Consider the following 55,378-nt stretch of genomic DNA (forward strand, 5'->3'; position numbering starts at 1 on the left):
GGCCGGGCCGGGTTCTCACGCCCGGCGGGGGGGGGCGGCGGGCGGGGGGGGCGGGGCGGCCGCGCTTGTTGCGCGGCCGCACGGGGGCCTGAGGGGCCTGGGTGGTCGTCATTTCGACTTCTCGGACGCCTGACGCACGCTCTTCAGCGCATCTTCGGGGCTGAGGCTGCCGGAGACCAGGCCTTCGGAGGCCGCCACCCACGCGTCTCCCACGCTGGGGACGTTGGCCGTGTCGAGCCAGACCACGGTCGACTTCGCGTCGCCGACGAGCTTGGTTCCCTCGGCGACCGCGGACGACGCGATCTGCTCGGTCACCACGCCTTTGACGGCGCTCGGCTGACCGTAGGGCGCGGCCGAGAGCGTCGTCGCGTTCTTCTCGCTCGTCGCGAACTTCAGGAAGTCGAGCGCGAGGGCCGCGTTCTTGCTCTTCTTGTTGATCATGTAGCCCTCGGGCGCGGCCTCCAGGGTCGACGTGTCGCCCGCCGCGCCGTCGGCGGCCGGGAGCGCGAAGACGCCGAAGCCGTCCTTGGCGAGCTCGCTGTCCTTGGTGTTGACCGAGTCGAACTCGATGAGCTCCTGGTAGTACATCGCCGCCTTGCCGGTGGCCTGCTGCTGCTGGGCGGTCGTGTACGTGACGCCGTTGGAGTTGCTGCCGTCGCCGGTGCACGCGGTAACGAGCTGCTGGAACTGCTTCATGCCCTCCAGATAGCCCGGGTCGGTGTACTTCGCGGTCTTCGGCAGCAGGTCGGCCTGCAGTGTCTTCTGCGGCACGTCGTAGGCGAAGAGCTGGCCGAGGTAGTGGAGGCCGGGCCAACCGTCCTTGTTGCCGAACGCGATCGGCGTGTAGCCGGCGGCCTTGATGGTGGAGCAGTCCGACACGAGCTGCGAGAGGGTCTTCGGCACGGAGAGCCCGAGGTCGGAGAAGATCTTCTTGTTGTAGCCCATGAACTTGGCGTCGACGTAGAGCGGGACGCCGTAGAACTTGCCGTCGTACTTGAAGGCGTTCAGCGAGCCCTCGCCGAAGGTGTCGCCCCAGTTCGTCCCGGGCGCGATTACGGAGCTGAGGTCGGCCGCGAGGCCGTTGACCGCGAAGTTCTCTCCCCAGTTGCCCGCATAGCTGAAGTAGATGTCCGGTAGCGACTGCGAGCCGATCAGGACCTTCTCCTTGTCCTTGATCGCGTTGTCGTCGGTCTCCTGCGCGAGGGTGACCTTCACGCCCGGGTGGAGCTTCTGGTAGTCCTTCACCAGGTTCTCGAAGTACGAGCTCATCGGGTCGCCCGCTCCGGCGGTGAGGATGCTGAGGCTGCCGGAGAAGTCCGGCTTGGCCGAGATGTCTGCTGAACCGCCTGCGCCGGAGGAGCACGCGCTCAGCGCGAGTGCGAGCACGCCGGCCGCGGCTGCTGTGATGGTCCTGGTCTTCTTCACGCTGTACTCCCGTCGTCGGGGTGCGGCCGGATTCCGCCTAACCCGTCATTGGATCGGTTGGTTGCGATGACTATACGGGATTTTGGTACCGGTATCAACATTGCCCAAAGTTTGTGTACGTCGCCCCGTAGACGCGAATGGGGACGTGCGTGGCTCCCGACGCCGGAGCGGGCTTCAGCTGCGCCGGTCGGCCACGCTGTCGCGCTCGACGAAGGACGCCTGGAGCACGTGGGTCGCGAAGGGGGCGTCGTTGCCCGCGACACGTGCGAGCAGGCATTCGGCGGCCAGCTCGCCGAGCTGATGCATCGGCTGGGCGACCACGGACATCGGCGGCGTCATGACGCTGGCCCAGGAGCTGTCGTCGAACCCGATCAGGGAGATATCGTCCGGGCAGCGCAGGCCGCGCTGCCGGATGGCGCGCAGCGAGCCGGTGAGCGCGTCGGTCTCGGTCGCAAAGATCGCCGTCGGCGGGTCGCTGAGCGCCAGCATCCCGAGCACGGCCCGCGTCGCCTGCGGCTCGTTCTTGACCACGTGCGTGACCAGGCCGGTGTCGAACGGGATGCCCGCGAGCTCCAGCGCGTCGAGGTAGCCCAGCAGACGCTCGCCGTCCGACCACAGCGCGTGGTCGATGATCCGGCGCAAGTCGTCCGCGTCGGCTGCGGGCTCGTTGGTCACCGGACCCCAGACGAACGCGATCCGGCGGTGCCCATTCTCGATGAGCGAGGTGACCGCCGCCCGCGAGGCCTCACGGTTGTTGACGACGACGGCGTCCGCCTCCACCGTGTCGACGAGGCGGTCGAGCAGCACGAGCGGGATCTCCCTCTTCGCGACGATGTCGAGATGCGGGAGCGGATCGCGCCGGCCGGCCGCCGGCGCGAGGACGATGCCGTCAACCTGCTTGTCGACGAGCACATCGATCGCGGCCGCCTCCCGTTGCAGACTCTCGTCCGTGCTCAGCACGAGCACGTCGTAGTCGGCCTTCCGCGCGGCGTCCGTGAGGCCGCGCAGCACGCCGGCGAAGAACGGGTTGCCGACGTCGGCGAGCACCACACCCAGTGTGCGGGTCTCCCCCGTCGTCATGCTGCGCGCGATCGAGTTCGGCCGGTATCCGAGCTCGTTCGCCACGGCCAGTATCCGGTCACGGGTCTTCGGGCTCACCGAGCCGTAACCGCCCAGCGTGCGGGCGACCGTGGCCCGGCCGACCCCGGCCGCCGCCGCCACCTCCGAGATCGTCGGGGACGGCGTCCGCTCGTGCTCTGTGGACATCGCCACCCCTTCCTGATCCGGGGCGGCTCACGCCGTCACCCGGCGTCGCCGGCCGATCGCGTCACGGCTCCGGCCGCGTCCACTGCTCCGTCGATGGGGCGACCGTGTCCGAACGCCCCTTCGACGCCGCACTGCTGCGCCGCGAACTGCGCGGCCCGCCGCATGGATCGGTGCAGCGCCGCGCCGCCCGGCCGGGCATTCCTGCGCCACCCGGACCGGAGCAATTCAACCACGAACGCGCTCAGGTAGGCGTCGCCGCACCCCATGGTGTCGATGAGGGAGCCGGGTAAAGGCGCGGCGTCCGAGTAGTAGTACGCGTCGCCGTCGAACAGCACCGCGCCGCCCGCGCCCTGCGTGCCGAGCACGAGCGATGGGCCGTGCGAAGCTATGCGGCGCAGCTCGGACCAAGTCTCAGTCCGCGGCAGCGGACCCAGCGACACGAGCGCGAGGTCGATCCACGGGCCGACCGCGTCAAGATAGTCGGACGTCCGGTACTCGGGCTCGGAGGAGAAGTCGTACGAGCGAAGCGCTCGAGTGCCGCCGAGCTTCGGCAGCTCGGGGACGACCCCGGAGTACGCGCTGGAATGGATGAGGTGGAATCCTGCCGCGTAGCGCACGTCGTCGTCGTCCAGCACCAGCGGATCGCTGATCGTGACCCCGCCCTCGTTCCAGCCGAGGAAGCGCCGCTCGCCGTCGACCGTCTCGATCTCGGTCACGCCGTTCGGTCCGGGGCGCACCGGGGACCGCGAGGTGTTGACCCCGGACTCCTCGATCGCGCCCCGGACGAAGCGGCCGTGCTCATCGTCGCCAAAGACTCCCAGGTACGCCGCCTCGGCGCCGAGCCGCCGGGAGAAGACCGCGACATTGACGGCGTTCCCTCCCGGATACTCGACGCCCCGGTCGACGAAGCGGTCGACGATGTTGTCCCCGAGGCCGAGGACCCGCACTGTGCTCATCGCAGCCTCAGTACGCCACGACGCGGTAGTAGCGACGCAGGTCGAGCGAGTGGTCGCGCACTTGGGCGAGGTGCTTGCTGAACCGGTCGACGACCGCGTCGGCGACCATCGGCGCGAGCAGTCCGCGGAACTCGTCGCTCACGCCGGGCAGGTCGTAGTCCTTCGTGTCGATGACCGTCACGTCGTCGCTGTACTCCTTCGAAAAGGAGATCACGCGGTCGGTCAGGGGCCGGGTCTCGTCCTCGCCGGCGAACACGATGACGCTGGTGTCCTTCTCGATGAGCTCGAGGGAGCCATGGAAGAATTCGGCGGCGTGCACGCGCGTGGTGGTGAGCCACTGCATCTCCTCGAGGATGCACATCGAGTAGAGGTACGTGAATCCCCAGAGCTGGCCCGAGCCGGTCAGGAAGTGGTAGTCGGTCTCCGCGTGCTTCTCGGCGAACGCCTTCCCGACCTCGTCGGCCTGCTTCGTGACCGCGACCAGGGCGTCCGGGATGGCCTCGAGGTCCTCCACCAGCCGGTCATAGCCGTCGAACTCGCCGCGCAGCGAGAGGAGCTTGGCGCCGAAGGTGAGGAATTGCACGTCGAACGGCCACGCCTTGGGCGCGGAGAGGAGCACCTCGTCGACAGCGGAGGCGATCGGGCTGTCCGCTTGGCCGGTGAACCCGATTGTGAGCGCGCCCTTCTCGCGAGCGAACTCCACGCAGTCCAGGATGTCCTCCGTGGTTCCCGAGACGGAGGCGAAGATCGCGACGGAGTCGGGCCCGAACTGCGGGTCCGGCGCGAGCGCGAACTCCTTGCCGATCACGGCGCGCACCGGGAACGCCGAGCGCGTCTGGAAGAAGCGCTCGTACGGCAGTGCGGCGGCATAGGTGCCGCCCGCGCCGATGAAGTAGATGTTCTTCCAGCGGCCGGCGGCGACGCGCTCGGCGAGCGCCTCGATCTGCGGCCGGAGCGCGACGGTGCTCCGCACCTGCTCCAGGAACTCCTCTTCGTTGAAGCCCAGCATCTGTCTCCCTCCACCGAACCATTATTTGGTACCGGTATCAATGTGTCTCAATGCTGGCACATCGCGAGCGCAGAGGCAAGCGGCGGAGGCTCTGCACTCGCACCGTCGACCCGCGGGTCGGGGCGGGACAAACACGATCGTGGCGGCCTGGAGCACCTGAGCTCGATCTTCGGACGCCCGGCCTAACTCACCGATCGATCCACTTCTGCATCTTCTCCGGGTAGCGCGCCGTGGTGGTGTCGATGCGCGCCGACACAGCGTCGAGCTGCTCTCGCTCGTCTCCGCTGAGTTCGACGGAGGCCGCACCGACGTTCTCCTCGAGCCGGTGGACCTTCGTCGTCCCGGGGATGGGCACGACCCAGGGCCCTTGCGCCAGCAGCCAGGCGAGCGCGACCTGAGCGGGAGTGGCGTTCTTGCTTTCGGCGATGCGGGTCACCAGCTCGACCAGATCGGCGCCGGCCTGGCGGCTTTCGGCGGAGTAGCGGGGAAGGGTCGCACGCACATCGCCTGCGCCGAACGAGGTCGAGGCGTCGACGGCGCCGGTGAGCAGGCCCTTGCCGAGCGGGCTGAAGGGCACAAGGCCGATGCCCAGCTCCCGGAGCGTCGGCAGGATCTCCGCTTCGGGTTCACGCCACCAGAGCGAGTACTCGCTTTGCAGGGCGGCCACCGGCTGCACGGCGTGGGCGCGTCGGATCGTCGCGGCACCGGCCTCGGACAGGCCGAAGGTCGCGACCTTGCCCTCCGCGATCAGCTCCTTGACGGTTCCGGCGACGTCCTCGATCGGCACGTCGGGATCGACCCGGTGCTGGTAGAGGAGGTCGATGCGCTCCACGGCGAGCCGCTTCAACGACGCTTCCACGGTGCTCCGGATGTACTCCGGCGAGCTGTTGAGGCCGCTCTCGCGGGATCCGTCGAAGTCGAAGCCGAACTTGGTCGCGATCGCGACGCGATCCCGCACGGGCGCGAGGGCTCGCCCGACGAGTTCCTCGTTGGTGAACGGTCCATAGACCTGCGCGGTGTCGAAGAAGGTCACGCCGAGGTCGACCGCCGCGCGGATCACGTCGATGCCGCGGGCCTCATCGAGCTTGTCGGCGTAGCCGTGGTTGAGGCCCATGCAACCGAATCCGATCGCGGAGACGGCGAGGCCAGATCCGAGGGTGCGTGTCTGCATGCGCTCGCCCTCAGTCCTGGGAGGCCGGCTCGGCCGACACGGAGGCGAGTACCCCGACAGCGCTCATGGCTGCGGGCCAGCCGGCATAGAACGCGAGGTGGGTGATCGCCTCGGTGAGCTCGTCGGTGGTGAGTCCGTTGGCGAGCGCGCGGCGCAGGTGACCGACGAGCTGGGCGTCGCGACCGAGCGCGACCAGCGCGGCGACCGTGACCAGGCTGCGGTCGCGGGGCGACAGCTCCGGCCGCTCCCAGATGTCGGCGAAGAGGACATCGTCGGTGAGGTCGGCGAGCTTCGGCGCGTGCTGGCGGATGAGGTCGGGGGCTACGCGGGGGTTGTCTGCTGACATGGTCGTCCTAACGGTCAGGCGCGATCGCGGCTGTGCGCGGTCGTGCTGGTGGGTTCCTCCGCGGTGGCGCTGAGGCTGCCGAGGAGTGCGATGCGTTCTTCGGTGAAGGAGCCGGGCTCGGTCGTGTAGGCGTAGAGCATCCAGCCGGGCGTACCGGGTAGCTCCATCCCCTCGTACTCGAACTCGAGGTCTCCGACGTCCGGGTGGTGGATGCGTTTGCTCCCGGACCGGTGCGGCTTGACGTTGTGCGCGGCCCAGCGGATTCGGAAGGCGTCGCTGCGGGTGACGAGTTCGCCGATGAGGTCGGTGAGGTCCTTGTCGTGCGGGTGCTTTCCGGCCTCGGTCCGCATGGAGGCGACGATGCTGTCGGCGCCCTGCTCCCAGTCGGTGTAGAAGATCCGGGAGGCGGGGCTGAGGAAGGTGAAACGGGCGTTGTTGCCTCGGTTGGCCGGATCCGAGAAGAGCGGAGACATCAGGGCGTAGCCGATCGGGTTGGCGGCGATGAGGTCCTTGGTCCGGGTCCCGATGAAAGTCGGGCTGGCGGTGTTCGTATCGAGGAACCGCTGCAGGCTCGGCCGTACCTTCGTCGCCGCAGCCGCCCGGGGGCGGCGTCGGAGGGGTTCGGGGCCGGCGGCTCGGGCGAGGTCGTGCAGGTGGTCCGTCTCGGCCTCGTCGAATCGCAGCGCGGCCGCGAGCGCGTCGAGCACCTCGGCGGAGACGCCGGCGAGGTTGCCGCGCTCCATCTTCGCGTAGTAGTCGCTGCTCATCCCGGCGAGCATCGCGACCTCCTCCCGGCGCAGGCCCGGCACGCGACGCCGCCCGCCGCCGATGATCCCGGCCTCGTCGGGGGTCAGGCGGGCGCGGCGGGACCGGAGGAACTCGCTGACTTCCTCCCTGTTGTCCATGCCGCAACGCTACGACGCCGACCGGTATCGAGCGACTGACTGTCAGTACACGGATAAACCGTCACTCCCTCGCGGGAGAGAACGGAGGTGGACTGGAGGCATGACAGCGACCAGCGAACCATCCGTGCAGACCGTCACGCTCAACAACGGCACGAGGATGCCGATCCTCGGCTTCGGCGTCTTCCAGGTCGACGACGCCCAGACCCAGCAGGCCGTCGAGTCCGCCCTCGCCGCCGGGTACCGCTCCATCGACACCGCCGCCGCCTACGGCAACGAGGAAGCCGTCGGCGCCGCGATCGCCGCCAGCGGCATCCCGCGCGAAGACCTCTTCATCACCACCAAGCTCTGGATCCAGGACCAGCCCGCCGAGCAGAACACCGCACGCGCGTTCGACGACTCGGTCAGGAAGCTCGGGCTCGACTACGTCGACCTCTACCTGATCCACCAGCCCTTCGGCGACTACTACGGACAGTGGCGCGCCATGCAGAACCTCAACCGTGACGGCCGCGCCCGCGCCATCGGCGTGTCCAACTTCGCGCCAGACCAGCTCCTCGACCTCATCATCAACAACGAGATCGTCCCGGCCGTCAACCAGATCGAGACCCACCCGTTCCGGCAGAACGTCGACTACCAGGACCTCATGAAGGGTGAGGGCGTCCAGATCGAGTCCTGGGGTCCGTTCGCGGAAGGCAAGAACGGCCTGTTCACCAACGAGGTGCTCGCCGCCATCGGTGATGCCCACGGCACGTCCGTCGCCCAGGTGGTGCTGCGCTGGATGATCCAGCGCGAGGTCGTCGTCATCCCGAAGACCGTCAACCCCGACCGGATGGCGCAGAACATCGACGTGTTCGACTTCGAGCTCAGCGACGACGAGATGGCACGGATCGCCGGCCTCCACACGGGCGAGTCCCAGTTCTTCGACCACGCCGACCCCGACATGGTCCGCTGGCTGAGCGCACGCCGCCTCGGCTGAGCACCCGAACCCGACAACCCACGAAAGGAACACCCATGTCCCACCTCGTCGCCGTCGTCACCGGCGCCTCCTCCGGAATCGGCGAAGCCACCGCCCGCGCGCTCGCCGCCTCCGGCTACCGGGTCGCGCTGCTCGCACGCCGCGCGGATCGCATCGCCGCCCTCGCGGCGGAACTCGGAAACGGGTCGATCGCCATCCAAGCGGACGTCACCGACCGCGACCAGCTCGTCGCCGCCGCCGAACGCGTCAGGAACGAACTCGGACCGGCGAGCGTGCTGATCAACAACGCCGGCATCATGCTGCTCGGACCGTTCTCCGCCGACCAGCGCGAGGACTACCGGCGAATGATCGACGTCAACCTGCTCGGCGCAATCACCACCACCGAAGTCTTCCTCGACCAGCTCACCGCCGGCGCGGGCGACATCATCAACCTCTCCTCCGTCGCCGGACGCACCGCCCGCGCCGGCAACGGCGTGTACGCGGCCACCAAGTGGGGACTGAACGGATGGTCCGAGTCGCTGCGCCAAGAGCTCCTCCCGGATGTCCGGGTGACCCTGATCGAGCCCGGCGTCGTGGCCACCGAGCTCCCCACCCACATCACCCACGCGCAGACCAGCGCGGCGGTGAACGACGCGTACAGGCAGGCCACGGTCACCGCGGCCGACGTCGCCGAGGTCATCGTGTTCGCGCTCAGCCGTCCGCGCCACCTCGCGATCAACGAGATCCTGCTGCGGCCGTCGACGCAGGTGTGACCTACCTGCCAGCGACGCGCCTCCGTCTCGAAACGCATCCCAACGCGGAGGGCGTGGGATTCGAACCCACGAGACATTTCTGCCCACCAGTTTTCAAGACTGGCTCCATCGGCCACTCGGACAGCCCTCCAGCGCCGGCGTGCCGGCGTCGTTGAAGTCTACAGGGCGACACTTTCGGCCCGAATGTCGCTTATCGCGGCGTGAAAAGCGGAATTCGGCACGAATCCGGGTCGCTCAGCGCGGCTGTCGGCCGGTGATGATCACGTTCGCCAGGCCGGCGGCCAGCACGATGAGGGCCGACGCGACCGGGGCGAACATCGCCGCGTGCGTGCCGGCACTCTGGGCCAGCGCCCCCACGATCGCCGACGACGCCGACTGGCCGACGATCACGGCCGAGCCGAGGATCGTCATCACCGTCGCCGAGCGGCCGACCGGGCTGCGTTCGGCGCCGAAGCTGTACTGCGTCACGAGCGTGGGGCCGACGCCGAAGCCGGCGATGAGCAGCACCAGGACCATCCCGGGGAGCGTCGTCGCGAACGGGAGGGCGGCCGTCGACACCGCCAGGATGCCGGCGAACGTCAGCCAGCGCCAGCGCAGCGCGAACCGGAGCGGGAACCAGGCCACGCCGAGCGCGAGCGCGGCCGAACCGATGCCCATCACGCCGTAGACCAGTCCGGCCTGCTCCGGGTGGCCGAAGTCGGACAGGAACGATGTCAGCGCGGTGAGCATCGAGCCGAAGAACAGGCCCATCCCGAGCACGCCGACCGTGACCGCGATCAGGCCGGGGCGGAACAGCTCGCGCACCGGCGCCTGTCGCACCGGGAGGCCGTCCACCTCGGTCGGGCGGCCGGAGCCGGTGCGGTGCAGGGCGAACGCGGTGACGAAGAGCGCGGTGAGCACGGCGGCGCCGATGATCGGGGCGGCCGGGTTCAGTGTGGTCGCCAGGAGGCCGACGATGAACGGGCCGAAGACGAACACAACTTCGTCCGCGGCGGACTCGTACGCCATCGTCCCGTTGAGGACCGCGGCGTGCCGGTCGCCGGGGAGGCGGCTCGCGATGATGCCGACCAGGCGGCTGCGCGACATCGGCGACACCTGCGGGGCGGTGGCGCCGATCAGGAACGCGACCAGCAGCACGAGCGCGTCGGGCGCCGGGCTGAAGACCACCCACGCCATCGCCACCAGCACGACACTGTTCGCGATGCCGGCGGCGAGCACGACGCCGCGCTGGCCGATCCGGTCGGCGGCGGCGCCGATCAGCGGGCCGAAGATCGCGGTGCCGAGGCCGACCATTGCGGAGGTCAGGCCGCCGAGCGACAGCTCGCCGCGCGCCGAGACGACGAGGGTCAGCACGCCGACGACCATCATGGCGTACGGGAGCCGCGCCAGCAGCGCGACCGGGAAGTAGGAGAAACCGGCGGCGCGGACCAACGTGGTCGGGCGCTCCGGCTCGCGGGTCACCCCCGCGCGGGTCGTGTCTGATCGTGTCATGCCTGGCCTTCTGTCTTCACCGCGGCGGACCGCGGGCTTCAAGTGCCGCCTTGGTCCGCCGGGCGAGCCGGCGCGAGGTAGTTACACGATGGAACTGTGTGCGGAGGGACGACCTCCACTGCATTCAAGTGTGCACCACGGCGGTTCATTCCCGCCAGGCTCACTCGAGCGGGTCAGTCCTGGAACGGCTTCGAGCAGGTGACCTGCGCGGCCGTCTGGCCGTGCACGTCGGACGGCAGCTGCACGGACGAGCCGTCGCCGGCGGCCGCACTCGAGGTGTCGGTCGGAGCCGGCGCCGCAGGAGCCTGCGTGGCCGGGGTGGAGGGCGCCGCCGGGGCCTGCGTCGCCGCGCCGGGCGCCGCCTCCGAGCCGACGCCGGTGTCACCGGTCAGGGTGACCGGCTTGTCGTCCTGGAGCGCCGTCATCAGGGTGCTCGCGGCGTCCTTGGTCGGGGCCACTCCGTCGCCCTGGTAGTGGTTCGGGTACTGGACGAAGACGACCTTCGGGACGTCCACGTTCTTCAGCGCCATCGCCATCGAGGCGATGGTCGTCGGGTTGTTGAGGCTCTCCGACAGCGAGATGTTGCTCGTCGCCGCCTTGGCCAGCGCGTACACCCTCACCGGGTTCGCGAGCGTGTCGGCGCTCTTGATGGTGCGGACCAGCGACGAGAGGAACACCTGCTGGTTGCTGATCCGGCCGAGGTCCGAGCCGTCGCCGACGCCGTGCCGGGTGCGGAGGAAGGCCAGCGCAGGGGCGCCCTGGAGGGTGTTCTCGCCGGCCTTCACATCGAGGCCGGTGTACGGGTCCTTGATGTCGCCCGCGACGCAGACGTTCACGCCGCCGACCGCGTTGGACATCTCGATCACGCCGTCGAACTGGATCACGCCCGCGTACGGGATGTCGAGCCCCGTCAGCTTCTCGACCGTGAGGACCGTGCAGGCCAGTCCGCCGTAGCTGAGCGTGTTGTTGATCTTCTGGCTGCTCATCGCGTCGTAGCTGCCGCCCTTGCCGTCCGGGCACGACGGGATCGGCACGTACATGTCGCGGGGGAAGCTGACGACGGTGGCGTTCTTGTGGTCGGCCGACACATGCAGCAGCATCGTCACGTCGTTGAGGTTCTCGCCGCGGTCGCCGTAGCCCTTGTTGCCGCCGCCGGAGTCGGAGCCAGCGAGGAGGACGTTGAACGCGCCGTCCATCGCGCCGATGCCGGGCGTGACGACCTTGCCCTTCGCGTCCACAAGCTTGACCGCGGGCTTCAGGCTGGAGGCCACGTCGTACGTCGCATACGCCGCGACGCCGGCCGTGCTGATGCCCACGACGGCGAGCAGGCCGACGAGGAGGGCGGCGACGGTCTTGAACGGGTGATGCCGTTTGAGGCGTCCGTGCCGTGCCACGGTGGGGCCGGCCGACTTCTCCTGCGCTCGCGCCTGGGCGCGCGTGGGCATCTCGTTCATTCACTCCCTCTCGTCGGACGTCGTCAGGGCGGCGCCTGAGAAGGCACACACCATCCACAAGTCTGACACAGCCGGCTGGCAATGATCTGGGCGAAGAAATCCCTGTTCATCCGGCGATTCGGAGGCCATCCGCCGCCTCTGGGCGCGTTCAGACAGCCGCGCGACGCGCTCAGAGCGAGTCGAGCACCGCCGCGAGGCCGTCGTGCGCCACGGTCCCGGTGACCTCCGACGCGACGGCTTTGAGCTCGTCCGGCGCCTGCCCCATCGCGGCGCCGCGGCCCTCGGCCCCGGCCCACTCGAGCAGCTCGAGGTCGTTGCGGCCGTCGCCGATGGCCACCAGCCGGGCGGCCGGGATGTCGAGCGCGTGCCGCACCCGCTCCATCGCCGTCGCCTTGTTCACGCCGTCCGGCGAGATGTCGAGCCACGCGGTCCAGCCGATCGAGTAGCTCACCCGCTGGAGGCCCATCCGCTCGACGATCGCGAGGAACTGCTCCTCGTCGTGCTGCGGCGACACCACCACGACGCGGGTCGCGGGATGCTCGGTGAGCTCGTCGAACTCGACCTGCTCGGCGTTCACCAGCTCCCAGTCGGTCATGCCCTCGGTGTAGCGGCGGAACCCGGTCGGGTCCTCGACCATGAAGCTGCCGGAGGGCAGGTGCGGCCGGATGGTGCGCAGCACCTCGGTCGGGTCGAAGGTCTCGATGAACTCGCGGCGATAACCGCCTTCGACGGTTTCGTCCCGCATCATCGTCAGGGCGCCGTTGGCGCACACAACGAACCGGCTGGTCAGCCCGAATTTCTCGTGGATCGGCCGCGCGGTCTCCCAGCTTCGGCCGGTGGCCAGCATGACCTCGTGCCCGGCCTCCCGGACGCGCGTGACGGCCGCCAGCACGGCGTCGCCGATGGACTCGTCCTCGTGGATGAGGGTGCCGTCCACATCGAGCGCGATCAGCAGACGGTCGCTCCCGGCCACGGTGCTCACTGCGCGATCGGCTCCAGGACCTCGAGGCCGCCCAGGTAGGGCCGCAGCGCCTCCGGCACCAGCACCGATCCGTCGGCACGCTGGTGCGTCTCCAGGATGGCGACCAGCCAGCGGGTCGTCGCGAGCGTGCCGTTCAGCGTCGCGACCGGCGCGGTCTTGCCCGACTCGGTGCGGTAGCGGATCTCCAGGCGGCGGGCCTGGAACGTCGTGCAGTTGGAGGTCGACGTCAGCTCGCGATAGCGGCCCTGCGTCGGGATCCACGCCTCGACGTCGTACTTGCGCGCGGCGCTCGACCCGAGGTCGCCTGCCGCGGTGTCGATGACGCGGTAGCTGAGCCCGAGGGCCTGCATCATCTCCTCCTGCCAGCCGAGCAGGCGGGCGTGCTCGGCCTCCGCGTGCTCCGGGAGGGTGAAGACGAACATCTCCAGCTTGTTGAACTGGTGCACGCGGATGATGCCGCGGGTGTCCTTGCCCGCGGAGCCGGCCTCGCGCCGGTAGCAGGTGGACCAGCCGGCGTAGCGCAGCGGCTCGGTCACGTCGAGGATCTCGTCGGAGTGGTAGCCGGCGAGCGCGACCTCGCTGGTGCCGGTGAGGTAGAGGTCGTCGTCGGCCAGGTGGTAGACCTCGTCGGCGTGCGAGCCCAGGAAGCCGGTGCCCTGCATCACCTCCGGCTTCACCAGGGTGGGAGTGATCATCGGCACGAAGCCGTTCGTCACCGCCTTGTCGAGCGCCATGTTCATGAGCGCGATCTCCAGGCGCGCGCCGATGCCGCGCAGGAACGAGAACCGGGCTCCGGCGACCTTGGCGCCGCGGGCCATGTCGATCGCGCCGAGCAGTTCGCCGAGCTCCAGGTGGTCGCGCGGCTCGAAGTCGAACTCCGGGACGCCGCCAACCTCCTTGAGGACGATGAAGTCGTCCTCGCCGCCGCTCGGGACGCCGTCCACGATCGGGTTGCCGATGCGCTGCAGCACAGAGGAGAAGTGCGCCTCCGCGGTGTTGGCGGTCTGCTGCGCCTCCTTCACCCGGCCGGCGAGCGCCTGCGCCTGGGCGACGAGCGTCTGCTTCTGGTCCTTGGGCGCCCGGGCGACCTGCTTGCCGAACGCGTTCTGCTCGGCGCGCAGCTCCTCGAACGCGGTGATGGCGGCCCGGCGCTCGATGTCGGCCTGCAGGGCCTCGTCGACGAGCTGAACGGAGTCGCCGCGAGCCTCCTGGGAACGGCGGACGACATCGGGGCTCTCGCGCAGCAGGACGGGATCGATCACTGCCCCAGCTTATCGTCGTCCAGTAGCGTGAACCCGTGGACGATCGGGCGGGCACGAGCGGCACGACGGTCGCCGTCGTCTACAACCCCGTGCGGGTGGACGTGCGGAGGGTGCGGGCCGCTGTGGAGGCGCGCGCGGCCGAGGTGGGCGACATCGAGCTGCTCTGGCTGGAGACGACGGCGGAGGACGGCGGCCAGGGCCAGACCCGGCAGGCGCTCGAACGCGGGGCCACCCTCGTGCTCGCGGCCGGCGGCGACGGCACCGTGCGCGCGGTCGCGGAGGCGCTGCGCGACCAGGACGCGACGCTGGGCCTGCTCCCTGGCGGCACCGGCAACCTCCTCGCCCGCAACATCGGCGTCCCGTTCGCCGGGCTGGAGGAGGCCGTCGCCGTCGCGTTCGACGGCGTCACCCGCCGCATCGACCTCGGTGTGGCCACAGCCGAGCGGCCCGACGGGAGCAGCAGCGAGCACGCGTTCCTGGTCATGGCCGGCATCGGCTTCGACGCCAGGATGATCGAGACCACGCGTCCGGAGCTCAAGCGGCGCGTCGGCTGGCTCGCCTACGTCGAGTCGGCGTTCCGATCGTGGCCCCGTTCGCGGAAGGTCCGGGTCCGGTTCGGGATCGACGACGAGCCGGAGCAGACCGCGCACGTCAGCACCATCCTGTTCGCGAACTGCGGCGCCCTCCCCGGCAACATGCAGCTCATCCCGGACAGCGAGGTGGACGACGGCCTGATCGACATCGCCATCCTGCAGCCCGCGACGCTGTTCGGCTGGCTGGCGATCTGGCGCAAGGTCACCTGGGAGAACCGGGTGCTGCGCCGAAGCGCGCTCGGGCGGCGGATCATCCGCTTCACCGACCGCGCGATCCGCACGCGGCTCAGCTACCTCCGCGGGGCGGCGGTGGCGGTCGAACTGGACGTGCCGGAGCCGTTCGAGATCGACGGCGACGGGTTCGGGGAGGTCATCAGGCTCGGCATCGCCGTCGACCCGCAGGGGCTGCGGGTGCGGGTGCCGCGGTGAGCGGCCGGGCTACTGGCAGCTGGACGCGAGTGCGCGCAGGCCGTCCTCGGCCTTCGTGAACGCCGAGCCGACCGCGGCCGCGTCGCCCTGGCCGGGGGCCGCCGCCTCGTAGTCGACGAGGGCGGTGTTGAGGCCGTTGAGGTCGTCGTCCGCCGTGTTGATCGCATCGGAGATCGCCGGGTCCTCGATCGAGGAGACCTGCCCGTCGAAGGTCGACCATTCGTCGATGAGCTTGGCCTTCGCGTCCGCCGGCGAATCCTTCCAGTTGGAGGACTCGAGGCTCGTGAGCGAGGTTGAGAACGCCTGCGCCGCGCTCACCACCGTGCTGCAGCCGGCGTTCGGCGCTGCGGGCGCCTCGGAGCCCACCGACCTAACGGCGTAGCCGACGCCGCTGAGCACCGCGATGATGAACACCGCGGCGATCCACAGGAACACCAGGCCGACCTGCGCGTAGCCGATGATCGTCGCGGCGAGCGCCAGGCCGCGCCCCTTCTCCCCCGTCCGCCGGATCTGGGACAGCGCGATGTGGCCGCAGATGATCCCGGCGAGGCCGACGAAGAACGACGTGATGAACCCGACGATGGCCAGGACGTTCGTCGTCGGCTCGGGCGGAGGGAACGGCGAATAGGGCGGGTACGGCTGGTAGGGCGCGTAGGACGGCGGCACGGAGTCGGAGGGCATAGGCCTCCCATTGTGCAGCCTGCGGCACGCTCCGGCCGCGCGACCTACCGCTCGTCGTCCGGCAGCTCGCTCTCGCCCTCCGGGTACGGCGCGCGCTTCGGACCGCGCCCGGCGAGGGCCGTGAGGAACAGCAGCGCCACCAGGGTGATCAGGCCGACCGTGATCAGCGGGCCCGCGAGCATCCAGCCGAGCTGCGAGATCACCAGCGAGCCGACGTCGGTCGAGGGGGTGGAGCCGGTGTACGACAGGCTCACCGAGACCGAGTAGAGCACGATGCCCAGCACGACGAAGCCGCCGGACACCAGCCAGAGGGCGAGCATCAGCGGATTCCGGCGGGGCGAGAGCTCCAGCCGGTCGAGGATGCCGGCGGCCGGGGATGGGGTCGGAGCCGGGGCAGGGTACGCGCGGTCAAGACCCGACTCGGCGGGCAGCGCCGCCGGCGTCACCCGCGGCACGTCGACCGGCGCGATGCTCAGCGAGGCCGCCTCGACAGGCGCGCGGTCCGCTTCATCGTGACGGTCGTCCTCCGCCGCCTCGGACGGCGACGGCGCCGCACGCAGGCGGGTCCTGGCCCGCTCACCCGGCTGCGGACGGTAGCCGCGCTGGAACTGCGGGTCGTAGCGGGGGTCGACGCCGCGCGCGGCGTCCTTCTGCTCGTCGTCCACGATCATCCCGACCTCCCGTGAATCGGATGGGAGCGCTCCCTGCTGCGCAGCTTACCCGCGGTCGTCCGCAGCGTCACCGTGATCGTCCACCAGCGTGCCGAGCCAGGCGCGCGCGTCGGTGAAGACCTCATCGCGGTAGCGCTGGTCGAAGTCGACGCTCACGCCGTCCGCCCGCGGATACGAGCCGAGGAAGATCACGGACGGGCTGAACCGGCGGAGGCCGAGCAGGGCGTCCGCGACGCGCTCGTCGTGGATGTGGCCGTCCGCGTCGATGACGAACCGGTAGCGGCCGAGCGCGTCGCCGATGGGCCGCGACTCGATGAGGCTCAGGTTGATGCCGCGGGTGGAGAACTGCTCCAGGAGGTCGAGCAGCGAGCCGGGCCGGTCGTCCGGCAGCTCGGCGATCAGGCTGGTCTTGTCGGCCCCGGTCGGCGCCGGCACGCTGCGCGACGTGCTGACCAGGACGAAGCGGGTCACGGCGTTCGGGTTGTCGCCGATGTTCTCGGCGAGCACGGTCACGTCGTGGTGGTCGACGATCCCGGGCGGGGCGATGGCGGCGTCCGCGGTGCTCCCGTCGAACAGGGAGGCCGCGGCGGCGACGTTGCTGGACGCGGGCAGGTGCCCGTGCGCGGGGAGGTGGGCGTCGAGCCACTGGTGGCACTGCGCGTACGCGACGGGATGGGCGTTGATCGTGCGCACGTCCGCCAGCGTCGTCCCCGGCCGGGCGACGAGCACGAAGTTCACGGGCACGAGGTACTCGCCCACGATCCGCAGCCCGGGAACGGTCGCCAGCGCGTCCTGCGCGACGGAGACGCCGCCCTCGATCGAATTCTCGATCGCGATCATCGCGGCGACGCTGCGCCCGGACACCACGTCGGCGAGCGCCTCGCCCACGTTGTTGACGGCTCGCCAGCTCTTGCCGCGCGCCTCCGGCACCTGCGCGAGCGCGGCCTCCGTGAAGGTGCCGGACGGCCCGAGGAAGCTGTAGACCTCGTCCACGGACGCGGTCAGCTCGGCAGTGGGGTCGGCGGGGGCGGAGGACATGGCCTTTAGCCTAGCGAGGGCGGCGCGCCCCAGCCCTCGCCCCTTCCCCGCCGCCGTGGAAGAGTAGTCGCATGGACGAACGAGCAGGCACCCCCGCGCAGCCCTCCGACCTCATCGACGTCGACGCCCTCCGGCGCGCGTACTACGAGCTGAAGCCCGACGTCAGCATCCCGGAGCAGCGCGTGGTGTTCGGCACCTCCGGGCACCGCGGGTCGGCGCTCGACACCGCCTTCAACGAGGACCACATCGCCGCGACGACGCAGGCGATCGTGGAGTACCGGAACGCGCAGGGGATCACCGGCCCGCTGTTCATCGGCGCCGACACCCACCTGCTCAGCGAGTTCGCCACCACCACGGCCCTCGCGGTGCTGGTCGGCAACGAGGTGCGCGTGCTCGTGGACGAGTTCGACGACTGGGTGCCGACCCCCGCCGTCTCGCACGCGATCATCGCCTACAACAAGGCCGGTCACTCCGACCAGGCCGACGGCATCGTGGTCACGCCGAGTCACAACCCGCCGCGCGACGGCGGCTTCAAGTACAACCCGCCGCACGGCGGGCCGGCCGACACCGACGCGACAAGCTGGATCGCGAAGCGGGCGAACGAGATCATCGCGGACGGGATGCGCGACGTGCGGATGGCCGAGCCGAGCGGCGTCGAGACCTACGACTTCCGCGGCAAGTACGTGGCCGACCTCGCGAACATCATCGACCTGAAGGCGATCAAGGAGAGCGGGATCCGCATCGGCGCCGACCCGCTGGGCGGCGCGAGCGTCAACTACTGGCAGGCCATCGCCGACACCTACGGGCTCGACCTCACCGTGGTGAACCCTGAGGTCGACCCGGCCTGGGGCTTCATGGCGCTGGACTGGGACGGCAAGATCCGGATGGACCCGTCCAGCCCGTCCGCGATGGCGTCGGTTGTGGCGCGCAGCGGCGACTTCGACATCCTGACCGGCAACGACGCCGACGCCGACCGGCACGGCATCGTGACGCCGGACGGCGGCCTGATGAACCCCAACCACTACCTGGCGGTCGCGATCGACTACCTGTTCGCCACCCGCACCGGATGGCGCGAGGACGCCGCGGTCGGCAAGACGCTCGTTTCGTCGTCGATCATCGACCGGGTGGCGGAGTCACTCGGCCGGCGGCTGTGGGAGGTCCCGGTCGGCTTCAAGTGGTTCGTCCCCGGTCTCATCGACGGCTCGGTGGGCTTCGGCGGCGAGGAGAGCGCCGGCGCGAGCTTCCTGCGCTTCGACGGCTCGGCCTGGACCACCGACAAGGACGGCATCCTGCTCGCCCTGCTCGCCAGCGAGATCCGCGCCGTCACGGGCAAGTCGCCCTCCCAGCTCTACCGCGAGCTGACCGAGCGCTTCGGCGACCCGGTCTACCAGCGGGTGGACGCGCCGGCCAGCCCGGAGCAGAAGGCCGCCCTCGGCAAGCTCGACGGCGACGCGATCGCCGCGACCGAGCTCGCCGGCGAGCCGATCACCGCGAAGCTGAGCCGGGCGCCCGGCAACGACGCGCCCCTCGGCGGCGTGAAGGTGGAGACCGCGACGGCGTGGTTCGCCGCCCGCCCGAGCGGCACCGAGAACGTCTACAAGATCTACGCCGAGAGCTTCGCGGGCGAGGAGAACCTCCGCGAAGTCCAGGAGGAAGCCAAGCGCATAGTAGGCGACGCCCTCGGCGCGTAAATCCTCAGCCGAGGGGCACGTAAACGCCCCTAAAACCGCGTTTTAGGGGCGTTTACGTGCCCTTCGGCGTGCCGTAGGCCAGCGTCGCGCGGATGCCGTCCGGGGTGTGACCGACCTCCAGCTCCACGCGGGTGCGAGTGCCCTCCTGGCTGAGGTCGAGCGTGAGCCGTGCGTGGCCCTCGTCGACCACCCGCTGCACCTCCCGGCGCACGGTCGGGGCGGTGACCAGGTTGATCCGGCCGTTCGCGGCGAGCACGGCGACGCCGTCCTCCCGGATGGTCGTGGTGATGTTCATCGGAGGCGGGGCTCCTTCCTGGCCGCGTGCGCGGCCGGTCCGCGGTAGAGCCCGGGGTTCACCACGTACTCCGGCGCACGATCACGGCGGTCACGTCGTCGATCGGCACGCCGGCCCGCGCGGCCGAGAGGATGCGGGAGACCGCGCCGCCGGGCGTCGCATTGCCGCGGACGATGGCCTCCAGCACGGGGAAGGCGCGGTCGCCGCCGAGCGCGTCCAGCACGCCGTCGCTCACGCAGACCAGGGAGTCGTTGGGGCCGAGCATCACCCGGTCGGGTGTCCGCGGCTCCGGAGCGGGGAGGCCGAGCGGGAGCGCGCTGCTCCGCAGCCGTTCGAGCGGCCCCCGGTCGCGGACGACGAGGGCGAGCCCGTGACCGGCGTCGACGTAGTCGACCGCGCCGTCCGTGTGCACCTTGGCGTGGAAGAGGGTGACGAACGTGGCGAGCTGGTCGAGGTCCTCCTCCACCAGCCGGGAGGCGGCGTCCACGGAGTCCTCCAGGTCGGAGAAGTCCATCGTGCTGCGCAGCGCGGTGCGGACGGACGCGCCCACGATCGCCGCGGCCATCCCCTTGCCCATCACGTCGCCGACCGTGACGCAGAAGTCGTCACCGACGTCGTACCAGTCGTAGAAGTCGCCCGAGACGCCGCGCGACGGCTCGCAGGCCGCCGCAACGTCGAAACCGGGCGCCCGGGGCTTGCGGCGCGGCAGCAGGCCCTTCTGAGCGATGGCAGCCCGGTCGAGCTCGTCGTCGCGGTTGAGCTCGTCCTGCACCCAGTCCGCGAGGTCGCGCAGCACGCGCTCCTGCTCCGGCGTGATGGTGTGCGGCTCGGTGTCGAGCACGCACAGGGTGCCGACGGCCTCCCCGCCCGGCGCGTGCAGCGGCTCGCCCGCGTAGAAGCGGAGGTGCGGATCGCCCACCACGAACGGGTTGTCCGCGAAGCGCTCGTCCGCGGTCGCGTCGAAGACGATCAGCGCCGAGTCCTGCCGGGCCGTGACGTCGCAGAACGCCTTCTCGCGCGGGGCCTCGGTGGTCAGCCCGAGGTGCGACTTGCGCCACTGCCGGTCGCCGTCGAGGAGGGTGATGCTCACCATCGGGACGCCGAAGAGCTGTTGCGCGAGCCGGGTGATCCGGTCGAATCGCGCCTCCGGCCCGCTGTCCACGACCCGGAGGCCGGCCAGTGCACGTTGCCGCGCACTCTCTGTCTGCTGCACCGCCTGCGCGTCGACGACCATGCGTACAACTGTACTGAGGTGTCTACCGCAGTCCAGGGTGACGTCATTCCGTTACGCAGGGTAATCTCGGCGTGAAATCTAGATGGCTCAGTGCTTACGTCTTACATTCAGGATCGGTGGCTAGCCTGTTGCGATGCACTCCGACCCGACGTCCGACACCCCGACCCGCGCGCAGGCGCGTGCGAGCGAGAGGTCGCCCGGCGCGCCGATCGCCCGTCACGGACGCCTGAAGCCCCGCACTCTGCGCTCCTCCCTCGGCGCCCTGGCCCTCCGTTCCGTCGCCGTCGTGGCGGTCAGCGCCGCGGCCCTGGGCGGCTTCGCCGTCTTCGACGTGTTCGCGACCGTGAACGCGAAGGAGGGGGTGCAGCTCGTCGACGCCGCCGGCAAGGCCCTGCCGCCGCGGGTCGGCGCGGTCGACGGGGCCTTCAACGTCCTCCTCGCGGGCAGCGACAGCGGGGGCGGGAACCCCGCCTACGACGAGCGCGACGCCGCCCTCAACGACGTGACGATGCTGCTGCACGTGTCGGCCGACCACAAGGACGCCACCGTCGTCAGCCTCCCGCGCGACATGTATGTGCCCATCCCGTCCTGCCCGGACGGCAACGGCGGCAGCCACGACTCGATGAGACGCCAGAAGCTCAACACCTCACTGAGCTATGGCGGTCTCGCCTGCACGGTGCTGACGGTGAAGCAGCTCACCGGACTGGAGATCGACTACGCCGGGGTGATCGAGTTCGACGGCGTCATCGAGATGTCCAACGCCGTCGGCGGCGTGCCCGTCTGCGTCTCGGGCGACATCAAAGACCCGTACAGCGGGCTGGACGTGAAAGCCGGCGACAACAGCCTCCAGGGCGCGCAAGCGCTCGCATTCCTCCGCACCCGGCACGGCGTCGGCGACGGCTCGGACCTCGCCAGGATCAGCAATCAGCAGGTGTTCCTGTCGTCGCTGGTGCGCACGATCAAGAGCGCAGACACCCTGGCGAACCCGCTGCGGGTCTACGGGCTGGCGAAGGCGGCGGCCGACAACATCCAGCTCTCCGAGAGCCTCAAGGACGTCACCACGATCGCGTCGCTGAGCATGGCCTTGAAGGACGTCGACCCTGCCAAGGTCGTCTTCGTCCAGTACCCGAACCATCTGGAGGGAGACGGCGTCGACCCGACCGCCGACGAGGCGGAGCTGCTCATGTCGGCGCTGCGCGAGGACCGCCCGGTCACCCTGACCGGCGACACCGGGCTGGGGTCGGAGACGGCGGAGGCGGCGCCGGCGTCCGCGGAGCCCGAGGCCCGAGAGGCCGCCGCCGACCCCGCCACGGTCGAGCTGCCGTCGAACGTGCACGGGCAGACCGCGGCGCAGGTCACCTGCTCGCAGCCGTTCGCGTACTAGTGGTACTCGGTCCCGCCCGGCACCCCGAAGAACTCCTCCAGGGTTGCGACCCTCGTCTCCTTGAGCTGGGTGGCGAGCGGGACGCCGACGTACCGGAAGTGCCACGGCTCGAACGTGAAGCCGGTGACCGCGACCTTGTCGGCCGGGTAGCGCAGCACGAAGCCGAAGCGCCAGGCGTTCGCGGCCAGCCACTCCCCCTGCGGCGTGCGGGCGAAGCAGGCGTCGAGGGAGCACTTGGCCGGGACGGCGCTGATGTCGACCGCGAGGCCGGTCTGGTGCTCGCTGTGGCCGGGGCGGGCGGTGTCCGTGTCGGCGTACACCACTCCGTTGCGCGCGGCATCCTCGTTGTAGACGCCGGTCTGCGACTCGAACGACCGGTAGGCGCTCTGCACCGAGAAGTCGAGCCCGGCCTCCGCCTTGCCCGCGCGGAACATCGAGACCAGCGCCTCCCCCACCTCGGGCCGCATCGGCTGGCGGTTGACGTAGGCGACCTCCGGGTAGACCAGGGAGGGCGGGGCGAAGTTCGACGGGACCAGCGGGCGCGGCTTGTTCACGACCACCCAGGTGCTCGCCGGGTCGTCGATCGACTGGGCGCGCTTGTCGAAGCCGGCGACGGTCGCGGTCGGCGTGGAGGTGGGAACGGGTCGGGGTGCGTGCGCTGCGGCCTTGGCGGGGGCCGGCTTGCGGGACGGCTGGTCGGCGGCGGAGCACGCCGTGACGGCGAGCAGCACGATCGCCGCGGCAGCGACGGCCGCGACACGACGACGGGGACCGGTCGAATTCACTGCACGAGCATAAGCGCCTCAGCGCGCCGTTCCTGTCAGCGCATTCCCGGTCTGACCCGAACTGGGGCCTCCTACTTTGAGAGACTCCAGAAGTGACCGGTCGCACCGGGGTGGTCGACCGTGATCGTGTGATCGAGGTCGCGGTAGTCGGTGTCCGTGTTGTGGCCCGCCATCTCGATGGTGATCTTGCCGTTCACGTTGCTCACCGCCGAGACGATCTGGACGTGGTCGAGCGAGTTGTTGTTGTTCCAGTCGAACATCACGATGTCGCCGACCTTGATCTTGTCGCGCTGATCGAACGAGTACTCCGTCAGCCCGAGCTGCGCCGCGTTCTCGCGGAAGTAGTCGTCCATCGCCGGCACGTAGCCCCACGCCGGGCTCCAGTCGGCCGCCGCGTTGTGGTTGTACCAGTCGGAGTTCATCTGCCAGCCCCGGGCGATCAGCGTCTGGCTGACGAAGTTGGCGCAGTCGCCGCCGACCGGGTTGAGGTCGCCGTACTGGGCCGTGTTGTAGTTGTTCCAGTGCGCCATCGCGTACGCGAGCTGCTGATCCACCGGGGTCTGCACCTGGTAGGTGAAGGTCTTGCCGACGGTGGGGACGACCGTGCCGCTCGCCGCGGTGACGACGATCGGCACCGCCCCTGCCGCGAAGTTCGCCGCCTGGGGGACGGTCACGACGATCTTGTCGCTGCCGGGCTGGGTGACCGGAGCCGCCAGGCCGCCGATCTGCACCGAGGCGACTTTGTCGAGGTTCGTGCCGGTGATGGTCGCCGTGCCGCCGGAGACGCTTCCCACGGCCGGCACGATGGCCGAGACGGTCGCGTTCTTCGGCTGCGCGACCGGGGCCGCCTTCGCGATGGCCTTCGTCATCGGGGACGGCTCGCCCGCGCACCCCGTGAACAGGAGGGTTGCGGCGGCCACCGCCGCGGCGACGGCGAACAAGCGACGGGAACGACTGAGAGAACTCATACGACCTTCGGGGAGGATTTGGAGGGTGACGGGAATCACCTCGCCCACCGTACGCCGCACACCTATGTGACACCTGGATGGGGTACAGACGCCCCTGTGAAAGCTGCCGGAAACCGCAGCCGACCGCGCCCGCTCGCGGGATTCACCCGTGCGTTCGCCCATGGCGAACGGGGCCCCATGAGGCGTAGTCTCGCGTTGCTGAAAGACTCGCACTGGGTGTAACTTTGCACTCTCCGCAAAAATATTTTGCCCCACACCGGTGTGACGCTCCCACGTGACGGGCGTCCCCTCCCACGACTCTCGACACGGAGACAGATGTCCAGTCAGACCAGCGCGGCAGTGGCCGCACCCAAGCCGATCATGTCGCATCGGCAGATCCTTTTCGTGATCTTCGGCCTGATGGCCGGCATGTTCCTGTCGGCCCTCGACCAGACGGTCGTCGGAACCGCGATCCGCACGATCGGCGACGACCTGCACGGCCTCAGCCAGCAGGCGTGGGTCACCACGGGCTACCTCATCCTCTCGACGATCTCGACGCCGATCTACGGCAAGCTCTCCGACATATTCGGACGCCGGCCGCTGTTCATCATCGCCATCGGCATCTTCATCGTCGGCTCGATCCTGGCGTCGTTCTCGACCTCGATGCTCGGGCTGGCGGCGTTCCGCGCCATCCAGGGCCTCGGCGCCGGCGGTCTGATGTCGATGCCGCTCGCGATCATGGGCGACATGCTCGCCCCCCGAGAGCGCGCCAAATACCAGGGCTACTTCCTCGCCGTCTTCGGCATCTCCAGCCTCATCGGCCCGCTGATCGGCGGCCTGTTCGCCGGTGCGGATCAGATCCTCTTCATCGCCGGCTGGCGCTGGGTGTTCCTCATCAACGTGCCGATCGGCATCGCCGCGCTGTTCATGGTCTTGCGCTTCCTCCACCTGCCGAAGCACGACCGGGGCTCCGCGCGGATCGACTGGTGGGGCGCCGCGGGCGTCATCGTCGCCCTCGTGCCGCTGCTGCTCGTCGCCGAGCAGGGCCGCGAATGGGGCTGGGGCAGCGCAGGCTCCATCGCCTGCTACGTGATCGGCGCCGTCGGCATCATCGCATTCATCCTCATCGAGCGGGCCATGAAGGACGACGCGCTCATCCCGCTCAAGCTGTTCCGCTCCAGCACCTTCTCGATGGCGACCGTCATCGGCGTGCTCGTCGGCTTCGGCATGTTCGGCGCGATGCTGACCCTCCCGCTCTACCTGCAGATCGTGCTCGGCTCGACCCCGACCGAGTCGGGCCTCCAGCTCCTGCCGATGATCCTCGGCCTGATGATCTCCTCGATCGCCTCGGGCCAGATCATCTCGCGCACCGGCCACTACCGTCAGTTCCCGATCATCGGAACCGCGATGCTCGCGGGCGGATTCTTCTACCTGACGTTCCTCAAGTTCGGCGACTCGTACTGGTTCATCGCCGGTGCGATGCTGCTGATCGGCCTCGGCCTCGGCCAGCTCATGCAAACGCTGACCATCGCCAGCCAGAACTCGGTCGGCCTCCGCGACATGGGTGTGGCGACCAGCGCCTCCACGTTCTTCCGCCAGATCGGTGGAACGCTCGGCACGGCCGTGCTGCTGTCGCTGCTGTTCACGGTGTTCCCGACGAACATCCAGACCGCGCTCACCGACAAGCCGACGCTGACCAGCGCCCTCGACGCCGCGCTGACCCCCTCGGTCGCCTCGGCGCCCGAGAACAAGCAGATCATGGAGAAGATCTACACGCCGATCACCGAGCCCATCCAGAAGCAGGCGCAGGCCGCTGCTCACGCGGCCGGCGTACAGCAGCTCGTCGCGAAGGGCGTACCGCAGGACATCGCCGAGCAGAAGGTCCCCGCAGCGCCGATCGACTTCTCCAACGCCGACCAGCGGAAGGCCGTGGTCGACAAGGCTGTGCCCGTCATGCAGACGCAGCTCAAGAAGGGCAACGGCGCGAACAGCAGCTCGGACATCAACGACACGTCGTTCCTGAACACCGCGGACTCGCGGCTGTCCAAGCCGTTCCTCGTGGCGTTCAACAGCTCGGCCGTGCAGGTCTACTGGGTCGCGATGATCGTGGTCCTGGTCGCGTTCGTCCTGTCGCTGTTCTTCCGCACCCCGCCGCTGCGCGCCAAGTCGGCGCTGCAGGAGGCCGCGGACGCCAGCGCGGAGGCCGCAGCCGCCCGCGAGGGCGCCGAGGCCGGCGAGCGTCAGCCGGTGCCGGTCGGGGCGATGGTCTCCGCCGACTCCGACGCCGCCGCGCGCGGCGAGCTCGAGGAGACCGACCTCGGCCTGATCGCCAGCCGCGTGGCCGGCGAGACCGGCGCGCTCATCGAGCCGGTGATCGACACCGCTTCCGTCGCCGCCCAGCGACCGCGGCCCGCGGTCGACTGACACCGGTACCGGCTCAGTCCACCTCACCGACGGGACGGCCGTCGCCCATCCGGGCGGCGGCCGTTCCGCCGTCTGCGCCCGCCGGCTGGGGCGGAACGCGGCGCAGCACGAGCGGGGTCACCACGCCGTGCAGCACGATGCTCCCCACCACCGTCAGCACCGTGACGCTCAGCACGTCGCCGCTGTCGCTGTCCGGGAGGTGGTTGTAGGCGAGCAGGCCGAACACGATGGAGGCCGTGCCGCGCGGGCCGATCAGCCCGATGTAGGTGCGCTCCCGCCAGGTCACCGGCGAGCCGAGCATCGAGGCGTAGACGGGCACGGCGCGGAACAGGGTGAGCGCCAGCACCGCGATGACGAGCACCCGCCAGTCGATGCCCTCCACGATCACCGCCGTGGTCATCCCGCCGAGGATGAACCAGACGAAGTCGGAGGCGACCGTGCTCGCCTCCTCCACCAGCAGCAGCTCGTCCTCCGGGACCGCGCGCAGCTCGCGGCGTCGGGTGCGGGTGACCCGGAACATCACGCCCGCGACGAAGGCGGCGACGAAGCCGTTCGCCGCCAGGTCGTGGATGGTCGCGATCCCGTAGGTCAGCAGCGGCGCGATGAGCATCACGAAGCGGATGCCGGACGCGTTCGCCCAGCCGCGGTCGGAGGCCCAGCGGGTCAGCAGGCCGAGCACGCCGCCGATCACGATGCCGACGACGATCGCGACGACGGTCGCGGGGATCGCGCCGAAGAACGCGTAGACGGCCTCCGACAGGTTCTTCTCGACTTCCTTCTCGCTGGCGCCGGAGAGCTGCGCACCGGTGTTCGCGACCTTGAGGATGCTCGGGAGGGCCACCGCGATGGCGACCGACATGGCGAACAGCGGCGAGATGAGGCCGTCGTTGTAGCCGCTCTCCACGTTGAGGATCTGGCGCACCCGGGCCGGGACGCGCCCCGACCGCAGCAGGGCGGTCGCCGGCGCGAAGTCGGTGGGCATCACGATGCAGGCGATGGCGATCAGCACGAAGACGTTGAGCGCGGGGAGCAGCCAGGCGCCGGTCACCACGACGAGCGCGAGCGATAGCGGGAGGGCGATCAGCACGAGCCGCGCGAGGCTCCGGCCCTGGCCGCCGAAGATGCCGCCGCGCACCTCGCACGCGTCGACGAAGAGGAGCACGGCGAGGATCAGTTCGACCACGTGCTGGGCGACGTCGCTGTCGATGGCCTCGGTGAAGCCCTTCACATCAACCAGCACCACGATCGAGCCGAGCACCGCGAGCGCGGCCGGCCCGGCGATCCCGAACCGCTCGAACCGGTGCGCGACGAGCGACCAGAGCGCGACCGCGGCGAAGCCGACGAGGATGATGACCGGCATCCGCACCCTCCCTTCGCTCCCGAAGCGCGTCCAGTCTGCCTCCCCACCCGCCCGCGCGCCAGGCCCGCACATTCGTGCCGAATGTCGCGAATGGCGCCGCGAAACCCACCATTCGTGCCGAATGTGCGCGCGGGCGCCCGCGGTCAGAGGGCGGTGAGGAGGTCGACGGCGAGGGCGCGGGCGTCGCGGAGGCGGCGGCGGTCGGCCTCCAGGCCGGCGCGGACGAGGGCACCGTTCAGCACGTAGGAGAGGTGCTGTGCGATCCGCTCGGCGCGGACGCGGTCGGTGAGCTCGCGGAGGCCCGCCGCGAGGATGGCGTCGACCTCCGCCAGGTGACGGCGCACGGTCTCGCGGCCGGGGTCGCCGAGCGGCAGTTCAGAAGCTGCGTTCAGGAGGCCGCTGCCGCGGTAGCCCGGCTCCGGCGCGAGCGCGGCCTGATCGAGGTAGGCGTCGAAGACGGCGAGGACGCGCGTGAGCGGGTCCGGCGTCCGGCGCGCACGACGGGCGTAGAGGGCGAGCCATTCGACGTGGCGGGCCTCCAGCACGGCCGAGACCAGCGCCGACTTGGAGGCGAAGTTGTTGTAGAGGCTCATCTTGGCGACGGCGGCGTCGGCGGTGATCGTGTCGATCCCGGTGGCGGCGATGCCGTCGGCGTAGAACCTGCGGGCGGCCGCTTCGAGGATGCGGCGGCGCGCCGCGCCCGTGCGGGCACCGGTGTTGCGCGCGGACTCCGCCATCGGCGCCCTCCCCTGTCTAGGTAGGTCAGTCTATCTATAAGACGCACATCCAAGATCACGGTTCGATCACGCAACGGACCGCGCGGCGCGGAATCCCGCGCATTTCGGGGCTCGCTCAACAAATCCCGTGTTTTCAACGATGAGAGCGCGACCACAGTCGCGCTTGACAAGCGCATCCCCGTCGATCTACATTCTCATCCAACCCGTGAGAGCGCTCTCACGGCCTTCAAAGAGAGCGCTCTCACTGGTCACACCAGACCACGCACACACACGCACAAGGGAGTGATCCGTGAAGCTTTCACGACGCACCAAGGTCGCTGCGGCAGTCGCCGCCACGGCCTCGTTCGCCCTCCTCGCGACTGGCTGCTCAGCGAGCGGCAGCGACGCAGGAACCAGCTCGAACCCCATCACGCTGACCGTCACGACGTTCGGCACGATGGGCTTCGACAAGCTCTACTCGCAGTACGAGAAGGAGCACCCGGGGATCAAGATCAAGGCGACCAACATCGACACCGGCGACAACGCCCTGACCGACTGGCAGACCAAGGAGGCCGCGGGCAGCGGGCTCCCCGATGTCCAGGCGGTCGAGGAGGGCTGGCTCTCCAAGGTCATGCAGGTCTCCGACCAGTTCAACGACCTGAAGGACTACGGCGCCAACGACATCAAGAGCCGCTGGGTCGACTGGAAGCTGAAGCAGGCCACCGACAAGAACGGCCGCATCATCGGCTACGGCACCGACATCGGACCGGAGGGCCTCTGCTACAACAGCAAGCTCTTCGCCGCGGCGGGCCTGCCGAGCGACCGCGACTCCGTCGCCAAGCTGTTCGGCGGCGACAACGCCACCTGGGCCGACTACTTCAAGGTCGGCGAGCAGTACCACGCGGCGACCGGCAAGGCGTTCTACGACCAGTCCGGCTTCCTCTGGAACGCCATGGTGAACCAGCAGCCGGAGGGCTACTACACCAAGGACGGCAAGCTCAACATCGAGAACAACAGCGACCTCAAGGCGCTGTGGGCGCAGCTCGCCGGCGGCGCCGCCGCGGGCCTCTCCTCCAACCAGACCCAGTGGGACTGGGGCAAGGGCAAGGCCTTCACCGACGGCTCCTTCGCCACGTTCGTCTGCCCGGGCTGGATGCTCGGCGTCGTGCAGGGCCAGGTCAAGGCCGGCGGCGGCGACGCCTCCACCGGCTGGGACTTCGCGAACGTCTTCCCGGGCGGCGCGGCCAACTGGGGCGGCTCCTTCCTGACGGTCCCGAAGCAGTCCAAGCACCCGAAGGAGGCCGCGGCCCTCGCCGCGTGGCTCACCTCGGCCCAGTCGCAGGTCGCCACCTTCCAGGCGGCCGGCACGTTCCCCTCGGTCACCGCGGCGCAGTCCGACTCCGGAGTGACCGGCGCGAGCGACCTGACGAAGTTCTTCAACAACGCCCCCGTCGGCCAGATCCTGGCGGAGCGCGCGAAGGGCGTCGTGGCCCAGTACAAGGGACCGGACGACTCGGTCATCCAGTCCCAGGTGTTCGGCCCGTCCGTTCAGCAGCTCGACTCGAAGAAGGCGAACGGCGACCAGGCCTGGGCCAACGCGATGACGCTGCTCAACCAGCTCGTCGTCAACAAGTAGTACACCTCACCAGCCGGGCCCCGCTGCTGCGCGCGGCGGGGCCCGGACCCTCCACCCGAACCATCCGCTCCCCTCCCCCACGGAGAACCGCATGACCACCGTCACCCGCACCCCGGAGGCCGCCCCCGCAGCGGCCCCGCGCGACCGCGACGACCGGGCGCTCACGTTCAAGCAGAAGCTCAGCCGCTTCGACGTCAAGGCGTCGCCGTACTTCTACATCGCGCCGTTCTTCGTGCTCTTCGCCCTCGTCGGCCTGTTCCCGCTGATCTACACGTTCGTCGTCTCGCTCAACAACTGGAACCTGCTCACCGGCCCTGGCCAGTGGGTCGGCTTCGCCAACTACCTCACCGAGCTGAAGGACCCGTTCTTCTGGAACTCGCTCTTCAACACGGTCAGCATCTTCCTGCTCTCCGCCATCCCGCAGCTCATCGCCGCGGTGTTCATCGCCGCCATGCTCGACCAGAACCTCCGGGCGAAGACGTTCTGGCGGATGAGCGTGCTGCTCCCCTACGTCGTCACCCCCGTCGCCGTCACGCTGATCTTCTCGAGCGCGTTCGACGAGAAGTACGGGCTGATCAACAACATCCTCCAGGCCGTCGGCCTCCACCCCGTGATGTGGAAGACCGAGACCTTCCCGTCGCACATCGCGATCGCGACGATGGTCAACTGGCGCTGGACCGGCTACAACGCGCTCATCCTCCTCGCAGCGATGCAGGCGGTGCCGCGCGACATCCACGAGTCGGCGGCGCTGGACGGCGCTGGATCGTTCCGCCGGTTCTTCTCGATCACGCTGCCGAGCATCCGGCCGACCATGATCTTCGTGATCATCACCGCCACGATCGGCGGACTCCAGATCTTCACCGAGCCGAAGCTGTTCAACCCGTCGAGCGCGGTGCCTGGGGGCCCGCAGCGGCAGTACCAGACAACCGTGCTCTACCTGTGGGACATGGCGTTCAACCGGCAGAACTTCGGGAGGGCGTCCGCCATCGCGTGGATGCTGTTCCTCATCATCGTGCTGTTCGGCGTGCTGAACTTCCTCATCTCGCGGCGCATCGCCTCCACCGAGGCGAGAGTGCACCGGTCGCGGACGGCCAAGCGGCTGGCGCGGAGCCGGGCGGGCTCCACCGCCGAGACCGAATCCCGTTCCGACGCCGACACTGCGGCGAGCGCCGAGGGCGCCCTGGCGCTGGCCGCGGCGAGCGAGGAGAAGAACGTATGACCACCGCGACCCGCACCCCCGCCGCGCAGCGCGCCCCGCGCCGCCGCGCGCTCGGAATCGACCGGCGCCCCGGCTTCCTCACCTACGGAATCCTGCTCGCGATCTTCGTCGGCGGCGCCTACCCGCTGTGGTGGTCGTTCGTCGCCGGTTCGAGCAACAGCACCGTGCTCACCTCGACGTGGCCTCCGCTGCTGCCGGGCGGCCAGTTCTGGACGAACGTCGGCGCCGTGCTCGACACCGTGCCGTTCTGGCAGGCGCTCGGCAACTCGATCATCGTCTCCACCGTCATCACCGTGTCCGTCGTCTCCTTCTCGACGCTCGCCGGGTACGCGTTCGCGAAGCTGCGGTTCCGCGGCCGCGAGGGGCTGCTGGTGTTCGTCGTCGGCACGCTCGCGGTGCCGACCCAGCTCGGCATCATCCCGCTGTTCATGGTGATGAAGCAGTTCGGCTGGACCGGGACCCTCGGCGCCGTCATCGTGCCGACCCTCGTCACCGCGTTCGGCGTGTTCTTCATGCGGCAGTACCTCGTGGACGTCATCCCGGAGGAGCTCATCGAGGCCGCCCGGGTGGACGGCGCCACCATGATCCGCACCTTCTGGCATGTCGGCGTCCCCGCGGCGCGGCCGGCGATGGCGATCCTCGGGCTGTTCACCTTCATGACCGCGTGGACCGACTACCTCTGGCCGCTGCTCGTCGCCCCGCAGAACCCGACCCTGCAGGTCGCGCTCAGCCAGCTCCAGTCCGCCAAGTACGTCGACTACTCGATCGTGCTCGCCGGCGCGGTGCTCGCGACCATCCCCCTGTTGATTCTGTTCGTGCTCGCCGGCCGACAGTTGGTGTCCGGCATCATGGCCGGCGCAGTGAAAGGCTAACCACGCATGACCGACGACCGCACCGCCTGGCCCGCCGGCTTCCTCTGGGGCTCCGCCACCGCGGCCGCCCAGATCGAGGGCGCAGCGCACGAGGACGGCAAGGAGGACTCGATCTGGGACGCGTTCGCCCGGGTCCCCGGCGCGATCGCGGGCGGCGAGACCCCCGAGCGCGCGATCGACCACTACCACCGCGTTCCGCAGGACGTCGCCCTGATGCGGGAGCTCGGCCTCCAGTCGTACCGCTTCTCCACCTCGTGGGCACGGGTCAAGCCCGGCGACCGCTCGGTCAACCGCGCCGGGCTGGACTTCTACAGCCGGCTGGTCGACGAGCTGCTGGAGTCGGACATCCTGCCCTGGCTGACGCTCTACCACTGGGACCTGCCGCAGGCCCTGGAGGAGCGCGGCGGCTGGGCGAACCGCGAGACGGCGTACCGCTTCCGCGACTACGCGGTGGCCGTGTACGACGCCCTCGGCGACCGGGTGACGCACTGGACGACGTTCAACGAGCCGCTCTGTTCGTCCCTGATCGCGTACGCGGCGGGCGAGCACGCGCCGGGCCGCCGGGAGCCGCGCGCCGCGCTGGCCGCCCTCCACCACCAGCACCTCGCGCACGGGCTCGCCGCCGCGGCCATCCGTGACCTGGCCGGGGAGCACGAGGGGCGCGCCGAGGCGCTGCGCGTCGGCATCACGCTCAACCTGACGAACGCGATCCCCGACGACCCGGAGGACGCCCGCGACCTGGACGCCGCCCGCCGCATCGACGGGCTGTGGAACCGGATGTACCTCGACCCGCTGCTCGACGGGACGTATCCCGCGGACGTGCTGGAGGACCTCCGCGAGCACCGCTTCGAGGAGCTGGTGCACGACGGCGACCTCGGCGTCATCCGGCAGCCGATCGACTTCCTCGGGGTGAACCACTACCACGACGACAACGTCAGCGGCCGGCCGCTCCCCGCGGACACCGTGCACGCGCCGGTGCCGACCGACCGGCCGAAGTCGTCGCCGTTCGTCGGCAGCGAGTTCGTCACGTTCCCGTCCCGCGACCTGCCGACCACCGCGATGGGCTGGGAGGTCAACCCGAATGGCCTCCGGGACCTGCTGGTGCGGCTGACGGCCGAGCACCCGGCGCTGCCTCCGCTCTACATCACGGAGAACGGCGCGGCGTACGACGACGTCGTGGACGACGACGGCCGCATCCGCGACCTGGAGCGGGAGGCGTACATCCTCGATCACCTGGACGCGGTCCGGGAGGCGATCGAGCGGGGCGCCGACGTGCGCGGGTACTTCGTCTGGTCGCTGCTCGACAACTTCGAGTGGGCGTGGGGCTACGCGAAACGGTTCGGGATCGTGCACGTCGACTACGAGACACTGGAGCGCACGGTGAAGAACTCCGGGCGGGCGTACGCGCGCGTCATCACGGAGGCCCGCATCGCGGAGGCCGCACGCGCCGCCGAGGTCGTGGGCGCGCCCACTGGACCTGCCGCGGCACACGCCTAACATGGGTCGGGCGTCGACCGACGCCCCGACGCCCGAGAGGCCCGAGGAGAGGACCCCATGACGACGGAGCAGGTGGACGGTCGCAGCGTGCCGACCCTGGAGGCCGTGGCCGCGCGCGCGGGCGTCTCCCGGGCGACCGTGTCCCGCGTCGTGAACGGGTCCACCAAGGTGACTCCGGAGGTCGTGGAGGCCGTCACGCGTGCCATCTCCGACCTCAACTACGTGCCGAACCGCGCCGCCCGCTCGCTGGCCTCCCGCCGCACGCAGGTGATCGCGCTGGTGGTGCCGGAGTCGACGGCCAAGGTGTTCGCCGACCCGTTCTTCGCGTCCATCGTGCAGGGCGTCGCGCTCAGCCTGGCGGACACCGAGTACACGCTCAACATGGTGATCTCGTCGGAGACCAACCCCGACAAGACCCGCCGCTACCTGATGGGCGGCAACGTGGACGGCGCACTGGTCGTCTCCCACCACTCTGGCGACCACTCGTACGCGCAGCTCGGCTCGACGCTGCCGATCGTGTTCGGCGGCCGGCCGGTGAGCGAGGCGCAGCACGAGTCGTACTTCGTGGACGTGGACAACGTCGCGGGCTCGGCGGGGGCTGCGGAGCACCTGATCGCTCGCGGCCGCCGGAACATCGCGCTCATCACCGGCCCGCAGGACATGCCCGCCGGCCTCGACCGCTACACGGGCTGGCGCCGGGCGCTGGAGGCGCACGGGCTGGACCACACGCTGGTCGAGTACGGCGACTTCTCGCCGTACTCCGGCATGGAGGCCATGCGGCGGCTGCTCGCGACCGGCCGCCCGATCGACGGCCTGTTCGCGGCGAACGACCAGATGGCGGCCGGCGCGTACTCGGCCATCCATGAGGCGGGGCTCAGCATCCCCGGCGACATCGCGGTGGTCGGCTTCGACGACGACAACTTCGGTCTCACCGCTACGCCGCCGCTCACCACGGTGCACCAGCCGTCCATCGGTCTCGGCGAGGCGATGGCCCGCGTGCTCGTCCGCCGCCTCGCCGGCGAGCCCGTCGACCGGATCACGCTGCTCCCCACCGAACTCGTCGTCCGCCAGAGCTCCTAGTGCTGAATTGGCAGTAGTGCCATACGGATCCAGGCCAGCACCCGCGTATTGTCGTTGCCCCATCACGAGCCCTTGGCGGACGTCGTGGCGCTGCCGGTCGGTTGAAGCTCTTCGCGCCGATGCCTCTCCACTGCCCGTGCAGCGTCCGGTTCACCTCATAGCGTCTCGGCAGCTCGTCGCTCGTGGTCGAGAGGAGAAGCTTCGGCCATGTGGGACATTATCTGGTAGCCGGCACGGTGCTGAGGACGCTGCCGCTGAAAATGACTGAAGGGCCTCGCTACCTAATCAAGCACCTCGCTTGCAGCTGGGGTTGCAGAGTCTGGCAAGAATTGCCGGTGCGAACGGCGGACGGTTGCGAGTAGCAGGATTGCAGGGATGAGTAGGGCCGCAGCCAGCCAGTTGACTGACTGATAAGAGCCTGTGACTGATGACGCACCTGCAATGAGGGGCGCAGTCGCGAGGGACGCGATCCGTGAAGCATTCATGAATAGTCCAGTAGCGAAGCCCGGGCGGGCGGGCATCAACGATTGGAACCAGGTCATGCCGAGTCCCACCGCGGCCGAAATGAATATTGCATTCGGCAATTGGCCAACCACGAGCAACCACGGTGCGCCAGTTGTTGCAAGGAGTATGTAGTAGATAGCGCCAGGAACACACGCGGCGATGATCAGAGTTCGCTCCCGCCTTTGCGTCGACCAACGCGCGAAGCAGAACAGCACGAGCGCCTCTAGTGCCGCAGAAACGGCAAAGGCGATTCCCGCCATGGCCGAAGTTCCCCCCTGCAGTCCCGTCATAACAATTGGCATCGTCGTTGTCGCGATTACGTTCGTTCCATAGAGGCAGACGAGCGCAACAAAGGCCGACCATAGCTGACCCTTTGACCGGGCAGGTGTGTCGCTCTCTACGAGCGGAGAAGAAGCGGGCGGCCCGGTAACATGCCGAAGGGGCGCAAGAAGCAGCACGAACAAGTTGAGCAAAGCAAGAGAAATGAAGAGGCCGACGAATCCGGTCAAGCCCTGAATGAGGGAGCCCACCAGTGGGCCGGCAACCCAGGCTACGGTGAAGAGTCCTCGTGTGGTGAGTAGGCCCGACCGTGAGGTTCCTGACGTCTTCAACGCGGCGAAAAAGACGCTATTCTGTGCGCTCGCAGGGCCCAGCAGAAATCCTGCGATCAGGGTCGCCATACCGGCGTTCAGCGGGAGGGCGAAGAGTCCGAATCCAACTGCCGCGAGAGCGGTGAGGACCTGAAACGAGCCACCACCCCTCCCGAACCGATCCATCATCGCGGGGAGCGCAAGACTCACGGCGAGGCCGCTACCGTGAAATGCCAGCAAAAATACGAACAATCCAAGCGGTTGCAGCCCTAGTTCGCGCACGGCGAAAAGACTCAGGAAGGGGATGAGCAGGGCTTGCTGAAGTCCCAAAAGGAAGGTTGTGACCTTCGTCTGGGAGTGTCGCATCACCGCTGGGACCCGGCGCGTCGAAGGAGCTGATCGTTGAGATCGACAGCTGAGACCGTTTGAAGTAGCTCGGTGTCGGCGCGATCGTGCTTTTGGTGCAAGTACGATTTGTTGCCGCGAGAGGACTTCGAGTTAGCGGCCTCGGACTTGGAATGGGGCAGATGGAGCCCGCCCGTGCGGCGTTCGAGGCCGAATACTGCTCCGGCCTTTTCAAGTTGAAGAGCAAAATCGAGGTCTTCGCCTCCCCAACCAACGAAACGCTCGTCGAACCAGACGTCGCGGAGTCTCCCATGTCGCGGTACGACGAGACAGCACGTCCACGCAATCGCCCACGGTGCGGGGAGAGCCGACAGATTGTCGGCGCATAGGCTGAATACGGGTTCTCTGATATCCCTGAACCGGTCTCCTTGCGCCAGAGCTGATGCAGCGTCCCGATCCTTTACCGCAGCGATCGCTGCGGTGAGATCATCGTCGTCGGCGTCATTGTTACTGAATCCCGCCACGGGGAAGACCACGACGTCGGCGTTCCTGCTGTCGTGTTCGTCGAGGACCGCGAAGAAGTTGGCTCGCACGGCTACCCCGCAATCCAGCAGGAGGACAGTCCGCCCTCGAGCTACCGACATCCCGAGGTTCCGTGCCCGGGCGGCGCGAAAGCCCCGATCCGGTTGGCGGAGATACAGCACCTCGATATCGCTCTGGACGGAAGCGACAAGCGCTGCGCTTTCATCAGTAGACCCGTCGTCGACGACGACGATCTCGACGTCCCTTCTCTCGACCGATGCTGCTAGCACGCTGGCGATTGTCTTGTGAAGGAGCTCGCTGCGGTTGTAGGTAGGAATGACGACCGAATACCGGATCGCGTCCGAGGGGTCGAGGATGACGGGTCCATTTCTCATGCGGACTTCTCCATGGCGAGCGGGATGGTCTCGAGGCGGTTCATTTCGAGGGTCAGATCGTCGTTGGTCGATGTCCAGCTCAGCGCCGTGATGGGGAGTTGTGTACGCGTCCGGTTCAAATCGGTCAGGATCGTGGACAAGTCTTGGGCCTCTTGCGCGTCGAGTTCGTCCCGCAGGTTGACGAGGCCGATTGCAATGAACCGCTGACGTTTCCTGCCGAAGACTGCGCTGAGTGCATCGAGTAGGCCCATGTCGGAGCAACGAGTAAATTCGAGGGGGAGGTAGATGCGGCCGCGATTGAACTGTCCGATGAACGGCCCGTGCATGACCGGCATGAGTGCGGGCGCTTCGCGCAAAAGCTGATTGGCATCGTTGCGTTGATCAGATGTGGGGTTAATGTCGCCAACGAGCGTGCAGTGGATATTTGGCGCACGGGTCTCGATTAGCTCAAAAGCAACCTTTTCGGCGAATGTTGAAGCCTCGAGACGTCGCAGGAGGTGTCGGCACGTGTCTTGGGCCAGGAACGGGCGACCGAGATCCCCGACGATTGATACGCGGGCCCGTTCGTACCGTCCCTTGTGATAGTCGCGACCGCTCAGGCAGTCAAGCGCTCGTGGGTGTTCCGGGGAGACCAGTGGTAGCTGAGCCGCTCGATACTGTTCGTCGAAGGTGAGGCCCTCACCTGTTCCCGGTGTCCAGCGCATTTCGTCGTAGGGATCGTTACTCACGTGGCCGACTCCCGTTTCGAACCGATTTCGTGAAGCACGATGCTCTCCCATGGGCCGAGGTCTACGAAATCACGTCCATCCGGTCGGTACTTCGCGGGAATCTGCACGGTCCTGCTCTTCCCCAGCGAGAGCAGGCACAGCGCACTTGAATTGGCCCCGGTTCGCGTCACGCTGACGACATGGTCGCCCAAGTCCGGCCCAACGCCAATGGGTGATGCAGGGTCGAAGGCGTCATACGCCGCAGCCACCTCTCGGAACTCTCGCACGGCCTCGATCACACGCGCTCCGATCCCATCGCGCACACGCTGTAGACCTTCGGTCAGTGAGATCGACCCGCGATTTCGAGCTCGCTCATCTCCGGTCACCCGCACGAGTTCGTCATCATTGCGCACCCCCAACAGATGCCCGAGGTACACCATTGGTGTTCCCGGCAGCCAGCAAATGAGCGTGATTCCGGCAGCTAACCGTTCGGCACCATCTCCCTCCCCGTCGAGCAGGTCGATGATCGAAATATCCAGTTCGTATCGCAGGACGGCGTCGTTCACGACACGTTCGATGACAGCCCCGCCATTGTCCAGCGTCGCGCGCGCCAGAACGTCAATGTCCTGTGGAGGAACGGGGGGATCATACGGGCGGAGGTAGACCCCATCATGGGTGGAAAGAAAGTTAAGCGCGGGCGTGCGGTGGAGTTGGTGGCCGTGGTCCTGGATCCATTTCATCAACGGGGCGCTACTTGAGCGGAGGAGCGTAGAGAGCACGACGGGGGCGCTCTCGTATCGGTATGCAATTGAGGCACGGCGAGCGTCCGGGGTGACATATGGGCTCACGCCAGCGCAAACGTCGCCTTCCGCGATCAGCGTGGTCAATCCTGAGCGGTCCGCGATCCAACGAAACACCTCAAGCAGATGGAAGACTTCAGGTTCGTTCGCGGATGAGCGCGAGGCGTCCTTCCACAGGAACGCAAGAGCATCGAGGCGCAGTCCTCCCACGCCCCTGTGGGCATACTCGACGAGAACCTTTGCCATGCGGATGAGCACCTGCGGCTTGCGGTAGTCAAGATCTATCTGGGTGTGACCATAACGAGTCCAGTAGTGCCGGACACCATCGACTGAGCCGTAGGCGCTGACAGGCGGGTGATGCCTAGAGCGTGCGAGCGCGCTGTAATCGGCGTGCGGGTCGACGCGGATGAATGGCTCATCGTCGAGGTCGACCTTCCCAGCAAGAACGGCCTCAGCCCACGGGTGTGATGGGGCGACGTGATTGAGGATCAGGTCGATCGAAAGAGTTCGTCGGTGGGACAGGGCCTTGAGGTCGTTCCAGGTGCCCGCCTTGCTTTCGAGTTCGAAGTGATCGGCTGGGGCGAAACCGAAGTCACCACCGGACCGGAAGGGCGGAAGCAGGTGAAGATGCTGGAATTGGTCATCCGTGTGATCGAGAAGTGAGTTCAGAGCTTGCATTCCGCTTAAATCCGCATCTTCGAGGTGGGCGGGGTACGCGAGTAGCCACACGGACACGCGGTTCTTCGCATTTGGTTGGCCCCCTGACATCGCAGACACCAGAGTCCGCAGTTCCGCTTCGCAGCGTGCCGCATCCTCGGCCCCGTATAGGTTCACGAGGGCGTCCGAAGGAAAGGTATCGTGCATCATGATGTCGACCTCGCCTCGAAGAAGGTGAGGTCACTCGGACTGTCGATCTCGCCCCACGGGTCGCGATTCGCTACTCCCGCGATTTCACCCCCTGATTCAATGACTCGCTGCAGCGCGCTGGTCATGTCTAACGATTGATCGCTCTGCGAGTAGAACGCTTCGCACAGCAACTCAAAGCCGGAAGGCGAGGTCCTGACCAGGCCCATGTATTGCCCCTGCGGCTGGGCGAGCGACGCGGCTTTGAACCCAATGCGGGTGACTGAGCCAGTCGAAGAGAGCTGGAAGTCTTCGAGGTCGTCGAGAGGATTGGCAAATCGTTCCCGCCAGAGAGCGACTCCGTCGGGATCGAAGGCGATTGCTAGGGGCGAAGGGCACCGGCAAAGATCCGCAACGATGCGGGGGCTAAAGAAGATGTCACCGTAAGCAACGATGGCGGGCCCCGCTCGGAGACTCTGGGAAGCGATCAACAGGGTCGACACCATATTCGTCGCCTCCCAATCCTCGTTCACGATCAAGTCGTCGACGAGACCATCGTCGACGAAGCTCTGCAAGAGCTCGGATCGGTAGCCCCCTAAGACTGTTACGCGGGAGACTCCGCCGGCCCGAAGGGAGTTAACAGTTCGGACGAGAAGCGGTCGCCCCCTGAACTCGACGAGGCATTTGGGGCGTTCAGCGGTGTGCTGTTTCAGCCTTGATCCGCGTCCGGCGGCGAGAATTATGGCGTGCATGACTGCCTTTCGGATTGCTATGCGGTTTTCAGCGAGTCTCGAAGTAGATCCGTGTCGGCTTGCCCGAGACTCCCGGCGCGTTCTGGATGCCACATGACGGCCCGAATAGGTCGCGTCCTGTGCTCTATTGCTTCAATGCTTCCGTCGAAGGCGATGGCCAGCGGGACGAAACCGGCTGGGGCTTCCATCAACGCGTACTCATGGAAGCAGTGGGCATCGTGTGTTCCAAATCTGGAAGTGACACCCGATCTCGTGCCGACGTGGCCCGTCACAGAGCAAAGGGAGCCGCCAAAACGCAAAGCGATGGCTTGCATTCCTCGACACACCCCCAGCAGCGGCAGGGCTGACGACCCGGCATAGTCGATCAATAGCGTCTCCACACGATCGCGTTCGCTGGAGTCATCGGATGGCCCAGGAAGGCCACCTCCAGTCAGAATGACGGCCTGCGGCCGGAAAGCCTCGATGAGAGCTTGAGCGTGTCCGGCGTGATTGGGAATAACAAGCGGTATGTGACCGAGTGCAGATAAGAGATCCCACCAGGCGCTCTCAAGCGCATCGCGAACCTCGTGCCGGCCCTGGACGAAATCCCTTCGCATGGTGATCGCAACCGCGTTCACGCAAGAACTTCCACAGTCCGCGCCTGCCCATCTATGAGGATCCGTGTCGCAAGCGACCATCTCTCGAACTGGCTGCCGGCACCGATCACGGCTGGGATATCCAGCTCACGAGCCCGAATCGCCATGTGGGAGTTCTCTCCTCCGAAGCGAGTCACGAATCCGGCAATGTCGTGCGTGAACAGCCAGTCGTATCCGGGGTCGGCGCGTTCGATGAAGATCACGCTGCCTTGCAGTTCGGCGTCGTTGGGCGTTCTAACGCGACCTTGAACGCGCTTTTGCGTTACGAAAGTTGGTCGCGAGACGCGTTCCTCGTTGAACAAGATCTCGCGCTCCTCGGTGAGAAGGTGAGGAAGCCGCACCGCAAGGTCGTGTCGCCATTGCTTTCTGTTCCGATCGACGGCTCGGGTCAGGAACCTCGGACGTTGATTCGGAAACTCATCGGCGTGCGCCAAATCTGCAAGTGTCAGGAAGGAGACATCGTCCCTTCCGAGATCGAAGCCAGCCCCGCCGCGTACGAGGATCTCCATCGCATCGCTGAGGAGCTTGGTGAATGAATGCTTAACCTCCTCGCGCAGCGCGATCGCGACCCGGGCAAACGCCACGAGCTGTTCCCACGAGAATGTGTAGCCGGCATCAGCCAAGACGCGGTCGATGTCCTCTGATGGCTGGTTCTCGTCACGAGGAGCGGCGGCGAGCGTCCGCGCCTCTCGATGAAAATAGCTGTTCGGCGCCGCATCGTACCGGGGAACTGTCACGTCGTATGTTCCCGGACGAATGTGTCCGTGGCGTAGCAAGAAATCTTCTACAGAAAGTGCAGAGTGATCCTCCACGAGACGTGACCCGATTGTCGACGCTCTACCGACGATGCCGTCCAGCGTTCCTTCGGCGAGCACCTCCGTTTTTTCAAGGTCGGTGAGTATGTCGGTGGCGATAAAGGCGGCCCGTGCCACTTCTGAGAATAGTTCGGTGCCATGCACGCGAGCCGCGCGGAGCAATGCGACGGCATCAACAGTGGATTCGGACCCGTCCACTTCGGACCTCATGCGCTTAGCGGCGTCCTCCAACTTCGCCGCCCGCATAGGGGCTGACAACATGACGCGCTCGTCGCCGATGACATCGTTCGTTAGCCGCAGCAGTTCCTCAAGATATTTGGTCCATTCCTGGTCGCTGATGGGAGCAAATCGATCCCTCCACTCGCCTGAACGGAGGCTCGGTTTGAAGCACGTAGGCATGACCGCGAATTCGACCTTGTCATGCAACTCCGGGGCAGCCCGCAGGTGTTCTTGGGCTACGTCAACTATCTGCCGTGCGGTTCCTTCCGGAACTTGATCGGGGACGAACGAAAGCAGGCTGGCTGCGACGAGGATGTATGGAGTACCGCCCACGCGGTGCATAAGGGGAACGGCACGTAGGTTCTTGTAACCCAGGCGGTAACGCCCCACGGCCCATGCATCAGAGGTGATGATCGACTCGTACAGTGAAAATGCGAGTGGCCGCGGTTTCAGGCCGATTAGCTCTGCCGGGTTCCAGTCGGGCATGACCCCGAGGAGCGAACGGTCGAAACCGAGGTGTCTCGCATGGCGCTGAGCAGTTCGGTACTGCACAAATGCGCGATCAACGGCCTTGGTGAGACGGGCGTCGCGTCTTTGGGTTGCTCGACGAGATGAATCAACGGTAGTGATTCTGCGAACCTGGAAGACGATGACCTCGAGGTCAGTGTCGACGCCGAATTCGACATCTAGATGCCGCTCGTTGGTGACAGCCATGAGATCTTCCAATGCGTCGACCACGCGAGAGGCCAGCTCGGGGAGGTCGATGTCGCGGCCCTGGAGCATGGACCATGAGGACGTCTGGTGGCCTGCGGTAACAGCCTCGGTGTTGCTTCCCTCCTGGTAGTTCACCACGAAATATGGCGCGCCAGTCAACGGATCACACGTCATGGCCACTCCGCTACAGACGAGATTGGATGCCATCGGTTGGATGAGAACCTCGTCCAATTCCGCCACTGAGCCATACGATCGAAAGACCCTGTCGATGGCTATATTCAGTTCGGCCTCCGAAACGTTCAGCACCGAATCGAACTCGCCGGCATGGGAGTTGTCACGTCCATCTTCGACAGTCGCGCAAGACCTAACGATCATTAGCGATCCCTCAAAGCGCGCGATCGCCCGCCGTGACTCGAGATTTCTGTTAAGGCACCAGTCGCTGTAGGTGATTCTGTGAATGGGAAGCACTCGACAGCTTGACTCGCGCGCAATTCGTTCGAGCGTTTGGGCTTTCGAGCCAAAATGGAATCCGCGCGGTGCATCGACGAGAGCTGCAGATGGGCGCTTACCCTTATCCCCCGATGGTTTGATCTCGTCCTCGAAACCCACGTGCATCCCCCAACATCAATGTTCTGGTCCTCGGGTCCGCCGAGACCTGGCGCACCCATGTTCAGAGATAACTCGCTCCCCAGCATCCCTGAACCGGTTAAGGAACCTAGCACGGGGAACACTCCGAGGAGCACCCGCGTCCTCGCCGTTCCGCGAAATCAATTAACCAGGCCGCTGCCTCTTGCGAGGAGACCCAGTGTTTACGTGCTGCACCCGCCGCAATCTCTTCCGGAGTTGTGTACGCCTGGCACCGGCGTGTCGCGTACACAAGTCCGGAGCGGATGGCTGTGGCCCGGTCAGGCCAGGGCGCGGTAGAGGCGGTTGCCGATGACGGCGAGGAAGAATCCCGTCGTCGCGATCGCGGAGACGCCGCCTGCGTAGGCGATGAAGAGGTGCTCTGTGCCGTTCTGGGTGGAGTTGTAGGTGACGACGAGCGCCACTGCGGCGACGACGCCGGTGGCGGCGGCGATCCAGACCAGCGCCCACAGCTTCGTCCGCACGGGCGGGTCGGCCGGGCGCAGGCGCAGCGCGGCGAGCACGATCCCGGCGATGCATCCCCAGAACGCCACGACGAGCATCCCGGCGATGACGTCGCTCGGCCGGTGCCACTGCTCGACCAGCGTGGAGGCGCCGGCGGCGATGGTGAAGACCGATCCGAGCACCGCGGCGAGCGGCCGCAAGCGCGGCGACGCGACCAGGAAGACGACGAGCGCCGCCGAGGCCGCGACCGACGTGTGACCGGACGGCAGCGAGTTCGCGAGGCCGGCGTCCACGCCCTTCTCCGGACGGGAGAGCACCGAGTACTTCAGCACCTGCGTGCTCACGTTCGCCGCGATGGCCGCGCCGACCGCGACCGCGAACACCAGCCAGTTGCGCCGCACCAGGACGATGATCACCGCGATGATCGCGCCCGCCACCACGGCCGCGACGGGCAGCGCGTTGAGGAACGCGTGGGCGAAGTCGATCAGGTTGCCCTTCCACTCGTCCGCGCCGGCGAAGGACCGCTCATCGATCACCTGGCCGATGTAGCTCTGCACGAAGAACAGGTAGATCGCGACGAACATCACGGCCGTCCCGAGCGCGCCCCAGACGAACGGGAGCAGACGGAGGGGCGCGGGTCGCATAGTAGACAACCCTTCCACACCGTCCCCGGGAACTTCCATGAAGGAACGGATCGTCCCCGGGAGATGGTCAGTGCGCAACCCATCGCGCACGGTGTAGGACGGGCGCCATGAAGAGCTTCACCGACACCATCCAGATCGACGCGCCGGCCCACGACGTCCACGCGACCCTGCGGGCGGTCGACGCCTACCCCGCGTGGCTCGGCCACTCGCTGGTCTACCGCGGGACCCGGGCACCCTCGGCGGCGGCCGTCTCGGAGCCGCCGACCTACGTGGACTCGACGATGGTCGGCCGGATGCGCGGCGAGCTGATCGACGACGTCCCCGACCACGAGTTGCGCTTCCACCAGGCCAAGCCGTCCGGGCGCGTCGACGCGCTCATCGTGTACGGGGTCGAAGATCGTGGAGGCGTCACGCGCGTCACCCGGATCGGCCAGCTCACCACGCACGGCGTGTACCGCGCCGTCGAGCCGATGTTCGCGATGATGGCGGCCAGGGAGAGCCGGCGCACCATGCGGGCGCTGAAGGCGCACGTCGAGGCTCCGCCGGTCGAGCACGGCGCCTGACCCACCATTCGCCGGGGGCACGTAAACGCCCCTAAGGCGCGGTTTTAGGGGCGTTTACGTGCCCCTCGGCGGTGGTTCAGCCGACGAAGCGGACCTGGGGGTGGGCGGCGAAGCGGGCGCGCATCACCGCGACCGCGTCCGGGCTGCTGTCGACCAGCACGAATCGTCGGCCCAGCGCCGCCGCGACCGCGCCCGTCGTCCCGCTGCCGGCGAAGAAGTCGAGCACCCAGTCGCCCTCGCGGCTCGACGCCTGCACGATGCGGCGGAGGACGCCCTCCGGCTTCTGAGTCGGGTAGCCGGTCTTCTCCCGGCCGGTCGGCGACACGATGGTGTGCCACCAGACGTCGGTGGGCAGCTTGCCGAGCTCGGCCTTCTCGGGGGTGACCAGGCCGGGCGCCATGTACGGCTCCCGGTCGACCGCGGACGAGTCGAAATAGTACGAGCCCGGGTTCTTCACGTAGACCAGGATCGTGTCGTGCTTGGCCGGCCAGCGGTTCTTCGCCTTGGCGCCGTAGTCGTACGCCCAGACGATCTCGTTGAGGAACGACTCCCGTCCGAACAGCGCGTCGAGCAGCACCTTCGCGTAGTGCGACTCGCGGTAGTCCAGGTGCAGGTAGAGGGTTCCGGTGTCGGCGAGGAGGCGCCACGCCTCGATCAGCCGCGGCTCCAGGAAGCCCCAGTAGTCCTCGAAGCGGTCGTCGTAGCTGAGGATGTCGCCCTTGATGCGCTCGTAGCTGCGGCCCTTGAAGCCGATGACGCTGCCGACGCCGGCCTCCGTCCGCACCGCGGTGGTGCGCTGCCGCGCCTGCGACCGGCCGGTGTTGAAGGGCGGGTCGAGGTAGATGAGCTGGAAGGCTCCGTCGGGCAGGCCCGCGACGACCTCCAGGTTGTCGCCGTGGACGACCGTGCTCGCTCCGTCGGGGAGCCACAGCGGCTGCGTGGCGGCGACGGGTTCTGACATGTCCTCCATTCTCCCGCATGCGGGGGTGCGCGGCGGGCGGACGGGTAGCCTGGCGGCATGACGCTCACCGTCGAGAACCAGGCCGACCGATCCCGTTACGCCCTGTTGAAGGACGGCGAGGTCGTCGGGATCGCCGAGTACGAGCTCCGCGACGACGCGATCGTGTTCGTGCACACGGAGGTCGACCCCGAGAAGCGCGAGCGCGGGATGGCCTCCCAGCTCGTCCAGACGGCGCTCGACGACGTGCGGGACCGGAGCGACCTGCGGGTGGTCGCCACCTGCCCGTACGTGCGGCGCTGGCTCGCCGACCACCCCGAGTACCAGGCGCTGCAGCACCGTTGAGGCACTGCCTGCGTCAGGCGCGGTGCGAGGCAGTCGTGCGCGTGGTGGCGCGACCCTCCTCGGAGGGCGCGCGGCCCTCGGCGCGCTGACCGCGGCCGGCCGGCCCGACGTCGATCGTGATCTTGCCTGCGTCCCACTCGCCCGCGTCGCCGCCGTCGCCGGGAAGCGGGGCAGGCGCCGGGAGGAACGACTGGCGGTCGAGCTCCTGCTGAGCCTCGTGGCGCGTCGGCGCGAAGATCTCGTCGAACGAGCCTCCGATGGCGCCGCTCATGCTGCTGGAGCCGCGACTGGCCTTGTTGGAGAGGTCGATCCAGCCGAGCCTCACGCCCGCGACGATCGTCGCGACGATGCCCACCACCACGACAACGGCCCACCAATTCACGCCGTCCAGGGTACCGGACGGTTCTGAACGCCTCGCGGACGCACAGGAACCGCCAAGGTCGCCGGGCCGGCGGCGCCAGGTATCAGGGCACCCGGTAGAGCCACTCCTCCGTCGCGAACTTCGACGTCACGAGCCGCTCGGCCTCCGCGTACTCCGCCTCGGTGAGGTCGCCGTCCGTCGCGCCGTACAGGCTGCGGAACGTGGTCTTCATCTGCTCGATGATCTCGGCGCGACTGAGGCCGGTCTGGCTGCGCAGCGGGTCGACGCGCTTGGCCGCGCTGGTGATGCCCTTGTCGCTGATCTTCTCGCGGCCGATGCGGAGGACCTCCGTCATCTTCTGCCCGTCCATGTCGTAGCTCATCGTCACGTGATGCAGCACGGCACCCGAGCCGAGGCGCTTCTGCGCGGCGCCGCCGATCTTGCCCTTCGGGCTGGTGATGTCGTTGAGCGGGACGTAGCTCGCGTCGATCCCCAGCGACTTGAGCGCGATGATGGCCCACTCGTCCAGGAACGCATAGCTGTCGGCGAAGCTCATCCCCTGCACCAGGTCGGCCGGCGCGTAGATGGAGTAGGTGACGACGGAGCCGGCCTCCATGAACATCGCGCCGCCGCCGGTGATGCGGCGTACCACCTCGACGCCGTACTTCTCGGCGTTCACGGGATCGACCTCGTTCTTCACCGACTGGAAGCTGCCGATGACGACGGCGGGGCGGTCCCACTCCCAGATGCGGAGGGTCGGGCCGCGGCGGCCCTCGCCGACCTCGGTGGTCAGCACCTCGTCCAGTGCGAGGTGCATGAGCGGGGAGACGGCCTTCGCGTGGACGATCTGCCAGTCGTAGTCCCGCCAGCTCGTGGCGCGGGCGAGCGCGCGGCGCACGGCGACGGCGACGGCCTCGGGCGAGAAGCCGAGCAGCGAGGCGCCCTCGGGGAGGGCGTCCTTGACGGCGGCGGCGATGGTCTTGGAGTCGGTCTCGGCGGGGAGGCCGTTGACGGCGGCGTCGATCGCCTCCAGGGCGGAGTCGGGCTCCAGGAAGAAGTCGCCCGCCAGCCGGAAGCCGGCGATCAGGCCGTCCTCCACCTCCAGGTCGACCACGACGAGCTTGCCGCCAGGGACCTTGTACTCACCATGCATGACCCCAGCCTAGAACCCGCGCGGGGCGGCCATCCGTTCCGGAGTTGTGCACGCCTGAGCGCGGCGTGTCGCGTACACAAGTCCGGGAGAGATCGGTGCTCAGGTGCGCGCGGGGACGCGGGGGTCGAGCCAGGCGGTGACGTCGGCGAAGACCTCGTGCCGGTTGGTCTCGTTGAAGACCTCGTGGCGGGCGCCGGGGTAGACGATGGTCGTCACGTCGCTGAGGCCCGAGCGGGTGCGGTACGAGCGCTCCAGCTTGCGCGCGGAGGCCGGGCCTCCCAGCGGGTCGTCGCCGCCGACCGCGATGAGCAGCGGGAGGTCGCGGGCCAGGTGCCGCGCGGGCCGGCCCAGCAGGCGGGCGGCGTCCGCCATCCCGAACAGCTTCTGCAAGGGGACGAGCGTGCACAGAGGGTCGTCCACGAACGCCTGTGCCACAGCGGGGTCGCGGCTCAGCCACTCCGCGCCGGTGGTGCCGAGGTGGGCGTGCCGCTTGTTCAGGTCACCGCCGTTCATCGAGCCGATCATCCGGTAGGCGGTGCCCGTGAGCACGGCCGCGTCGTAGTCGTCGGCGTGGCGGTTCAGGGTCATCTGGCCCATCAGCGAGCCCCAGCTGTGACCGATGAACACCAGCGGGAGGTCCGGGTTCTCGTCGCGGATGAGCCGGCCGAACGTGCGCAGATCGCGGACGGCGCCGCGCAGGCCGCCCGGGCCGAGTCTCCCGAGCTTCGTGGGGTCGCCGTGCCACTGCTCCATCCCGGTGCGGCCGTGGCCGCGGTGGTCGTCTGCGTAGACGGTGTACCCCTCGGCGACGAGGTGCTCGGCGAGCTCCCGGTAGCGGCCGGCGTGCTCCCCCACGCCGTGCGCGACTTGCACCGCAGCCCGCGGGCGCTCGGCCGGATACACGTCGAAGAAGATGCGGAGGCCGTCGTCGGCGCTGAACTCTCGCTGCACGCGCTCATTCTGGCACGCCCCGCCGGCACGCCGTGGGCGAACGCGTTTTATTTAGCCAGCCTAATTTGTTAGGCTAACTATCTATGGGACGCCTCTCGACGCACGACCTCAGCAGCGCGCTGCGCATCGCCGTCGCGCGACTCGGGCGGCGCCTGCGCGCCGAGAAGGAGGACGACGAGCTGAGCGACACCCAGACCTCCACGCTCGCCTTCCTCGTCCGCGAGGGCTCAGGCACGATCGGGAGGCTGAGCGAGCACGAGCGCGTGACCCCGCCCTCCATGAACCGCACGGTGAACCACCTGGAGCAGGCCGGCTACGTCCGGCGCACCGCCGACGCGGTCGACGGCCGCAAGGTGATCGTCGTCCCCACCGAGTCCGGCCTCCGACTCGTCACCGAGACGCGGCGCCGCCGCGACGCGTGGCTGAACCAGCGCCTCCGCACGCTCACGCCCGAGCAGCGCGACACCCTCGCCGAGGCCGCGGCCATAATGAGGGGGATCGCCGACTCGTGAGCGCCATGTTCCGTTCCCTCGCCGGGGTCAACTACCGCATCTGGGCCGGCGGCGCCCTCGTCTCCAACGTCGGCACCTGGATGCAGCGCACGGCGCAGGACTGGATCGTCCTCACCCAGCTCACCCACAACAACGCGGCGGCGGTCGGCTTCGTCATGGCGCTGCAGTTCGGGCCGCAACTCATCCTCCTGCCGGTGACCGGCTGGGCGGCCGACCACCTCGACCGGCGCAAGCTCCTGATGATGACGCAGGGCATGATGGGGCTGCTCGGCCTCGGGCTCGGCATCCTGACCGTGACCGGCGTGGTGCAGCTCTGGCACGTGTACGTGTTCGCGCTGCTGCTCGGCGTGGTCGCCGCGTTCGACGCTCCCGCGCGGCAGACCTTCGTGTCGGAGCTCGTGGCCGGCCCGAACCTGTCCAACGCGGTCGCGCTCAACTCGGCGTCGTTCAACTCGGCGCGCCTGCTCGGGCCTGCGGTCGCCGGCCTCCTGACCGCCGCGGTCGGCGCGGGCTGGGTGTTCCTGATCAACGCGGCCACGTTCGGCGCGGTGCTGCTGTCGCTGATGCTGCTGCGCAAGGAGAAGCTGTACCGGACCGAGCGGGCCAAGCGCTCGCGCGGCGGGCTGGTCGACGGCTTCCGCTACGTGCGACGGCGGCCGGACATCATGGTCATCCTGGTGATGGTGTTCCTGATCGGGACCTTCGGCCTCAACTTCCCGATCTTCATCTCGACCATGTCGGTGACCGTCTTCCACCAGGGCGCGGGCGAGTACGGCCTCCTGTCGTCCATCATGGCGATCGGCTCGGTGGTCGGCGCGCTGCTGTCGGCCCGCCGCGAGCGGCCGCGCGTCTCGCTGCTGTTCGCGGGTGCGGCGTTCTTCGGCGCCGGCTGTGTGATCGCCGCGGTGATGCCCACCTACTGGCTGTTCGCGCTCGCGCTCATCATCATCGGCGTCTCGTCGCAGACCCTGATGACCACCGCGAACGGGACCGTGCAGATGACCACCGACCCGATGCTGCGCGGCCGGGTCATGGCGATCTACATGGCGATCTTCATGGGCGGGACCCCGGTCGGCGCCCCGATCGTCGGCTGGGTGGCCGACACGTTCGGCCCGCGCTGGGCGATGGGCGTCGGCGGCGCGAGCGGGTTCGCGGCGGCGCTGGTCGGCGTGTTCTACCTCGTGAAGTACCGCGGGATGCGGGTGCGGTTCTCCGGCCTGCGGCCGCGCGTCGTCCTCAGCCCGCGCGAGGAGGCCCGCGAGGAGCTCGAGGAGACCGAGGTCACCGCAACGCGCGCAAGCTGAGCGGCCGTCGCCAACGGAGGAGATCGACGCTCCGTGGCCGCGTGTCGTCAGGGAACGGAGGACTCCCGTGCCTGTTCGGGCCAGAACTCCTCCGCTCGCCACACCCACCGCCACCCGCGGCCGTTGGTTGCGGAGGAGATTCGGGGCGGGCGGGGCGGGATGTCCTCCGTTTACGGCCGTGGGGTGGTGGGGTGCGGGGGATCTCCTCCGTTAGCGACGGCGGTGCGCATGACGCAGTTGACGGTGCCCTTCGGGCGGTCGTACTCGAAGCCGGCGTCCTCGAAGACCTGCCGGGTCATGCTGTAGAGGAACGACGGCGAGATGCGGTTGTCGGTCTCGCGCGGGTAGCTCTCGACCACCCCGCCGCCGGCCTCCGCGATCAGTTCCAGCGCCCCGGCGATCGCGACCCGGGCGACGCCGCGGCCGCGGTAGGCGCGGTCCACGAAGATGCAGGTGATCCGGTAGTCCGGGAGGGTCGTCGTCGTCTCCAGGTACTGCTTGCGGTGGTAGATCCCTGGCAGCTCCTCGGGGCTCCCGAACTGCGCCCAGCCGACCGCGCGGTCGCCGTCGAACACGAGCGCGGCGTGCGCCTCGCCGGCCGTCACGAGGTCGTGCTTGAACTCCTTGGTGAAGTCGGCCGGCCGCTCGGGCTGCGACTCCGGCGCCGAGTGCGCGTCGCGGTGGAACCAGGTGCAGTAGCAGCCGCCGAAGCCGCCGCCGCCGTGCCGGTCGCAGAGCGCGACGAAGGCGTCCCAGGTGGAGGTGTCGAGCGGACGGATCGTGAACGTGGTCGTTGCGGCGTCGCTCATGGCGGCCTCCCCTCTGCGCTGCGAACCTACGCCTGCGCCGCGTCGACCGGCAAGCGCTGTGCGGGGACGCGACGCACTCCGCGTCCCCGCACGCTCACCCGAACACGCGCGGGAAGAGCCCCGTGTCCAGCCGCTCCGCCGGCACGCGGAAGTGGCTGCCCGGGAACCCGAGCAGCGTCTTCTCGACCGAGGCGAACGCGTCGAACAGCTCGAGCTGGGACTCCCGGGTGATCTCCGGATCGTCCAACGGGAACAGGAACTCGATCGGGATGCTCACCTCCCGCGCCGCGTCGAGCACGAACGGGTGCGCCGCGATCCCGCCGAAGGTGGCGGCGACGATGCGCGGCTCGGCGGCGGCGAGCGGGATGCCGATGGCGGAGGCCAGCGTCATCCCGGTGAAGCCCACCGGGCCGGCGCCGATGTCGTCGGCCCGCTGGAGCGCGTCGAGCGTCGCCCGCCACTCCGGGACGGCCCGCTCGGCGAGTGAGGCGTTGTACTCGGCGATCACGGGGTCGAGCGGCTCGCCCCGCTCTCGGGCGTCGAGCATGGCGTCGACCCACTGCTGGTCGCGCGGCGGTCGAGGACGGTCGCCGTGGCCCGGCGCGTCGATCGCGGCGACGGCGTAGCCGAGGTCGAGGACGAGCCGTCGGGCGCGGGCCACCAGGCCGGGCGCCTCCTTGTGGAGGCCTCCGCCATGACCCGAGAGGATCAGCGGTGCGCCGGGGGTGGCGGTGGGAGGGGTCCAGAGGACGCCGGGGACGTCCTCCAGGAGGAAGCCGCGGCGGCGGACGCCGTCCACGGTGGTGTCGTCGGTGAAGAGTCGCATGATGGTCGCCTTTCGGGGATGCCTGTCGGCGCTCCCGGCGACCGGTCGATCAGTCGCGCGCTCTGAGGCGAGACGGGGAGCACCCGTACGTGTGGTCGATCACAGTGCTCACCTCCTCCGCGGTCCTGGACCGTGGATGAGCGTAGCGGGTGCAGAGCCGTGCGTCCAGCGTGCGGCTAGTCGCGGTCGCTCCACCACAGCGCCCGGGCGATGAGCGCACCCACCGCCCCGACGACGAGCGCCACAGGCAGGAGCGGAGCGGACGGAAAGGCGATCTGGACGAACAGGAGGGCGATGACGACGGCGCCGCAGACCCCCGCGATCGTCAGCAGCCTGGTCCGGGTCACGAGCGCACCCCCGAGTCGGCGGCAGTCCGCACGGCCTCCAGAGCATCGAGCGTGCGCAGCGAGCGGGGGTACGACCGCGGGACGATGCCGCCGAAGGTGAGCTGCAGCCAGGCGTCGCCGTCGACAGTCGTCTCCACGACGTAGCGCGGCAGCGTGTCCGGCGTGACGGACAGCGCCAGCGGCCCGAGCCGGCCCCACGGGACGGTCGCGAGGAGGCGTGGCGCGCTGCCAGGGTCGCCGGCGGCCCAGATGACGATTCCCGCGCGGTCTGCGACGAGGACCACGAAGTACGGGAGGTCCCGTTCGGGGACCCCCAGAGCCTCGACGTCGATGAGCCCCCGGAAGTCGTCGCGGCACGCGACGTCGACCACGGCCTCCGGATGGCGACGGCCGAGCTCCGCGCGGAGCCGTGCGCTCGGCAGGAACCACAGCCAGGTCCCGACGATGAACGCGACCAGGCCGCCCCCGACCACGATCGAGCCGATCAGCAGCTCGATCCCCGCCCCCGAGCCGGCCAGCTCGACCCGGGCGACGGCCGTCGTCGCGAGCACGACCAGCGCGCCGATCAGCATCGCCACGTAGCCGGCCCAGCGCCGGGTGACCCTGGATCGGAGGTCGGATCCGCGCACGGTCACCCTCGGTCCTCGACTCGATCGCACGAAGGCCAGCTTCGCGCACGGTCGCGCGCCGGCCAAGCCCCCGAACGAGTCGGGCGCGGGTGCGGTCAGGAGTACTCCGGCGGCGCAGTGCGGTAGCGCCAGGCGAGCTCGTTGTCGAGCACGAAGCGCGACAGGGTCTCGTCGCGCGGAAGCGAGTCCCCGACGGACGCCTCCACGGACTCCAGCAGCGCGGCGGCGGTCGCGGGCGACGGTGCGGCGACCACCTCATCGAGCAGCGCTCCGAACCCCGGAGGCGCCGAAGCCAGCCCCTCCACCCGCGCCCGCAGGTACTTCGGCCCGGGGAAGAACACGCGGTTGTGCGCGAGCAGCGCCCGCGCGGCCGACGTCACCAGGTGGACGGAGGCGTGCGCCAGCAGCAGCGGGTCGCCGTGCTCGTGCGCCTGCGGCAGGAAGTAGCCGCCGTGCAGCCGGCACTGCGCCACGAAGCCGGCGACCCGGTCCCGCCAGTCGGCCGCTGAGACCTGCACCACCCTCCCCAAGCGGTCCGAGAGGTCGGGAACCCGGCTGAACACTACGCGCGCGGACGCGAAGGAGTCCCGCACCGGGTCGTCGCCGCGCTCGGCCGCGTCGTCCAGGTAGGACAGCGTCGCCAGCTTGACGTCGAAGTAGCCCTGGTCGTAGCCGATGCCCTCCGTGCTGGTGAACATCAGGCGGCGCGCGGCGTACGCCTCGTCCCAGCGCGACTCGGTGACGACCAGGTACAGGTCGACGTCGGAGTCCGCCCGCTCGGCCCCGCGCGCGACCGAGCCGCTCACGACGACTGCCAGCACCTCCGGGTCGGCGGACATGTCTGCGACATACCGCTCGATCGCCCGCTCGTGGTGCTCCATCAGCGCCCCATCAGCGCACGGCCACCCGCGCCGGCTCGTACCGGACGGGCACATGGTTGCGGGCGACAAGGGCACGAAGCGTCTCCAGGTCGCCCGAGACGAGGCCGACGGCGCGGGCTTGGACGAGCGCGTTGCCGAGCGCCGTGGCCTCCACCGGGCCTGCCAGCACCGGGACGCCGAGCCGGTCGGCGGTCGCCTGGCAGAGCAGGGCGTTGCGTGCTCCCCCACCGACGATGTGCACCGTCTCGACCGGGACGCCGGACAGTTCGGAGGCGGCGCGAACGGAGGCGGCGAACGCCTCGGCGAGGCTCTCGACGATGACCCGCACCATCCCGGCCGGGCTCGCCGGGGCACGGAGGCCGCGCTCGGCGAACCAGTCCGCGATGCGCGACGGGAGGTCGCCCGGCGGCATGAAGCGCTGGTCGTCCGCATCGAACAGATCGGTCGGCCGCGGCAGAACGGCGGCTTCGGCGAGCAGGCTCTCCAGGCTCACCGGGAGGCCGCGCCGCTGCCACTCGCGGATGGACTCGCTCAGCAGCCACAGCCCCATGACGTTGTGGAGGTAGCGGACGCGGCCGTCCACGCCGCCCTCGTTGGTGAAGTTGGCGGCGCGGCCCGCGTCGCTGGCGACCCGTTCCTCCAGTTCGACGCCGACCAGGCCCCAGGTCCCGCAGGAGATGTAGGCGGCCCGCGAGGGGTCCATCGGCACGGCGACGACGGCGGACGCCGTGTCGTGCGACCCGACAGCGGTGACGGCAGGTCCGGCACCGGCGAACGGGAGGCCGAGCGCTGGCAGCAGGGAGCCCACGGCCGTGCCCGCGTCCACGAGCGCCGGGAACAGCGAGCGCCGCAGCCCCAGCCGCTCGATGAGCGCATCGTTCCACGCCCCATCCGCGGTGACCAGACCGGTGGTGGAGGCGTTGGTGCGCTCGGCGACGGCCTGCCCGCTCAGCCAGTACGTGATCAGGTCGGGCACGAGCAGGAAGCCGTCCGCGGCCTCCAGCGCCCCCGACTCCTGGTCGACGGCGAGCTGGTAGAGCGAGTTGAACGGCAGGAACTGGAGGCCGCCCTCGCGGTACAGCTCCTCGGGCGCGACGCGTGTGTGCACGTGCTCGACGCCCGCGGCGGTGCGCTCGTCGCGGTAGTGGTACGGCTCACCGAGCAGACGGCCGGCTCGCAGCAGGCCGTAGTCGACCGCCCACGCGTCCACGCCGACGCTCCGGAGGCCGGGGTCGGCGTCGGCGACCGCGCGGAGGCCCTCCAGCACGTGGGCGTAGAGCCCGGTCACGTCCCAGTGCAGAGCTTCGCGGCCGCCCTCCTGCACCCGCACGGGAGCGTTCGGGAAGCGCGCCGCCTCGGTCAGCTCCAGCGTGTTCGCGCCGACGCGGGCGTGCATCACCCGGCCGCTGGTCGCCCCGAGGTCGACCGCGGCGACCGTACCCGCCCGCGCCGCGTTCATCGCAGGAAGGCCGCCGCGACACCCGCGTCGACGGGGATGTGGAGTCCGGTGGTGTGGTCGAGGTCGCTGGAGGTGAGCACCGCTACCGCGTTGGCGACGTTCTCCGGCAGCACCTCGCGCTTGAGCAGAGTGCGCTGCGCGTAGTACTTGCCCAGCTCCTCC

At 68.8% G+C, this 55,378-nt stretch carries 54 protein-coding genes and 1 tRNA gene (1 of these 55 cut by a window edge); 15 read left to right on the top strand and 40 right to left on the bottom strand.

Annotated features, from left to right (window positions below):
- Positions 1-108: 108 nt before the first annotated feature.
- The 7 genes from ACFQ9V_RS02250 to ACFQ9V_RS02280 all read right to left on the bottom strand — a co-directional run bounded on the left by ACFQ9V_RS02250 (position 109) and on the right by ACFQ9V_RS02280 (position 7,078).
- Complete coding sequence (locus tag ACFQ9V_RS02250) at positions 109-1,425, bottom strand: ABC transporter substrate-binding protein (protein ID WP_382457555.1); 1,317 nt, start codon at positions 1,423-1,425, stop codon at positions 109-111.
- A gap of 174 nt (positions 1,426-1,599) precedes the next feature.
- Positions 1,600-2,691, bottom strand: a complete 1,092-nt coding sequence (locus ACFQ9V_RS02255) for a LacI family DNA-binding transcriptional regulator (protein WP_382457556.1) — start codon at positions 2,689-2,691, stop codon at positions 1,600-1,602.
- A 35-nt stretch (positions 2,692-2,726) separates the two neighbouring features.
- Positions 2,727-3,647, bottom strand: coding sequence for a PfkB family carbohydrate kinase (locus tag ACFQ9V_RS02260; RefSeq protein WP_382457557.1), 921 nt, complete (start codon positions 3,645-3,647; stop codon positions 2,727-2,729).
- A 7-nt stretch (positions 3,648-3,654) separates the two neighbouring features.
- Complete coding sequence (locus ACFQ9V_RS02265; RefSeq protein ID WP_382457558.1) at positions 3,655-4,656, bottom strand: SIS domain-containing protein; 1,002 nt, start codon at positions 4,654-4,656, stop codon at positions 3,655-3,657.
- Positions 4,657-4,843: 187 nt separating this feature from the next.
- A complete protein-coding gene (locus ACFQ9V_RS02270; protein ID WP_382457559.1) occupies positions 4,844-5,827 on the bottom strand; it encodes an aldo/keto reductase in 984 nt (327 codons plus the stop codon).
- A gap of 10 nt (positions 5,828-5,837) precedes the next feature.
- Positions 5,838-6,173, bottom strand: a complete 336-nt coding sequence (locus tag ACFQ9V_RS02275) for a carboxymuconolactone decarboxylase family protein (RefSeq protein ID WP_382457560.1) — start codon at positions 6,171-6,173, stop codon at positions 5,838-5,840.
- Positions 6,174-6,187: 14 nt separating this feature from the next.
- The gene (locus tag ACFQ9V_RS02280) at positions 6,188-7,078 is read right to left on the bottom strand and encodes a helix-turn-helix transcriptional regulator (RefSeq protein WP_382457561.1); all 891 of its coding nucleotides are present in this window, start codon (positions 7,076-7,078) and stop codon (positions 6,188-6,190) included.
- 100 nt (positions 7,079-7,178) lie between these two features.
- On the opposite strand from ACFQ9V_RS02280, the gene ACFQ9V_RS02285 reads away from it, so the two are divergent.
- Together ACFQ9V_RS02285 and ACFQ9V_RS02290 are read left to right on the top strand one after the other, a co-directional pair.
- Positions 7,179-8,051: an aldo/keto reductase gene (locus ACFQ9V_RS02285; RefSeq protein WP_382457562.1), complete on the top strand. Its 873-nt coding sequence runs from the start codon at positions 7,179-7,181 to the stop codon at positions 8,049-8,051.
- A 35-nt stretch (positions 8,052-8,086) separates the two neighbouring features.
- A complete protein-coding gene (locus tag ACFQ9V_RS02290) occupies positions 8,087-8,803 on the top strand; it encodes an SDR family oxidoreductase (protein ID WP_382457563.1) in 717 nt (238 codons plus the stop codon).
- Between the two features lie 45 nt (positions 8,804-8,848).
- Here ACFQ9V_RS02290 and ACFQ9V_RS02295 read toward each other — a convergent pair.
- From ACFQ9V_RS02295 to serS, 5 genes are all read right to left on the bottom strand, one after another.
- Positions 8,849-8,933: transfer RNA gene (locus ACFQ9V_RS02295), tRNA-Ser, on the bottom strand.
- 104 nt (positions 8,934-9,037) lie between these two features.
- Positions 9,038-10,294 (bottom strand): MFS transporter, encoded by a 1,257-nt coding sequence (locus ACFQ9V_RS02300; RefSeq protein WP_382457564.1) that lies wholly within the window; start codon positions 10,292-10,294, stop codon positions 9,038-9,040.
- A 173-nt stretch (positions 10,295-10,467) separates the two neighbouring features.
- Complete coding sequence (locus tag ACFQ9V_RS02305) at positions 10,468-11,748, bottom strand: LCP family protein (RefSeq protein WP_382457565.1); 1,281 nt, start codon at positions 11,746-11,748, stop codon at positions 10,468-10,470.
- 169 nt (positions 11,749-11,917) lie between these two features.
- Positions 11,918-12,730 (bottom strand): HAD family hydrolase, encoded by an 813-nt coding sequence (locus tag ACFQ9V_RS02310; RefSeq protein ID WP_382457566.1) that lies wholly within the window; start codon positions 12,728-12,730, stop codon positions 11,918-11,920.
- Positions 12,727-13,992 (bottom strand): serine--tRNA ligase, encoded by a 1,266-nt coding sequence (serS, locus tag ACFQ9V_RS02315; RefSeq protein WP_382457567.1) that lies wholly within the window; start codon positions 13,990-13,992, stop codon positions 12,727-12,729. The genes ACFQ9V_RS02310 and serS overlap by 4 nt, the downstream gene beginning before the upstream one ends.
- Positions 13,993-14,027: 35 nt before the next feature.
- Here serS and ACFQ9V_RS02320 point away from each other — a divergent pair, with 35 nt between their 5' ends.
- The gene (locus ACFQ9V_RS02320) at positions 14,028-15,014 is read left to right on the top strand and encodes a diacylglycerol/lipid kinase family protein (RefSeq protein WP_382457568.1); all 987 of its coding nucleotides are present in this window, start codon (positions 14,028-14,030) and stop codon (positions 15,012-15,014) included.
- Positions 15,015-15,023: 9 nt separating this feature from the next.
- On the opposite strand, the gene ACFQ9V_RS02325 is transcribed toward ACFQ9V_RS02320, so the two are convergent.
- From ACFQ9V_RS02325 to pheA, 3 genes are read right to left on the bottom strand one after another with little or no spacing between them, the layout of a single operon-like run.
- On the bottom strand, positions 15,024-15,695 hold the full coding sequence (locus tag ACFQ9V_RS02325) for a DUF4190 domain-containing protein (RefSeq protein ID WP_382457569.1): 672 nt from the start codon (positions 15,693-15,695) through the stop codon (positions 15,024-15,026).
- Positions 15,696-15,739: 44 nt separating this feature from the next.
- The gene (locus ACFQ9V_RS02330; RefSeq protein ID WP_382457570.1) at positions 15,740-16,366 is read right to left on the bottom strand and encodes a hypothetical protein; all 627 of its coding nucleotides are present in this window, start codon (positions 16,364-16,366) and stop codon (positions 15,740-15,742) included.
- 45 nt (positions 16,367-16,411) lie between these two features.
- A complete protein-coding gene (gene pheA, locus ACFQ9V_RS02335) occupies positions 16,412-17,404 on the bottom strand; it encodes a prephenate dehydratase (protein WP_382457571.1) in 993 nt (330 codons plus the stop codon).
- Between the two features lie 71 nt (positions 17,405-17,475).
- On the opposite strand from pheA, the gene pgm reads away from it, so the two are divergent.
- A complete protein-coding gene (gene pgm, locus ACFQ9V_RS02340) occupies positions 17,476-19,095 on the top strand; it encodes a phosphoglucomutase (alpha-D-glucose-1,6-bisphosphate-dependent) (protein ID WP_382457572.1) in 1,620 nt (539 codons plus the stop codon).
- 52 nt (positions 19,096-19,147) lie between these two features.
- Here pgm and ACFQ9V_RS02345 read toward each other — a convergent pair whose 3' ends face one another.
- Positions 19,148-19,390, bottom strand: coding sequence for a hypothetical protein (locus tag ACFQ9V_RS02345; RefSeq protein WP_382457573.1), 243 nt, complete (start codon positions 19,388-19,390; stop codon positions 19,148-19,150).
- 58 nt (positions 19,391-19,448) lie between these two features.
- Positions 19,449-20,624: a PP2C family protein-serine/threonine phosphatase gene (locus tag ACFQ9V_RS02350; protein ID WP_382457574.1), complete on the bottom strand. Its 1,176-nt coding sequence runs from the start codon at positions 20,622-20,624 to the stop codon at positions 19,449-19,451.
- A 133-nt stretch (positions 20,625-20,757) separates the two neighbouring features.
- On the opposite strand from ACFQ9V_RS02350, the gene ACFQ9V_RS02355 reads away from it, so the two are divergent.
- Positions 20,758-22,008, top strand: coding sequence for an LCP family protein (locus ACFQ9V_RS02355; protein ID WP_382457575.1), 1,251 nt, complete (start codon positions 20,758-20,760; stop codon positions 22,006-22,008).
- Here ACFQ9V_RS02355 and ACFQ9V_RS02360 read toward each other — a convergent pair.
- A complete protein-coding gene (locus tag ACFQ9V_RS02360; protein WP_382457576.1) occupies positions 22,005-22,793 on the bottom strand; it encodes a M15 family metallopeptidase in 789 nt (262 codons plus the stop codon). The two genes, ACFQ9V_RS02355 and ACFQ9V_RS02360, sit on opposite strands and share 4 nt — an antisense overlap.
- A gap of 71 nt (positions 22,794-22,864) precedes the next feature.
- The gene (locus tag ACFQ9V_RS02365) at positions 22,865-23,662 is read right to left on the bottom strand and encodes an amidase domain-containing protein (RefSeq protein WP_382457577.1); all 798 of its coding nucleotides are present in this window, start codon (positions 23,660-23,662) and stop codon (positions 22,865-22,867) included.
- Positions 23,663-24,076: 414 nt separating this feature from the next.
- Between ACFQ9V_RS02365 and ACFQ9V_RS02370 the strand changes: the two genes are divergently transcribed.
- Positions 24,077-26,164, top strand: a complete 2,088-nt coding sequence (locus ACFQ9V_RS02370) for an MDR family MFS transporter (protein WP_382457578.1) — start codon at positions 24,077-24,079, stop codon at positions 26,162-26,164.
- 13 nt (positions 26,165-26,177) lie between these two features.
- Here the strand turns inward: ACFQ9V_RS02370 and ACFQ9V_RS02375 are convergent, their stop codons facing one another.
- Entirely contained in the window at positions 26,178-27,524 is a 1,347-nt protein-coding gene (locus ACFQ9V_RS02375; RefSeq protein ID WP_382457579.1) for a cation:proton antiporter, read from the bottom strand.
- 143 nt (positions 27,525-27,667) lie between these two features.
- Positions 27,668-28,261: a TetR/AcrR family transcriptional regulator gene (locus ACFQ9V_RS02380; protein ID WP_382457580.1), complete on the bottom strand. Its 594-nt coding sequence runs from the start codon at positions 28,259-28,261 to the stop codon at positions 27,668-27,670.
- 289 nt (positions 28,262-28,550) lie between these two features.
- Between ACFQ9V_RS02380 and ACFQ9V_RS02385 the strand changes: the two genes are divergently transcribed.
- The 5 genes from ACFQ9V_RS02385 (at position 28,551) to ACFQ9V_RS02405 (ending at position 34,544) form a co-directional block, all read left to right on the top strand.
- Positions 28,551-29,876 carry an extracellular solute-binding protein gene (locus tag ACFQ9V_RS02385; RefSeq protein ID WP_382457581.1) on the top strand — a complete coding sequence of 442 codons (1,326 nt, stop codon included), beginning with the start codon at positions 28,551-28,553 and terminating at the stop codon, positions 29,874-29,876.
- A 91-nt stretch (positions 29,877-29,967) separates the two neighbouring features.
- Positions 29,968-31,095: a carbohydrate ABC transporter permease gene (locus tag ACFQ9V_RS02390; protein ID WP_382457582.1), complete on the top strand. Its 1,128-nt coding sequence runs from the start codon at positions 29,968-29,970 to the stop codon at positions 31,093-31,095.
- Positions 31,092-31,967, top strand: coding sequence for a carbohydrate ABC transporter permease (locus ACFQ9V_RS02395; protein ID WP_382457583.1), 876 nt, complete (start codon positions 31,092-31,094; stop codon positions 31,965-31,967). The genes ACFQ9V_RS02390 and ACFQ9V_RS02395 overlap by 4 nt, the downstream gene beginning before the upstream one ends.
- Positions 31,968-31,973: 6 nt before the next feature.
- On the top strand, positions 31,974-33,464 hold the full coding sequence (locus ACFQ9V_RS02400) for a GH1 family beta-glucosidase (RefSeq protein ID WP_382457584.1): 1,491 nt from the start codon (positions 31,974-31,976) through the stop codon (positions 33,462-33,464).
- A 57-nt stretch (positions 33,465-33,521) separates the two neighbouring features.
- The gene (locus ACFQ9V_RS02405; protein WP_382457585.1) at positions 33,522-34,544 is read left to right on the top strand and encodes a LacI family DNA-binding transcriptional regulator; all 1,023 of its coding nucleotides are present in this window, start codon (positions 33,522-33,524) and stop codon (positions 34,542-34,544) included.
- A 281-nt stretch (positions 34,545-34,825) separates the two neighbouring features.
- Here the strand turns inward: ACFQ9V_RS02405 and ACFQ9V_RS02410 are convergent, their stop codons facing one another.
- The 8 genes from ACFQ9V_RS02410 to ACFQ9V_RS02445 form a co-directional block, all read right to left on the bottom strand.
- Positions 34,826-36,004, bottom strand: coding sequence for an MFS transporter (locus ACFQ9V_RS02410; protein ID WP_382457922.1), 1,179 nt, complete (start codon positions 36,002-36,004; stop codon positions 34,826-34,828).
- Positions 36,004-36,900, bottom strand: coding sequence for a glycosyltransferase (locus ACFQ9V_RS02415; RefSeq protein ID WP_382457586.1), 897 nt, complete (start codon positions 36,898-36,900; stop codon positions 36,004-36,006). The genes ACFQ9V_RS02410 and ACFQ9V_RS02415 overlap by 1 nt, the downstream gene beginning before the upstream one ends.
- Positions 36,897-37,628 (bottom strand): hypothetical protein, encoded by a 732-nt coding sequence (locus ACFQ9V_RS02420; RefSeq protein WP_382457587.1) that lies wholly within the window; start codon positions 37,626-37,628, stop codon positions 36,897-36,899. Before ACFQ9V_RS02420 ends, ACFQ9V_RS02415 begins: the two co-directional genes overlap by 4 nt.
- A complete protein-coding gene (locus ACFQ9V_RS02425) occupies positions 37,625-39,274 on the bottom strand; it encodes an alpha-amylase family glycosyl hydrolase (RefSeq protein WP_382457588.1) in 1,650 nt (549 codons plus the stop codon). Before ACFQ9V_RS02425 ends, ACFQ9V_RS02420 begins: the two co-directional genes overlap by 4 nt.
- Positions 39,271-40,002 (bottom strand): phosphocholine cytidylyltransferase family protein, encoded by a 732-nt coding sequence (locus ACFQ9V_RS02430; protein WP_382457589.1) that lies wholly within the window; start codon positions 40,000-40,002, stop codon positions 39,271-39,273. The genes ACFQ9V_RS02425 and ACFQ9V_RS02430 overlap by 4 nt, the downstream gene beginning before the upstream one ends.
- 17 nt (positions 40,003-40,019) lie before the next feature.
- Positions 40,020-40,619: a gamma-glutamyl-gamma-aminobutyrate hydrolase family protein gene (locus tag ACFQ9V_RS02435; RefSeq protein ID WP_382457590.1), complete on the bottom strand. Its 600-nt coding sequence runs from the start codon at positions 40,617-40,619 to the stop codon at positions 40,020-40,022.
- Positions 40,616-42,994: a PEP-utilizing enzyme gene (locus ACFQ9V_RS02440; protein WP_382457591.1), complete on the bottom strand. Its 2,379-nt coding sequence runs from the start codon at positions 42,992-42,994 to the stop codon at positions 40,616-40,618. Before ACFQ9V_RS02440 ends, ACFQ9V_RS02435 begins: the two co-directional genes overlap by 4 nt.
- A gap of 296 nt (positions 42,995-43,290) precedes the next feature.
- On the bottom strand, positions 43,291-44,118 hold the full coding sequence (locus ACFQ9V_RS02445; protein WP_382457592.1) for a phosphatase PAP2 family protein: 828 nt from the start codon (positions 44,116-44,118) through the stop codon (positions 43,291-43,293).
- Positions 44,119-44,225: 107 nt separating this feature from the next.
- Between ACFQ9V_RS02445 and ACFQ9V_RS02450 the strand changes: the two genes are divergently transcribed.
- Positions 44,226-44,681 (top strand): SRPBCC family protein, encoded by a 456-nt coding sequence (locus ACFQ9V_RS02450; RefSeq protein ID WP_382457593.1) that lies wholly within the window; start codon positions 44,226-44,228, stop codon positions 44,679-44,681.
- Between the two features lie 76 nt (positions 44,682-44,757).
- Here the strand turns inward: ACFQ9V_RS02450 and ACFQ9V_RS02455 are convergent, their stop codons facing one another.
- The gene (locus ACFQ9V_RS02455; RefSeq protein WP_382457594.1) at positions 44,758-45,642 is read right to left on the bottom strand and encodes a DNA-methyltransferase; all 885 of its coding nucleotides are present in this window, start codon (positions 45,640-45,642) and stop codon (positions 44,758-44,760) included.
- Between the two features lie 57 nt (positions 45,643-45,699).
- On the opposite strand from ACFQ9V_RS02455, the gene ACFQ9V_RS02460 reads away from it, so the two are divergent.
- Complete coding sequence (locus tag ACFQ9V_RS02460) at positions 45,700-45,984, top strand: GNAT family N-acetyltransferase (RefSeq protein WP_382457595.1); 285 nt, start codon at positions 45,700-45,702, stop codon at positions 45,982-45,984.
- A 13-nt stretch (positions 45,985-45,997) separates the two neighbouring features.
- Here ACFQ9V_RS02460 and ACFQ9V_RS02465 read toward each other — a convergent pair whose 3' ends face one another.
- The 3 genes from ACFQ9V_RS02465 to ACFQ9V_RS02475 all read right to left on the bottom strand — a co-directional run bounded on the left by ACFQ9V_RS02465 (position 45,998) and on the right by ACFQ9V_RS02475 (position 48,449).
- Complete coding sequence (locus ACFQ9V_RS02465; protein WP_382457596.1) at positions 45,998-46,366, bottom strand: hypothetical protein; 369 nt, start codon at positions 46,364-46,366, stop codon at positions 45,998-46,000.
- A gap of 82 nt (positions 46,367-46,448) precedes the next feature.
- Positions 46,449-47,498: a biotin/lipoate A/B protein ligase family protein gene (locus ACFQ9V_RS02470; protein WP_370055633.1), complete on the bottom strand. Its 1,050-nt coding sequence runs from the start codon at positions 47,496-47,498 to the stop codon at positions 46,449-46,451.
- Between the two features lie 99 nt (positions 47,499-47,597).
- The gene (locus tag ACFQ9V_RS02475; RefSeq protein ID WP_382457597.1) at positions 47,598-48,449 is read right to left on the bottom strand and encodes an alpha/beta fold hydrolase; all 852 of its coding nucleotides are present in this window, start codon (positions 48,447-48,449) and stop codon (positions 47,598-47,600) included.
- A gap of 83 nt (positions 48,450-48,532) precedes the next feature.
- Here ACFQ9V_RS02475 and ACFQ9V_RS02480 point away from each other — a divergent pair, with 83 nt between their 5' ends.
- Positions 48,533-48,961 (top strand): MarR family winged helix-turn-helix transcriptional regulator, encoded by a 429-nt coding sequence (locus ACFQ9V_RS02480; protein ID WP_382457598.1) that lies wholly within the window; start codon positions 48,533-48,535, stop codon positions 48,959-48,961.
- A 5-nt stretch (positions 48,962-48,966) separates the two neighbouring features.
- Positions 48,967-50,265 carry an MFS transporter gene (locus ACFQ9V_RS02485; protein ID WP_382457923.1) on the top strand — a complete coding sequence of 433 codons (1,299 nt, stop codon included), beginning with the start codon at positions 48,967-48,969 and terminating at the stop codon, positions 50,263-50,265.
- A 170-nt stretch (positions 50,266-50,435) separates the two neighbouring features.
- Here ACFQ9V_RS02485 and ACFQ9V_RS02490 read toward each other — a convergent pair whose 3' ends face one another.
- The 7 genes from ACFQ9V_RS02490 to ACFQ9V_RS02520 form a co-directional block, all read right to left on the bottom strand.
- A complete protein-coding gene (locus tag ACFQ9V_RS02490) occupies positions 50,436-51,074 on the bottom strand; it encodes a GNAT family N-acetyltransferase (RefSeq protein ID WP_382457599.1) in 639 nt (212 codons plus the stop codon).
- Between the two features lie 94 nt (positions 51,075-51,168).
- A complete protein-coding gene (locus ACFQ9V_RS02495; RefSeq protein WP_382457600.1) occupies positions 51,169-51,900 on the bottom strand; it encodes a dienelactone hydrolase family protein in 732 nt (243 codons plus the stop codon).
- Positions 51,901-52,076: 176 nt separating this feature from the next.
- Positions 52,077-52,247 (bottom strand): hypothetical protein, encoded by a 171-nt coding sequence (locus tag ACFQ9V_RS02500; RefSeq protein WP_382457601.1) that lies wholly within the window; start codon positions 52,245-52,247, stop codon positions 52,077-52,079.
- Positions 52,244-52,882: a hypothetical protein gene (locus ACFQ9V_RS02505; RefSeq protein WP_382457602.1), complete on the bottom strand. Its 639-nt coding sequence runs from the start codon at positions 52,880-52,882 to the stop codon at positions 52,244-52,246. Before ACFQ9V_RS02505 ends, ACFQ9V_RS02500 begins: the two co-directional genes overlap by 4 nt.
- An 89-nt stretch (positions 52,883-52,971) precedes the next feature.
- Complete coding sequence (locus tag ACFQ9V_RS02510) at positions 52,972-53,757, bottom strand: nucleotidyltransferase domain-containing protein (RefSeq protein WP_382457603.1); 786 nt, start codon at positions 53,755-53,757, stop codon at positions 52,972-52,974.
- A gap of 10 nt (positions 53,758-53,767) precedes the next feature.
- On the bottom strand, positions 53,768-55,216 hold the full coding sequence (locus ACFQ9V_RS02515; RefSeq protein ID WP_382457604.1) for a rhamnulokinase family protein: 1,449 nt from the start codon (positions 55,214-55,216) through the stop codon (positions 53,768-53,770).
- Positions 55,213-55,378 carry the 3' end of a bifunctional aldolase/short-chain dehydrogenase gene (locus ACFQ9V_RS02520; RefSeq protein WP_382457605.1) on the bottom strand. Its footprint extends 1,871 nt past the window's final position, so 166 of the gene's 2,037 nt are visible here — the last part of the coding sequence; its start codon lies off the right edge, out of view; it ends in the stop codon at positions 55,213-55,215. The genes ACFQ9V_RS02515 and ACFQ9V_RS02520 overlap by 4 nt, the downstream gene beginning before the upstream one ends.

The sequence above is a fragment of the Leifsonia sp. NPDC056665 genome, from assembly GCF_042791795.1.
Taxonomy (GTDB): domain Bacteria; phylum Actinomycetota; class Actinomycetes; order Actinomycetales; family Microbacteriaceae; genus Leifsonia.

What these genes read in the sequence shown, in the direction of transcription:
- ACFQ9V_RS02255 (WP_382457556.1), bottom strand. Translation starts at nt 2,691, where the DNA reads ATGTCCACAGAGCACGAGCGGACGCCGTCCCCGACGATCTCGGAGGTG.
- ACFQ9V_RS02260 (WP_382457557.1), bottom strand. Translation starts at nt 3,647, where the DNA reads ATGAGCACAGTGCGGGTCCTCGGCCTCGGGGACAACATCGTCGACCGC.
- ACFQ9V_RS02265 (WP_382457558.1), bottom strand. Translation starts at nt 4,656, where the DNA reads ATGCTGGGCTTCAACGAAGAGGAGTTCCTGGAGCAGGTGCGGAGCACC.
- ACFQ9V_RS02270 (WP_382457559.1), bottom strand. Translation starts at nt 5,827, where the DNA reads ATGCAGACACGCACCCTCGGATCTGGCCTCGCCGTCTCCGCGATCGGA.
- ACFQ9V_RS02275 (WP_382457560.1), bottom strand. Translation starts at nt 6,173, where the DNA reads ATGTCAGCAGACAACCCCCGCGTAGCCCCCGACCTCATCCGCCAGCAC.
- ACFQ9V_RS02280 (WP_382457561.1), bottom strand. Translation starts at nt 7,078, where the DNA reads ATGGACAACAGGGAGGAAGTCAGCGAGTTCCTCCGGTCCCGCCGCGCC.
- ACFQ9V_RS02285 (WP_382457562.1), top strand. Translation starts at nt 7,179, where the DNA reads ATGACAGCGACCAGCGAACCATCCGTGCAGACCGTCACGCTCAACAAC.
- ACFQ9V_RS02290 (WP_382457563.1), top strand. Translation starts at nt 8,087, where the DNA reads ATGTCCCACCTCGTCGCCGTCGTCACCGGCGCCTCCTCCGGAATCGGC.
- ACFQ9V_RS02300 (WP_382457564.1), bottom strand. Translation starts at nt 10,294, where the DNA reads ATGACACGATCAGACACGACCCGCGCGGGGGTGACCCGCGAGCCGGAG.
- ACFQ9V_RS02305 (WP_382457565.1), bottom strand. Translation starts at nt 11,748, where the DNA reads ATGAACGAGATGCCCACGCGCGCCCAGGCGCGAGCGCAGGAGAAGTCG.
- ACFQ9V_RS02325 (WP_382457569.1), bottom strand. Translation starts at nt 15,695, where the DNA reads ATGCCCTCCGACTCCGTGCCGCCGTCCTACGCGCCCTACCAGCCGTAC.
- ACFQ9V_RS02330 (WP_382457570.1), bottom strand. Translation starts at nt 16,366, where the DNA reads ATGATCGTGGACGACGAGCAGAAGGACGCCGCGCGCGGCGTCGACCCC.
- pheA (WP_382457571.1), bottom strand. Translation starts at nt 17,404, where the DNA reads ATGTCCTCCGCCCCCGCCGACCCCACTGCCGAGCTGACCGCGTCCGTG.
- pgm (WP_382457572.1), top strand. Translation starts at nt 17,476, where the DNA reads ATGGACGAACGAGCAGGCACCCCCGCGCAGCCCTCCGACCTCATCGAC.
- ACFQ9V_RS02345 (WP_382457573.1), bottom strand. Translation starts at nt 19,390, where the DNA reads ATGAACATCACCACGACCATCCGGGAGGACGGCGTCGCCGTGCTCGCC.
- ACFQ9V_RS02350 (WP_382457574.1), bottom strand. Translation starts at nt 20,624, where the DNA reads ATGGTCGTCGACGCGCAGGCGGTGCAGCAGACAGAGAGTGCGCGGCAA.
- ACFQ9V_RS02355 (WP_382457575.1), top strand. Translation starts at nt 20,758, where the DNA reads ATGCACTCCGACCCGACGTCCGACACCCCGACCCGCGCGCAGGCGCGT.
- ACFQ9V_RS02365 (WP_382457577.1), bottom strand. Translation starts at nt 23,662, where the DNA reads ATGACGAAGGCCATCGCGAAGGCGGCCCCGGTCGCGCAGCCGAAGAAC.
- ACFQ9V_RS02370 (WP_382457578.1), top strand. Translation starts at nt 24,077, where the DNA reads ATGTCCAGTCAGACCAGCGCGGCAGTGGCCGCACCCAAGCCGATCATG.
- ACFQ9V_RS02375 (WP_382457579.1), bottom strand. Translation starts at nt 27,524, where the DNA reads ATGCCGGTCATCATCCTCGTCGGCTTCGCCGCGGTCGCGCTCTGGTCG.
- ACFQ9V_RS02380 (WP_382457580.1), bottom strand. Translation starts at nt 28,261, where the DNA reads ATGGCGGAGTCCGCGCGCAACACCGGTGCCCGCACGGGCGCGGCGCGC.
- ACFQ9V_RS02390 (WP_382457582.1), top strand. Translation starts at nt 29,968, where the DNA reads ATGACCACCGTCACCCGCACCCCGGAGGCCGCCCCCGCAGCGGCCCCG.
- ACFQ9V_RS02395 (WP_382457583.1), top strand. Translation starts at nt 31,092, where the DNA reads ATGACCACCGCGACCCGCACCCCCGCCGCGCAGCGCGCCCCGCGCCGC.
- ACFQ9V_RS02400 (WP_382457584.1), top strand. Translation starts at nt 31,974, where the DNA reads ATGACCGACGACCGCACCGCCTGGCCCGCCGGCTTCCTCTGGGGCTCC.
- ACFQ9V_RS02405 (WP_382457585.1), top strand. Translation starts at nt 33,522, where the DNA reads ATGACGACGGAGCAGGTGGACGGTCGCAGCGTGCCGACCCTGGAGGCC.
- ACFQ9V_RS02410 (WP_382457922.1), bottom strand. Translation starts at nt 36,004, where the DNA reads ATGCGACACTCCCAGACGAAGGTCACAACCTTCCTTTTGGGACTTCAG.
- ACFQ9V_RS02415 (WP_382457586.1), bottom strand. Translation starts at nt 36,900, where the DNA reads ATGAGAAATGGACCCGTCATCCTCGACCCCTCGGACGCGATCCGGTAT.
- ACFQ9V_RS02425 (WP_382457588.1), bottom strand. Translation starts at nt 39,274, where the DNA reads ATGATGCACGATACCTTTCCTTCGGACGCCCTCGTGAACCTATACGGG.
- ACFQ9V_RS02430 (WP_382457589.1), bottom strand. Translation starts at nt 40,002, where the DNA reads ATGCACGCCATAATTCTCGCCGCCGGACGCGGATCAAGGCTGAAACAG.
- ACFQ9V_RS02445 (WP_382457592.1), bottom strand. Translation starts at nt 44,118, where the DNA reads ATGCGACCCGCGCCCCTCCGTCTGCTCCCGTTCGTCTGGGGCGCGCTC.
- ACFQ9V_RS02450 (WP_382457593.1), top strand. Translation starts at nt 44,226, where the DNA reads ATGAAGAGCTTCACCGACACCATCCAGATCGACGCGCCGGCCCACGAC.
- ACFQ9V_RS02455 (WP_382457594.1), bottom strand. Translation starts at nt 45,642, where the DNA reads ATGTCAGAACCCGTCGCCGCCACGCAGCCGCTGTGGCTCCCCGACGGA.
- ACFQ9V_RS02460 (WP_382457595.1), top strand. Translation starts at nt 45,700, where the DNA reads ATGACGCTCACCGTCGAGAACCAGGCCGACCGATCCCGTTACGCCCTG.
- ACFQ9V_RS02470 (WP_370055633.1), bottom strand. Translation starts at nt 47,498, where the DNA reads ATGCATGGTGAGTACAAGGTCCCTGGCGGCAAGCTCGTCGTGGTCGAC.
- ACFQ9V_RS02480 (WP_382457598.1), top strand. Translation starts at nt 48,533, where the DNA reads ATGGGACGCCTCTCGACGCACGACCTCAGCAGCGCGCTGCGCATCGCC.
- ACFQ9V_RS02485 (WP_382457923.1), top strand. Translation starts at nt 48,967, where the DNA reads ATGTTCCGTTCCCTCGCCGGGGTCAACTACCGCATCTGGGCCGGCGGC.
- ACFQ9V_RS02490 (WP_382457599.1), bottom strand. Translation starts at nt 51,074, where the DNA reads ATGAGCGACGCCGCAACGACCACGTTCACGATCCGTCCGCTCGACACC.
- ACFQ9V_RS02495 (WP_382457600.1), bottom strand. Translation starts at nt 51,900, where the DNA reads ATGCGACTCTTCACCGACGACACCACCGTGGACGGCGTCCGCCGCCGC.
- ACFQ9V_RS02510 (WP_382457603.1), bottom strand. Translation starts at nt 53,757, where the DNA reads ATGGAGCACCACGAGCGGGCGATCGAGCGGTATGTCGCAGACATGTCC.
- ACFQ9V_RS02515 (WP_382457604.1), bottom strand. Translation starts at nt 55,216, where the DNA reads ATGAACGCGGCGCGGGCGGGTACGGTCGCCGCGGTCGACCTCGGGGCG.